Source organism: Mesorhizobium sp. M1307 (assembly GCF_040318155.1).
In the GTDB taxonomy this organism is placed as follows: Bacteria; Pseudomonadota; Alphaproteobacteria; order Rhizobiales; family Rhizobiaceae; genus Mesorhizobium.
The window spans coordinates 1-55,909 of sequence record NZ_JAMYLR010000012.1 but is presented as its reverse complement, the minus strand read 5'-3'; the positions used below and the strand labels follow the sequence as shown (position 1 = coordinate 55,909).

At 63.1% G+C, this 55,909-nt stretch carries 59 protein-coding genes (1 of these 59 cut by a window edge); 32 read left to right on the top strand and 27 right to left on the bottom strand.

Annotated features, from left to right (window positions below; translation table 11 throughout):
• The 6 genes from NKH16_RS16365 to rarD all read left to right on the top strand — a co-directional run.
• Positions 1-215 carry the 3' end of a GFA family protein gene (locus NKH16_RS16365; protein ID WP_352744990.1) on the top strand. The gene continues 262 nt to the left of window position 1, outside the view, so 215 of the gene's 477 nt are visible here — the last part of the coding sequence; its start codon lies beyond the left edge, outside the window; it ends in the stop codon at positions 213-215.
• Positions 212-1,168 (top strand): prolyl aminopeptidase, encoded by a 957-nt coding sequence (pip, locus tag NKH16_RS16360; RefSeq protein WP_352744987.1) that lies wholly within the window; start codon positions 212-214, stop codon positions 1,166-1,168. The genes NKH16_RS16365 and pip overlap by 4 nt, the downstream gene beginning before the upstream one ends.
• Entirely contained in the window at positions 1,165-2,787 is a 1,623-nt protein-coding gene (cimA, locus tag NKH16_RS16355) for a citramalate synthase (RefSeq protein ID WP_352744984.1), read from the top strand. The genes pip and cimA overlap by 4 nt, the downstream gene beginning before the upstream one ends.
• A gap of 111 nt (positions 2,788-2,898) precedes the next feature.
• Entirely contained in the window at positions 2,899-3,135 is a 237-nt protein-coding gene (locus NKH16_RS16350) for a hypothetical protein (protein ID WP_352877167.1), read from the top strand.
• Complete coding sequence (locus NKH16_RS16345) at positions 3,119-3,331, top strand: hypothetical protein (RefSeq protein ID WP_352900418.1); 213 nt, start codon at positions 3,119-3,121, stop codon at positions 3,329-3,331. Before NKH16_RS16350 ends, NKH16_RS16345 begins: the two co-directional genes overlap by 17 nt.
• A gap of 150 nt (positions 3,332-3,481) precedes the next feature.
• A complete protein-coding gene (rarD, locus tag NKH16_RS16340) occupies positions 3,482-4,414 on the top strand; it encodes an EamA family transporter RarD (RefSeq protein WP_352578948.1) in 933 nt (310 codons plus the stop codon).
• Between the two features lie 55 nt (positions 4,415-4,469).
• Here the strand turns inward: rarD and NKH16_RS16335 are convergent, their stop codons facing one another.
• Complete coding sequence (locus NKH16_RS16335) at positions 4,470-4,760, bottom strand: muconolactone Delta-isomerase family protein (protein WP_352448978.1); 291 nt, start codon at positions 4,758-4,760, stop codon at positions 4,470-4,472.
• A 100-nt stretch (positions 4,761-4,860) separates the two neighbouring features.
• Here NKH16_RS16335 and NKH16_RS16330 point away from each other — a divergent pair, with 100 nt between their 5' ends.
• Positions 4,861-5,766 (top strand): LysR family transcriptional regulator, encoded by a 906-nt coding sequence (locus tag NKH16_RS16330; protein ID WP_352744974.1) that lies wholly within the window; start codon positions 4,861-4,863, stop codon positions 5,764-5,766.
• Positions 5,767-5,867: 101 nt separating this feature from the next.
• On the opposite strand, the gene NKH16_RS16325 is transcribed toward NKH16_RS16330, so the two are convergent.
• The gene (locus tag NKH16_RS16325) at positions 5,868-6,479 is read right to left on the bottom strand and encodes an LOG family protein (protein WP_023677735.1); all 612 of its coding nucleotides are present in this window, start codon (positions 6,477-6,479) and stop codon (positions 5,868-5,870) included.
• 114 nt (positions 6,480-6,593) lie between these two features.
• Between NKH16_RS16325 and NKH16_RS16320 the strand changes: the two genes are divergently transcribed.
• The 4 genes from NKH16_RS16320 to NKH16_RS16305 all read left to right on the top strand — a co-directional run bounded on the left by NKH16_RS16320 (position 6,594) and on the right by NKH16_RS16305 (position 10,878).
• The gene (locus tag NKH16_RS16320) at positions 6,594-8,099 is read left to right on the top strand and encodes a LysM peptidoglycan-binding domain-containing protein (protein ID WP_352744971.1); all 1,506 of its coding nucleotides are present in this window, start codon (positions 6,594-6,596) and stop codon (positions 8,097-8,099) included.
• Positions 8,100-8,159: 60 nt separating this feature from the next.
• Positions 8,160-8,534 (top strand): ArsR/SmtB family transcription factor, encoded by a 375-nt coding sequence (locus NKH16_RS16315; protein WP_023677733.1) that lies wholly within the window; start codon positions 8,160-8,162, stop codon positions 8,532-8,534.
• Positions 8,535-8,554: 20 nt separating this feature from the next.
• Entirely contained in the window at positions 8,555-10,441 is a 1,887-nt protein-coding gene (locus NKH16_RS16310) for an ABCB family ABC transporter ATP-binding protein/permease (RefSeq protein WP_023677732.1), read from the top strand.
• Positions 10,442-10,530: 89 nt separating this feature from the next.
• On the top strand, positions 10,531-10,878 hold the full coding sequence (locus NKH16_RS16305) for an antibiotic biosynthesis monooxygenase (RefSeq protein ID WP_352449213.1): 348 nt from the start codon (positions 10,531-10,533) through the stop codon (positions 10,876-10,878).
• Positions 10,879-10,883: 5 nt separating this feature from the next.
• Here NKH16_RS16305 and NKH16_RS16300 read toward each other — a convergent pair whose 3' ends face one another.
• On the bottom strand, positions 10,884-11,750 hold the full coding sequence (locus NKH16_RS16300; RefSeq protein WP_352448974.1) for an SMP-30/gluconolactonase/LRE family protein: 867 nt from the start codon (positions 11,748-11,750) through the stop codon (positions 10,884-10,886).
• Between the two features lie 264 nt (positions 11,751-12,014).
• Here NKH16_RS16300 and NKH16_RS16295 point away from each other — a divergent pair, with 264 nt between their 5' ends.
• The 3 genes from NKH16_RS16295 (at position 12,015) to NKH16_RS16285 (ending at position 14,045) form a co-directional block, all read left to right on the top strand.
• Positions 12,015-12,713, top strand: coding sequence for a phosphatidylserine decarboxylase (locus NKH16_RS16295; protein WP_023677729.1), 699 nt, complete (start codon positions 12,015-12,017; stop codon positions 12,711-12,713).
• 3 nt (positions 12,714-12,716) lie between these two features.
• Complete coding sequence (locus NKH16_RS16290; RefSeq protein WP_023677728.1) at positions 12,717-13,532, top strand: CDP-alcohol phosphatidyltransferase family protein; 816 nt, start codon at positions 12,717-12,719, stop codon at positions 13,530-13,532.
• A gap of 249 nt (positions 13,533-13,781) precedes the next feature.
• Entirely contained in the window at positions 13,782-14,045 is a 264-nt protein-coding gene (locus NKH16_RS16285; protein ID WP_352448973.1) for a hypothetical protein, read from the top strand.
• Positions 14,046-14,166: 121 nt separating this feature from the next.
• Here NKH16_RS16285 and NKH16_RS16280 read toward each other — a convergent pair whose 3' ends face one another.
• Positions 14,167-16,389 (bottom strand): AMP-binding protein, encoded by a 2,223-nt coding sequence (locus tag NKH16_RS16280; RefSeq protein ID WP_352745094.1) that lies wholly within the window; start codon positions 16,387-16,389, stop codon positions 14,167-14,169.
• Positions 16,390-16,530: 141 nt separating this feature from the next.
• The gene (locus tag NKH16_RS16275; RefSeq protein ID WP_023677725.1) at positions 16,531-16,938 is read right to left on the bottom strand and encodes a tautomerase family protein; all 408 of its coding nucleotides are present in this window, start codon (positions 16,936-16,938) and stop codon (positions 16,531-16,533) included.
• 114 nt (positions 16,939-17,052) lie between these two features.
• On the opposite strand from NKH16_RS16275, the gene NKH16_RS16270 reads away from it, so the two are divergent.
• Complete coding sequence (locus NKH16_RS16270) at positions 17,053-17,907, top strand: LysR substrate-binding domain-containing protein (RefSeq protein ID WP_352744967.1); 855 nt, start codon at positions 17,053-17,055, stop codon at positions 17,905-17,907.
• Positions 17,908-18,103: 196 nt separating this feature from the next.
• Here NKH16_RS16270 and NKH16_RS16265 read toward each other — a convergent pair whose 3' ends face one another.
• Complete coding sequence (locus tag NKH16_RS16265) at positions 18,104-19,012, bottom strand: DMT family transporter (RefSeq protein WP_502894997.1); 909 nt, start codon at positions 19,010-19,012, stop codon at positions 18,104-18,106.
• A gap of 321 nt (positions 19,013-19,333) precedes the next feature.
• Between NKH16_RS16265 and NKH16_RS16260 the strand changes: the two genes are divergently transcribed.
• On the top strand, positions 19,334-19,840 hold the full coding sequence (locus NKH16_RS16260) for an OsmC family protein (protein WP_352448969.1): 507 nt from the start codon (positions 19,334-19,336) through the stop codon (positions 19,838-19,840).
• 151 nt (positions 19,841-19,991) lie between these two features.
• On the opposite strand, the gene NKH16_RS16255 is transcribed toward NKH16_RS16260, so the two are convergent.
• From NKH16_RS16255 to rpsF, 13 genes are all read right to left on the bottom strand, one after another.
• Entirely contained in the window at positions 19,992-20,213 is a 222-nt protein-coding gene (locus NKH16_RS16255) for a hypothetical protein (RefSeq protein ID WP_254820234.1), read from the bottom strand.
• A gap of 130 nt (positions 20,214-20,343) precedes the next feature.
• Positions 20,344-20,973: a hypothetical protein gene (locus NKH16_RS16250; RefSeq protein WP_352744964.1), complete on the bottom strand. Its 630-nt coding sequence runs from the start codon at positions 20,971-20,973 to the stop codon at positions 20,344-20,346.
• A gap of 80 nt (positions 20,974-21,053) precedes the next feature.
• Complete coding sequence (locus NKH16_RS16245) at positions 21,054-21,794, bottom strand: SDR family NAD(P)-dependent oxidoreductase (protein ID WP_352680776.1); 741 nt, start codon at positions 21,792-21,794, stop codon at positions 21,054-21,056.
• A 74-nt stretch (positions 21,795-21,868) separates the two neighbouring features.
• Positions 21,869-23,338, bottom strand: coding sequence for an amidophosphoribosyltransferase (gene purF, locus NKH16_RS16240; RefSeq protein WP_352680775.1), 1,470 nt, complete (start codon positions 23,336-23,338; stop codon positions 21,869-21,871).
• A 125-nt stretch (positions 23,339-23,463) separates the two neighbouring features.
• Positions 23,464-24,135, bottom strand: a complete 672-nt coding sequence (locus NKH16_RS16235; RefSeq protein ID WP_023677716.1) for a CvpA family protein — start codon at positions 24,133-24,135, stop codon at positions 23,464-23,466.
• 47 nt (positions 24,136-24,182) lie between these two features.
• Positions 24,183-25,601, bottom strand: a complete 1,419-nt coding sequence (gene radA, locus NKH16_RS16230) for a DNA repair protein RadA (protein ID WP_352744961.1) — start codon at positions 25,599-25,601, stop codon at positions 24,183-24,185.
• A gap of 228 nt (positions 25,602-25,829) precedes the next feature.
• Positions 25,830-27,320, bottom strand: coding sequence for a replicative DNA helicase (locus NKH16_RS16225; RefSeq protein ID WP_023677714.1), 1,491 nt, complete (start codon positions 27,318-27,320; stop codon positions 25,830-25,832).
• A gap of 206 nt (positions 27,321-27,526) precedes the next feature.
• Entirely contained in the window at positions 27,527-28,495 is a 969-nt protein-coding gene (locus tag NKH16_RS16220; protein WP_352744958.1) for a small ribosomal subunit Rsm22 family protein, read from the bottom strand.
• A gap of 3 nt (positions 28,496-28,498) precedes the next feature.
• Complete coding sequence (locus NKH16_RS16215) at positions 28,499-28,822, bottom strand: YnfA family protein (RefSeq protein ID WP_352744955.1); 324 nt, start codon at positions 28,820-28,822, stop codon at positions 28,499-28,501.
• A gap of 80 nt (positions 28,823-28,902) precedes the next feature.
• Positions 28,903-30,192, bottom strand: a complete 1,290-nt coding sequence (locus NKH16_RS16210) for a cyclopropane fatty acid synthase (RefSeq protein ID WP_352569676.1) — start codon at positions 30,190-30,192, stop codon at positions 28,903-28,905.
• A gap of 153 nt (positions 30,193-30,345) precedes the next feature.
• Positions 30,346-30,930 carry a 50S ribosomal protein L9 gene (rplI, locus tag NKH16_RS16205; protein ID WP_254820243.1) on the bottom strand — a complete coding sequence of 195 codons (585 nt, stop codon included), beginning with the start codon at positions 30,928-30,930 and terminating at the stop codon, positions 30,346-30,348.
• A 214-nt stretch (positions 30,931-31,144) separates the two neighbouring features.
• Positions 31,145-31,393: a 30S ribosomal protein S18 gene (rpsR, locus tag NKH16_RS16200; RefSeq protein ID WP_006203718.1), complete on the bottom strand. Its 249-nt coding sequence runs from the start codon at positions 31,391-31,393 to the stop codon at positions 31,145-31,147.
• On the bottom strand, positions 31,393-31,893 hold the full coding sequence (gene rpsF, locus NKH16_RS16195) for a 30S ribosomal protein S6 (RefSeq protein WP_292663863.1): 501 nt from the start codon (positions 31,891-31,893) through the stop codon (positions 31,393-31,395). The genes rpsR and rpsF overlap by 1 nt, the downstream gene beginning before the upstream one ends.
• A gap of 455 nt (positions 31,894-32,348) precedes the next feature.
• Here rpsF and NKH16_RS16190 point away from each other — a divergent pair, with 455 nt between their 5' ends.
• Positions 32,349-33,065, top strand: a complete 717-nt coding sequence (locus NKH16_RS16190; RefSeq protein ID WP_352744952.1) for a pilus assembly protein TadG-related protein — start codon at positions 32,349-32,351, stop codon at positions 33,063-33,065.
• Between the two features lie 183 nt (positions 33,066-33,248).
• Complete coding sequence (locus NKH16_RS16185; protein ID WP_352698631.1) at positions 33,249-33,893, top strand: vWA domain-containing protein; 645 nt, start codon at positions 33,249-33,251, stop codon at positions 33,891-33,893.
• A 31-nt stretch (positions 33,894-33,924) separates the two neighbouring features.
• On the opposite strand, the gene NKH16_RS16180 is transcribed toward NKH16_RS16185, so the two are convergent.
• On the bottom strand, positions 33,925-35,850 hold the full coding sequence (locus tag NKH16_RS16180) for an LTA synthase family protein (protein ID WP_023677707.1): 1,926 nt from the start codon (positions 35,848-35,850) through the stop codon (positions 33,925-33,927).
• Between the two features lie 247 nt (positions 35,851-36,097).
• On the opposite strand from NKH16_RS16180, the gene fabD reads away from it, so the two are divergent.
• The 9 genes from fabD (at position 36,098) to gmk (ending at position 43,145) form a co-directional block, all read left to right on the top strand.
• Entirely contained in the window at positions 36,098-37,075 is a 978-nt protein-coding gene (fabD, locus tag NKH16_RS16175; RefSeq protein WP_352744949.1) for an ACP S-malonyltransferase, read from the top strand.
• A gap of 52 nt (positions 37,076-37,127) precedes the next feature.
• Positions 37,128-37,349, top strand: a complete 222-nt coding sequence (relB, locus tag NKH16_RS16170; protein WP_352467166.1) for a type II toxin-antitoxin system RelB family antitoxin — start codon at positions 37,128-37,130, stop codon at positions 37,347-37,349.
• Entirely contained in the window at positions 37,333-37,599 is a 267-nt protein-coding gene (locus NKH16_RS16165) for a type II toxin-antitoxin system RelE family toxin (RefSeq protein WP_352467165.1), read from the top strand. The genes relB and NKH16_RS16165 overlap by 17 nt, the downstream gene beginning before the upstream one ends.
• A gap of 54 nt (positions 37,600-37,653) precedes the next feature.
• Positions 37,654-38,391 carry a 3-oxoacyl-[acyl-carrier-protein] reductase gene (gene fabG / locus NKH16_RS16160; protein ID WP_352453223.1) on the top strand — a complete coding sequence of 246 codons (738 nt, stop codon included), beginning with the start codon at positions 37,654-37,656 and terminating at the stop codon, positions 38,389-38,391.
• Between the two features lie 187 nt (positions 38,392-38,578).
• Positions 38,579-38,815 carry an acyl carrier protein gene (locus NKH16_RS16155; protein ID WP_127851501.1) on the top strand — a complete coding sequence of 79 codons (237 nt, stop codon included), beginning with the start codon at positions 38,579-38,581 and terminating at the stop codon, positions 38,813-38,815.
• 34 nt (positions 38,816-38,849) lie between these two features.
• A complete protein-coding gene (gene fabF, locus NKH16_RS16150; RefSeq protein WP_352467164.1) occupies positions 38,850-40,112 on the top strand; it encodes a beta-ketoacyl-ACP synthase II in 1,263 nt (420 codons plus the stop codon).
• A gap of 93 nt (positions 40,113-40,205) precedes the next feature.
• Positions 40,206-41,426 carry an endolytic transglycosylase MltG gene (mltG, locus tag NKH16_RS16145; protein ID WP_352453225.1) on the top strand — a complete coding sequence of 407 codons (1,221 nt, stop codon included), beginning with the start codon at positions 40,206-40,208 and terminating at the stop codon, positions 41,424-41,426.
• Between the two features lie 138 nt (positions 41,427-41,564).
• Positions 41,565-42,455, top strand: a complete 891-nt coding sequence (locus tag NKH16_RS16140) for a YicC/YloC family endoribonuclease (RefSeq protein ID WP_352453226.1) — start codon at positions 41,565-41,567, stop codon at positions 42,453-42,455.
• Between the two features lie 33 nt (positions 42,456-42,488).
• Positions 42,489-43,145 (top strand): guanylate kinase, encoded by a 657-nt coding sequence (gene gmk / locus NKH16_RS16135; RefSeq protein ID WP_352453227.1) that lies wholly within the window; start codon positions 42,489-42,491, stop codon positions 43,143-43,145.
• Here the strand turns inward: gmk and NKH16_RS16130 are convergent, their stop codons facing one another.
• The 7 genes from NKH16_RS16130 to lptF all read right to left on the bottom strand — a co-directional run bounded on the left by NKH16_RS16130 (position 43,146) and on the right by lptF (position 51,190).
• Positions 43,146-43,439, bottom strand: a complete 294-nt coding sequence (locus NKH16_RS16130) for a DUF1330 domain-containing protein (RefSeq protein ID WP_352453228.1) — start codon at positions 43,437-43,439, stop codon at positions 43,146-43,148.
• A gap of 74 nt (positions 43,440-43,513) precedes the next feature.
• Positions 43,514-44,347: a 16S rRNA (adenine(1518)-N(6)/adenine(1519)-N(6))-dimethyltransferase RsmA gene (rsmA, locus tag NKH16_RS16125; RefSeq protein ID WP_352453229.1), complete on the bottom strand. Its 834-nt coding sequence runs from the start codon at positions 44,345-44,347 to the stop codon at positions 43,514-43,516.
• A gap of 66 nt (positions 44,348-44,413) precedes the next feature.
• Positions 44,414-45,433: a 4-hydroxythreonine-4-phosphate dehydrogenase PdxA gene (gene pdxA, locus NKH16_RS16120; RefSeq protein ID WP_352744940.1), complete on the bottom strand. Its 1,020-nt coding sequence runs from the start codon at positions 45,431-45,433 to the stop codon at positions 44,414-44,416.
• Between the two features lie 12 nt (positions 45,434-45,445).
• Positions 45,446-46,372 (bottom strand): peptidylprolyl isomerase, encoded by a 927-nt coding sequence (locus NKH16_RS16115; RefSeq protein ID WP_352743345.1) that lies wholly within the window; start codon positions 46,370-46,372, stop codon positions 45,446-45,448.
• Positions 46,373-46,488: 116 nt separating this feature from the next.
• Complete coding sequence (locus NKH16_RS16110) at positions 46,489-48,906, bottom strand: LPS-assembly protein LptD (RefSeq protein WP_352744937.1); 2,418 nt, start codon at positions 48,904-48,906, stop codon at positions 46,489-46,491.
• A complete protein-coding gene (gene lptG, locus NKH16_RS16105) occupies positions 48,906-49,991 on the bottom strand; it encodes an LPS export ABC transporter permease LptG (protein ID WP_023677695.1) in 1,086 nt (361 codons plus the stop codon). The genes NKH16_RS16110 and lptG overlap by 1 nt, the downstream gene beginning before the upstream one ends.
• Positions 49,988-51,190: an LPS export ABC transporter permease LptF gene (lptF, locus tag NKH16_RS16100; protein WP_352471099.1), complete on the bottom strand. Its 1,203-nt coding sequence runs from the start codon at positions 51,188-51,190 to the stop codon at positions 49,988-49,990. Before lptF ends, lptG begins: the two co-directional genes overlap by 4 nt.
• A gap of 354 nt (positions 51,191-51,544) precedes the next feature.
• Here lptF and NKH16_RS16095 point away from each other — a divergent pair, with 354 nt between their 5' ends.
• The 5 genes from NKH16_RS16095 to NKH16_RS16075 all read left to right on the top strand — a co-directional run.
• Positions 51,545-52,711, top strand: coding sequence for a flavin-containing monooxygenase (locus NKH16_RS16095; protein ID WP_352744934.1), 1,167 nt, complete (start codon positions 51,545-51,547; stop codon positions 52,709-52,711).
• A 73-nt stretch (positions 52,712-52,784) separates the two neighbouring features.
• Complete coding sequence (locus NKH16_RS16090) at positions 52,785-53,168, top strand: VOC family protein (protein WP_352471101.1); 384 nt, start codon at positions 52,785-52,787, stop codon at positions 53,166-53,168.
• Positions 53,169-53,217: 49 nt separating this feature from the next.
• Positions 53,218-54,714, top strand: a complete 1,497-nt coding sequence (locus NKH16_RS16085; protein WP_352621266.1) for a leucyl aminopeptidase — start codon at positions 53,218-53,220, stop codon at positions 54,712-54,714.
• Between the two features lie 38 nt (positions 54,715-54,752).
• The gene (locus NKH16_RS16080) at positions 54,753-55,202 is read left to right on the top strand and encodes a DNA polymerase III subunit chi (protein ID WP_352744931.1); all 450 of its coding nucleotides are present in this window, start codon (positions 54,753-54,755) and stop codon (positions 55,200-55,202) included.
• A 92-nt stretch (positions 55,203-55,294) separates the two neighbouring features.
• Positions 55,295-55,909, top strand: a 615-nt coding sequence (locus NKH16_RS16075; protein WP_352900399.1) for a phosphotransferase, incomplete at its 3' end; no start/stop codon positions are given.

Genomic DNA, 55,909 nt, shown 5'->3' with positions numbered 1-55,909 from the left:
CGCTGGAGATCGCCATCGGCGCCTTCGACGACCGTTCCGATCTGGCGCCGCAGATCCAGGTTAACTACGCCGCCAGGCTGCCTTGGGTCGAGACGATCTTCGACGCGCCGATCCATGACGACCCGGATTTCTACGCGCGACAGGAATCCATCATCTCCTTCCAGCATCCCGATCACGAGACGGCCAACTGGCCGCAGCAGGGCCTGAAATTATGAGCAGCGAATTCCGTACCCTCTATCCCGAGATCGAGGCTTTCGAGTCCGGCATGCTCGACGTTGGCGATGGCCATCAGGTCTATTGGGAGCGCTCCGGCACCAGAGGGGCCAAGCCGGCTGTCTTCCTGCACGGCGGGCCGGGCGGCACCATTTCGCCAAAGCACCGGCGGCTGTTCGATCCGAAGCTGTACGATGTCATCCTGTTCGACCAGCGCGGCTGCGGAAAATCGACGCCCAATGCCTCGCTTGAAGCCAACACCACCTGGCACCTGGTCGCCGACATCGAGCGCCTGCGAAAAATGTGCGGCTTCGACAAATGGCTGGTGTTCGGCGGTTCGTGGGGTTCGACGCTGGCGCTGGCCTATGCCGAGACCCACCCCGAGCGGGTCAGCGAACTGGTCGTGCGCGGCATCTACACGCTGACCCGCGCCGAACTCGAATGGTACTACCAGTTTGGCGTGTCGGAGATGTTCCCCGACAATTGGGAGCGGTTTCTGGCGCCGATCCCGGAGGCCGAGCGCGGCGACATGATGGCCGCCTACCGCAAACGGCTGGTCGGCAGCGATCCTGTGGCGCAGGTCGAGGCCGCCCGCGCCTGGAGCCTGTGGGAGGGCGAGACGATCACGCTGCTGCCGGAACCGGAAACCAGCGGTCCCTTCGGCCAGGATGATTATGCCCTGGCTTTCGCCCGCATCGAGAACCACTATTTCGTCCATGCCGGCTGGCTGGAAGAGGGACAGCTGCTGCGCGATGCATGGAAGCTTAAGGATATCCCAGGTACCATCGTTCACGGCCGCTACGACATGCCGTGCCCGGCGCGTTACGCCTGGGCGCTGCACAAGGCGTGGCCGAAAGCGGATTTCCGTCTGATCGAAGGCGCCGGCCACGCCTATTCGGAGCCGGGCATCCTCGACAGGCTGATCCGCGCAACGGACATGTTTGCGGGGAAATGACCATGGCTCGCGAGCGCCTTTATCTGTTCGACACCACGCTGCGCGATGGTCAGCAGACGCCGGGTATCGACTTCTCCCTCGAGGACAAGATCGCCATCGCCAAGCTGCTCGACGAGTTCGGCATCGACTACGTCGAGGGCGGCTACCCCGGCGCCAATCCAACCGACACCGCCTTCTTTGCCGAGCGCCGCACGGCCGATGCCAAGTTCGTTGCCTTTGGCATGACCAAACGGGCAGGAGTGTCGATCTCCAACGATCCTGGGCTTGCCGCGCTGGTCCAGTCGAAGTCGGACGCCATCTGCTTCGTCGCCAAGAGTTGGGACTACCATGTCCGCGTCGCGCTCGGCTGCACCAATGAGGAGAACCTCGAGGCGATCAAGGCCTCGGTCGAGGCGGCGCTCACTGCCGGCAAGGAGGCGATGGTCGACTGCGAGCATTTCTTCGACGGCTTCAAGGCCAATCCAGATTATGCGCTGGCCTGCGCCAGGACGGCCTACGATGCCGGCGCGCGCTGGGTGGTGCTGTGCGACACCAATGGCGGCACGCAACCCTCCGAGGTGCGCGCCATCGTCGAAAAGGTGATCGCCGCCGGCATACCGGGCGACCATCTCGGCATCCACGCCCATGACGACACCGGCCAGGCGGTGGCGAATTCGCTTGCCGCCGTGGAGGCCGGCGTGCGCCAGATCCAGGGCACGCTGAACGGAATCGGCGAGCGCTGCGGCAACGCCAACCTGATCTCGATCGTGCCGACATTGGCGTTGAAGCCCGCCTTTTCGGGCCGTTTTGCTACAGGCATTTCGGCAGAGGCGTTGACCGGTATATCGCGCCTGTCCCGCGCCTTCGACGAGTTGCTGAACCGCGCGCCCGAAGCGCAGGCGCCCTATGTCGGCGCCTCCGCTTTCGCCACCAAGGCCGGCATCCATGCCTCGGCGCTGGCCAAGGAGCCGGCGACCTACGAGCATGTGCCGCCAGAGACTGTCGGTAACCGCCGCCGCGTCATGGTTTCGGACCAGGGCGGCAAGGCCAATTTCCTGGCCGAGCTGAAACGGCGTGGCATCGACATGCCCCGGGACGACCATCGCCTCGACGCGCTGATCGCCGTGGTCAAGGAGCGCGAGGCCGAGGGCTATGCCTACGAAGGTGCCGACGCCAGCTTTGAGCTTTTGGCGCGCAAGATGCTGCACGGCCTGCCGGAATTCTTCCGCGTCACTTCGTTCCGCTGCATGGTCGAGCGCCGGTTTGACGCCAACGGCCAGCTGAAGACGGTCTCGGAGGCGATCGTGAAAGTGCTGGTGGAGGGCGAGGAGAAGATGTCGGTGGCCGAAGGCCACGGCCCGGTCAACGCGCTCGACATTGCGCTGCGCAAGGATCTCGGCAAATTCCAGAGCGAGATCGCCGATCTCGAGCTGGCCGACTTCAAGGTGCGTATCCTCAACGGCGGCACCGAGGCGATCACCCGCGTGCTGATTGAATCGCATGACGGCACCGGTGCGCGCTGGTGGACGGTCGGCGTCTCCGAAAACATCATCGATGCTTCCTTCCAGGCGCTGATGGATTCGATCGTCTATAAGCTGATGAAGAACCGCGACATGGCGGGCCTGGCGGCGGCGGAGTAAGAAATGGGCTTTTCGATAAGCTGGCTGGGCTTTCGCGGTTACGGGATAAAGGAAGCTGCGGCGTTGTTCGGGCGCCAGATTGGCGATCCATCGGAGATTTTCGAAGCGCCTGTGAACGCCTATGCCAGCGAAAAGAACTGGGCGATCATCATCCTCGATCCCTGCAGCTTTCCGAACCCGCCTCAGCAATATCTGGCCGCGATTTCGCAAGAGCGGGAAATCGTGATCGCGCACATAGAAGAGCATGTAATGTTCGCGCGCGCCGAGCTCTGGCGCGACGGAAGGAACATCTGGAAAGTCTGGCACAGCGGCGACAAAGACCGTGCGGGACTTGCATGTCACGGGTGATCTCCCCGCGTCTTTCGAAGCGCTGAAGCAACAGTGTTTTTCAAAGCAGGATGAAGAAGATAGCAAAGGTACAGACGTCGATCTTGTTTTTGATCTTCCCCTCGATCTTGCGGCGGAACTGACGGGCTTTAGGCACGATGAAGGTTCGCCCGACAACGTCTTTTTCGAACTCAAGGAGAAGCCTGCTCCGCCTTGAGACTGTGTCGTGCCGGGCCTGCAATCACTCTCGCAGACAGCGGCAATTGTTCGACGTTTAGCGGTCGTGTTGAACCATCAGCAAGACTCCATTGATCCATCAGCAATTTGCGATGGTTTTGGGCAAGCCGCTGGCGCATAGCCTTGGGCCATGGCTACCCAAGCACTTCACATCGAGGCCGACACCAAAGCTCGTCGCGGCTTCCTGCTGGCGCTCGGCGCCTACCTGCTTTGGGGGCTGCTGCCCTTCTACATGAAGGCTGTCGCGCATCTGCCGCTGGCCGAAGTTATCGCCCACCGCATCGTCTGGTCGGTGCCGATCGCGGCCGCTGTCCTGGTCTGGGCCGGTCGCACTGCCGATTTCAAAGCGGCAGTTCGTTCGCCGCGCATCATTTCGATGGCGGTGCTGACGGCGGCGCTGATCTCGGTCAACTGGGGCATCTATGTCTGGGCGATCGCGGTCGACCGCACCATCGAGACCGCGCTCGGCTATTACATCAACCCGCTGGTCAGCGTCGTTGTCGGCGCGCTGCTCCTCGGCGAGCGGCTCGACCGCCTGCAGATCGCGGCGGTGGTGCTGGCGGCAATCGCGGTCGCGGTGCTGACCATCGACGCCGGCAAACTGCCCTGGGTGTCGCTGGTGCTGGCCTTTTCCTTTGCCGCCTATGGCTTCTTCCGCAAGACGCTGCCAATCGGCCCGAGCCAGGGCTTCCTGCTTGAAGTGCTGCTGCTGTCGGTGCCGGCACTCGGCTACATCATCTTCCTGATCGCCACAGGACAGGATCATTTCGTCTCCAGCTCGCTGAACGACACCGCCTTGCTGATCGGCTGCGGTCCGGTCACCGCCGTGCCGCTGCTGTTGTTTGCGTTCGGCGCCAGGCTGCTGCGCCTCTCCACCATCGGCATCATGCAATATATCGCGCCGACGATCGTCTTTTTGATCGCGGTGCTGATTTTCGGCGAACCCTTCGGCAGTGTTCAGGCCATAGCCTTCGGGCTGATCTGGGCGGCACTGGCGATGTACTCCTGGTCGATGTTTTCTTCGGCGCGCAAGACCGTTTCCGCATCAGCTCGAGCCGCGTAACGAAGAAAGGCGGCTGGCCGGTCTTAATGCCGGCAGCCGCGTCTTTCACGAGCGCTCAGCGCTTCGGCCCGAAGCCGGGATATGGCTGCAGCGGCACGACGGCGGCAATATCCATCATGCCGGCCTTGACCAGCGGTAAAGTTGCAAGATGGTGGCGCACATCGGCATCGCTGCCGGCTTCGAACATCATGCCGCTGCCGGGAATGTCGCCTCGATTCCACACCTGACGCACGGCGCCTTCGGCATAGAGCGTGCGGCGCTGCTCGGCCTCGCCAGGCAGCAGCGGCGCGAAATCGGCGTCGGTGAACTTTTCGGTGTTGCGCGCAAGAAGGGCAAAGAACTGCATCGGAATCTCCTGATGTTGGCCGTTGGAATGGCGGAAATATTCGCTTCTGCTGGCCAGACAGTCCAAGACTGATTAGGCTAAATTTGAGACCTCACGGGACTTGAGCATCGAAGCAACAATGTTCGACCTGCGCCAGCTCCGCTATTTCATCACGGTGGCCGAAACCGGCAACGTCGGGCGTGCCGCCGAATTGCTGCACATCTCGCAGTCGCCGCTCAGCCGTCAGATCATTCAGCTGGAGGAGCAGCTGGGCGTCGCACTGTTCGAGAGGGCGAGGCAGCGTGTTCATCTCAATGCCGAGGGCCGCGCTTTTCTTGCCGAGGCGCGTGCGCTGCTGGCCCATGCAAGACGGCTGGAGGAGCTCGGCCGCAATCTCGCCAGCGGTACGGTCGGCCGTCTCGCCATCGGTTATGTGGAAGGTGCGGTCCATGCCGGGCTTGTCGCTCGGATGCTGCGCCAGTTTCACCGCGACCGGCCCGAATTTCATCTTCAACTGAAGGGTCAGCGTTCCGCCGCCCAGATCGAAGCGCTGCGCGAACGATCGCTCGATCTGGGCCTTGTCTACACGCCTCCTTCTGCCGATGATCCCGACATCGTCGCCATGCTCATCATGCGCGAGCCGCTGGTTCTGGCGATGCCGGAAGGCGATCCATTGGCAGAAATCGCGGAGATACTGCCGCAGCAACTGGACGGCCGTACCTGGATCACGGTGGTGCGCCAGCCTGACGACACCAACCGCAGCCAATTTCTCGCCGCCTGTGCGAAGGCCGGTTTCCTGCCCGACATAGCCTATGAGACGACCGATCCGTTGACGTCGTTGGGCTTGGTCAGCGCCGGGCTTGGGCTGGCGACGGTGCAGGCCAGCCTGCGGAGTGCCGCGCCGCCTCAGATCGTGTTTCGCGATCTGCCGTGGTTCGAACGCACCGTCTCGATCCATCTCGCCTGGCGGCGTCAGGACAAGCGTGCGGTCATCGGAGACTTGAGGAAGGCAGTAGGGAAGGAGTGAATAGTGAATAGACAGGCGCCGGTTTGGAAAGTCTTCTACTTCACCATTCACCATTCACCATTCACCATTCACCATTCACCATTCACCATTCACCATTCACTCTACATCTTATCAATCACCGACTGCACGCCCTCCGTCGGTGCATCGACGGAGGATCCCGCCACCATGATAGCGGCGACGATTGCTTCCGGATCCTCGACCACCAGCGGCTTGACACGTTGCGCTGTGTGGATGAAGCCCTCCGTTGCCATGTGGTCGAGCAACGCCAGCATCGGATCCCAGAACCCGCCGACGTTGCCGAAGACGATCGGCTTGCGGTGATGGCCGAGCTGTGCCCAAGTCATGATCTCGACGATCTCCTCGACGGTGCCGATGCCGCCGGGCAACGCCACAAAGGCGTCGGATTTCTCAAACATCCTGTGCTTGCGCTGGTGCATGTTGTCGGTGATGACGAGCTCGTCGAGCCGGTTAAGCGCGGTTTCGGTCGCCTCCCGGTTGATCAGAAAACGTGGAATTATGCCGGTTACCTTGCCACCGGCCTTTAATGCCCCTTCAGCGACGGCACCCATGATCCCTTTAGTGCCGCCGCCATAAATCAGACGCAGGCCGGACTTGGCGATCGAGCGGCCAAGCAGGTGTCCGGCCTTGATATAGGTCTCATCTCGGCCGGGGGACGAGCCGCAATAGACGCAGACAGATCGAATCGTGTTCATGTTATGATTGGTGATAGGGACTATTGGCATGGTCAAGCCCTGGGGCGGGCTTTTTCTTGTCGGCTTTGGTAAAACAGGCTAGACCGAAATTAGGTGGCTAAGGGGCAGGGAAACATGGCAATTAATCCATTGAAGGCGTTTTTGTTCGCGGCTGGCGGCTCTGTCGCCGCGGCGGGAACCGCCTATGTATCGGGCGCGCTCGACCCGTATCTCAATTCTACCCGGCCTGCGGAGGTCGCGGCGCTGACGCCGCCGGCTTCGAAACCGGCTGCTCCGGCGACCGAGGGCCGGCTGCCGCCTGCGCCCGCCGCGTCCACCGATGCGGCAGCGCCCGCCGCGCCGGCCGCAGCAGGTGCAATCGTGCCGACCTTCGACATCGTGCGCGTCGAAAGCAACGGCTCGATCGTCATCGCCGGCAATGCGGCGCCCAACGCCAAGGTCGAGATTCTCAACGGTTCGGCTGTGCTCGGCTCGACGGTCGCCGGTCCCGACGGCGCCTTTGCCATTATTCTCGACGATCCGCTGAAGCCCGGCGACTATACGATCACGCTGCGCTCTACAGCTGGCAATGTCGTGACCGCCTCGGCGCAGACCGCCGTCGTTTCGATCCCCCAGAATTCCACCGGCCAGGTGCTGGCAATGGTCGAGGAGCCGGGCAAGCCGTCCGAACTGCTCACTGTTCCGGCCCCTCAGGCGAAATCTGACGCGTCGCCGCCTGTCGGCGAACAGGCGGCCGTTCAGCCACCCGCCACGGGCACCGAATTGCCGGCTGCCGCAGCGCCGGCGCCAGCCGCCCCGGCGGCTGATGTTCCAGCAGCGTCTGCTCCTGCCGCGCCGGCCGCTGTTGAAGCCGCGCCGGCTCCGGCAGCGCCCGCCACACCGGCAGCGCCCGCTACTTCCGCGGCGGAGCCGAAGATCGTCGTCGAAGCTGTCGAAATCGACGGCAACAAGATTTTCGTTGCCGGCGTCGCCGATCCCGGCCGCAAGGTGCGTGCGTATGCCAACGATATCCTGCTCGGTGACGCGAAGACCTCGCCCGACCGCCACTTCCTGGTCGAAGCGACACGCGACATCCCGGTCGGCACCTACACCATCCACGTTGATGCGCTCGATGCCGACGGCGTGACGGTGGTTGCCCGTGCGGCTGTGCCGTTCGAGCGCGAGCCTGGTGAGGCGGTTGCGGCCGTGGCGCCGGCCGAGCAGAAGCCTGCCGGGATAAAACCAGCCGAGCCGAATGCTCCGGCGACCGAAGGCGCACCGGCAACGGCCACCGAAACGCCCGCAACTGCCCCCACTCCTGCAACCGAGGCCCCAGCCGAAATGGCTGTCGCAACGCCTCCGGGCGAAACGCCCGAGACCGTGGCGCCAAAGCTCGAACATGCCGATGGCGCAGTCATCATCCGCCGCCATGACACGCTGTGGCGGATTTCGCGGCGGGTCTATGGCCAAGGCATGCGCTACTCGACCATCTATCTCGCCAACCAGGACCAGATCAGCAATCCGAACCGAATCTGGCCGGGGCAGGTGTTCAAGGTGCCGGAGAAATCGAAGGAAGGCGAGCCCGCCGATCTCAAGGCAATGGGCGACCAGATGACGACGGCGCCAGTCAAGTCCGAGTAGCCGTTCTGCCCATCAGGATAGCTTGCGGCAGGGCCAGTCATCGTTTATCGCCGATGGACGATGACCGAATCCCCCCTCGTAACGGACCGAAGCCGCGCGGCAGATGAACGCGCGCCGGCCAACTGCACGCCGGCCAACTGCACGCCGGATAGCCGCGCTGTCGCTGTCCGGCTCGCGGCCCTTTCGCATCCAGCGCGGATCGAAATTCTCAAACACCTTTCCGCAAGCCGTTCCTGCTGCTGTCGCGAGGTCGTCGAGCATCTCGACCTGGCGCAGTCCACCGTTTCCCAGCATTTGAAGATCCTGGTCGAGGCCGGGCTGATCCGCTTCGAGCCTGACCGCCAGCGCTCGCGCTATGAACTCGACCGCGCCGCGCTCGCCGATGTTTCGGCATCGCTGGCCGCGCTGGTCGATTCCTGCTGCTCCGGCCGCTAAAATCATAAAGGTAAACAAGAATGGCCGAGAAAACCGTTTCCGCAGATTCCGGCTCGACCTTCAGAACGTTGCGCAATCTCTGGCCCTATATGTGGCCGGCCGACCGCGCCGACCTGAGGGCGCGCGTGGTGTGGGCAACCGTACTGCTGGTTGTCGCCAAGCTGACCCTGGTGGCCGGACCCTATTTCTTCAAATGGGCGACCGACGCACTGGCCGGCGATAGCAAATCGCCGCCGCCGCTGCCGGCCCTGCTGCTGGCGCCGGTCATGCTGGTCGTCGCCTACAATGCCGTGCGGCTGGTGCAGCTCGGCTTCAACCAGTTACGCGACGCCCTGTTTGCACGGGTCGGCCAGCATGCGGTGCGCCGGCTCGCCTTCCGCACCTTCGTGCACATGCACGAACTGTCGCTGCGCTTCCACCTCGAACGGCGCACCGGCGGACTGTCGCGCGTCATCGAGCGCGGCACCAAGGGCATCGAGACGATCGTCCGCTTCACCATGCTGGCGACGGCGCCGACAATCGTCGAATTCGCGCTCACCGCCGGCATCTTCGCCGTCACCTATGGCTGGCTATACGTCTTGGTGATCGCGGTCACGGTCTGGCTCTATGTCTGGTTCACCGTCAGGGCGAGCGATTGGCGTATTTCGATCCGCCGTGAGATGAACGAAAGCGACAATGAAGCCAGCACGAAGGCGATCGACTCGCTGCTCAACTACGAAACAGTCAAATATTTCAATAACGAAGCCATGGAGGCCGAGCGGTTCGACCGGTCCACGGCGCGCTACGAGTTGGCGGCGACCAGGACCTGGACCTCGCTTGGCTGGCTGAACTTCGGCCAGGGTGTGATCTTCGGTATCGGCATGACCGTCGTCATGGTGATGTCGGCGCTCGAGGTGAAGGCGGGCACACAAAGCGTCGGCGATTTCGTCTTCGTCAACGCCATGCTCATGCAGCTTTCGGTGCCGCTGAATTTCATCGGCATGATCTACCGCGAAATTCGCCAGGGCCTGACCGACATCGAAAACATGTTCGATCTGCTCGACGTCAAGCGTGAGATCGTTGATCGGCCGGGCGCCAAGCCGCTGGTCGTCGATGCCGGCAGGGTCGAGTTCCGCGACGTACATTTTTCCTACGACCCGAACCGCAAGATCCTGAAGGGCATCAGCTTCGAGGTGCCAGCCGGCAAGACGGTGGCCATCGTCGGCCCCTCCGGAGCCGGCAAGTCGACCATTTCGCGGCTTTTGTTTCGCTTCTACGACATCCAGCGCGGCAAGATTCTGATCGACGGCCAGGACATTCGCGACGTGACGCAGGAGAGCTTGCGCGCCGCCATCGGCATGGTGCCGCAGGACACGGTGCTGTTCAACGACACCATCGCCTACAACATCCGCTACGGCCGCGTCGGCGCCAGCGAGGAGGATGTGCGCAAGGCGGCAGAACTGGCCCAGATCGGACCGTTCATCGAGCGGCTGCCCGACGGCTATCGCTCAATGGTCGGCGAGCGCGGATTAAAACTGTCCGGCGGCGAGAAGCAGCGGGTGGCGATTGCCCGCACCATTTTGAAGGCACCGCCGATCCTGATGCTCGACGAGGCGACCTCGGCACTGGACAGCCACACCGAGCAGGAGATCCAGGCGGCACTCGACCTGGTCAGCCAGGGCCGCACCACCCTCGTCATCGCCCATCGGCTGTCCACAGTGATTTCGGCCGACGAGATCATCGTCCTGCAGGATGGCCAGATCGCCGAGCGCGGCACCCATGTCGCCTTGATAGCCAAGCGCGGCCTTTATGCATCGATGTGGGACCGCCAGCGCGAGGCAAGCGAGGCCGAGGAGCGGCTGCGCATTGCCCGCGAAAGCGACGAGTTCGGCGTCGTCGTCCGCCGCCGCACCTCGGAGGTGAGCTGAAAATTCGTGCTTGACCTCAACTTAAGTTGAGATCGTAGGCCGTTTTGGATCGCAGCAAGATGCGTCGTTCAAAAACGGAGACAATCGATATGAATGGGATAAATCAGGCAGTTAGTGGCGGCAGTGTATTCCGGGTGGACAAGTTTGTCGTTCCGGCCAACGCCCGCGAGGAGATTCTTGCCAAGGTCCGGATGACGCATGATTTGCTGCGCCAGCAGCAAGGGTTCGTCCAGGATTTCCTGCTCGAGCAATTCTCGGGGCCGGGCGAGTTCAACCTCGTGACTATTGTCGAATGGGAAGGGCAGGCCGCCGTCGACAAGGTCGTGCCGATCATCAAGGCTGCGCATGAGCGCATCGGCTTCAATCCTCAGGAGACCATTTCGCGACTTGGCGTCAAGGCCGATATTGCCAACTATCAGCGGATTCCCGGGATGTAAGCTCTCTACGGCCAGCCGGCGCCCGGCGCAGTAGCGTCGACGCTGAGCACTTGGCCGGTACGGGCATCGCTGATCATATGTTCGAAGCCGCGCCATTCGGCTGCGACGATGAACAGCGTTTTTCCCTCGCTGCCGCCGAGCATGCAGGCAAAGCAGCCGCGGTCGACATCGACACTTTCGAGCATCGCGCCGCCCTCGCGCACCCGCACGCAATGCCGGTTCGGAACGTCGGCATACCAGGCCGCACCTTCGGCATCGAGGCAGATGCCATCGGGAAAACCGTTGCCGAGATCGGCCCAGACCCTGCGGTTGGAAAGGCCACCATCGGCAGCGATGTCGAAGGCGGTCAGCCGGTTGGCGTGGGACTCGGCAACGATCAGCGTCTTGTTGTCAGGCGTCACCGCCATGCCATTGGCGAAGGCGAGGTTCTCAGCCACCTGCTGAACCGAGCCGTCAGGCGCGACCAGCACGATGGCGCCGGGGCCGAAATGCTGGCCGGGACCCGGAGCAGGCCCACCACCATTGACATAGATGTTGCCGCGTCCATCGACGACGATCTCGTTCCACGGGCTCTTCGACAGGTGTCTCAGATCGGCATGGGTGACCAGCCTCCCGTCTGCCTCCTGCCTGAGGATCAGCCCTTCGCAGCCGGAGACGACAAGCAGGCGCCCGTCCGGCAGCCAGTCAATGGAATAGGGCAGGATGGCCGGCACGGTGAGCGCGATCTCGCTGTTGCCTAGGGCGTCAACGGCGATGATCTGGCCTGTGCCCCAGTTGCAGAACCACAGCCGGCCATCGTGCCAGCGCGGTGACTCGCCGAAGGCCAAGCCGTTCATCACCACTTGCACTTGCCTAGCTGCTGATTTCTGCATGGGCCGAGAACCTCCGGGTTTGCGCAAATCGTCATGGCCGAAAGGCCGATGAGAGGCGCTGTCTTGCCAAGGACGGGCGAGAGTGCTGCGTTCCGACAATCGCAATGAACATTTCCGGTTGATCGCTTCGGCAGTCCGGATGCTGCTAACGGCATCCTGAAACGGCGGCGACCGCCACCCCACGAGCGCTCTCATTGTCGCGTTGCGACCGCGGGGTGTTTCCGCTATTGAGGCCGGACTTGGAACCAAGGTTGCCCTCATCCCATGAGCCTCGTTGACACGATCAAGAATGCGTTCGTTCCGATCCATCGCGAGGGTTATCCCTTTATCGCTGCATTCGGCGCGGCGACGCTCTTTCTTGGCTACTTCTCCTCGACCCTGTTCTGGATCGGTCTCATCCTGACGGCCTGGTGCGCCTATTTCTTCCGCGATCCCGAGCGTGTCACGCCGATCGACGACCGGTTGGTTGTCAGCCCGGCCGACGGCATCGTTTCGGCGGTTGGCCCGGCCGTGCCGCCGCGCGAGCTTGGCCTCGGCGGCGGCGAAATGACCCGCATCTCGGTATTCATGAACGTCTTTTCCTGCCACGTTAACCGCTCTCCGGTGCGTGGCCGCATTTCCAGGATCGAGCATCGGCCAGGAAAATTCCTCAATGCCGAACTCGACAAGGCAAGCACCGAGAACGAGCGCAACGGGCTGGTCATCGAAAGCCCCAATGGAACGGTCGCCGCGGTGCAGATCGCCGGCCTGGTGGCGCGGCGCATCGTCTGCTGGGCCGAGCCCGGCGGCGCCATCGGCACCGGCGAGCGTTTCGGGCTGATCCGCTTCGGCTCGCGCGTCGATGTATTCCTGCCCTCGACCGCGACGCCGCGTGTCGCCGTCGGCCAGACCGCGGTTGGCGGTGAGACGGTGCTGGCGGAATTCGGCGGCGTTGCCGCAACGCCGCTCGTGCGGATCTCCTGACCGGTGGCGCCGCCGTTCAAGAAATTCGAGGCGCATGGCGGCGGTGGCCCGCGCATTCGCGAAATCCCGATGCGCATGGTGCTGCCCAATCTGGTCACGGTGCTCGCCATCTGCGCCGGACTGTCCGGTATTCGCTTCGGCTTCGAGGGCCGCTTCGAGCCAGCGGTGGTGATGGTGCTGCTCGCGGCCTTCCTCGATGGTATCGACGGCCGTCTGGCGCGAATGCTGAAGGCGACTTCCAAATTCGGCGCCCAGATGGATTCGCTGGCCGATATCGTCAATTTCGGCGTGGCACCGGCGCTCGTGCTCTATGCCTTTCTGCTCGACAGGGCAGGTTCGCCGGGCTGGATCGCCGCGCTGCTGTTCACAATCGCCTGTGGGATGAGGCTTGCCCGTTTCAACGTGCTCGACGAAGAGCTCGACCGTCCGCAGTGGCAGACCGAATATTTCGTCGGCGTGCCGGCGCCGGCGGGTGCGGTGCTTGTGATGCTGCCGCTCTATCTGTTCTTCCTCAGGCTTGGGCTTGAACCCAGCCGCCTGGCAGCCTTCATTGCCACCGGCTTTACAATATTGGTGGCGTTCCTGCTGGTCAGCAGACTGCCCGTCTATTCCGGCAAGAGCGTCAGGATACCGGGCGACAGGGTGCTGCCGATCATCCTCGCAGTCGTCCTCTACGTCCTGCTTTTGATGACCTATCCCTGGTATACACTGACGGCCTCGGTTGCCGGCTATCTGGTCTTCTTGCCGTTCAGCGTGCGGGCCTATTCGAGACGCGCCAAGCGCGAAGGCGAGAAGGTGCCGTCCTCGGATATTGGCTGACGGATTTGGTGCCAGTTCGCGTTGCGCCTGGCAGTGCACGATTCCGAAAAGCGTCGTCCGTTTAGAATCAGGACCGGCTCACACAGCGCGCGGCGCTGTGGAACGCACCTCAAAAACCCCGTTTTCGGAACTTGCTGGGCGGCTAGACCGTTTGTGTTGGTAGGTCCGCTTGAGCGGCTGCTTGTGATACGTCGTCAACGTAGCGCAAGCTGCCGCATCGGGCGCAGAACCATCGGAAAACGAGGAGAAATGGCTGTCATCCTCATCGGCGCGTTACTGACTGTCACCGGCCTCGTCTATATGGCGGTTGCGGCCATCATGCGCGGGCGGCTTAGTGAGCCGGCCGCTGTCTCCACCGCGCCGGATAGTCCGACGCCTAATCTCGCAACACCAGGTCCGACCCTGGAGCCGCGGCGGCGCGGGCTCCGTTTTCTCGGCCTGTCGCAGAACTGGCCGGGCCTGCTGATGATGGGCGTCGGCGCCATTCTGCTGTTGTCGGTGGTGGTCTTCTAATGCATTCGCGCAAAAGTGTGCAGCGGTTTTGCGATAACGGCATGCATAAAAGCAAGAATCTAAAGCGCGTCGCACAAGGCCGGTCGAACGCGACGCGCTTTAGAGTTCTCGACAGCAAACCTCAGGCGGCTGCGCTCAGTCCCAGCCTCTCGAGCGCCAGCTTTTTAGTCGAGACATAGTCGGTCTTGCCGGAGCCCAGTACAGGGATCTCCTCGACCTTGACGATGTCGTTCGGCACCATCAGTTCGGCCGCGCCGGCTTTTTTGCCGAATTCGCGCAATTCGTCGGGGTCGGCATTGTCGGCGGTGGTGACCAGAACGAGGCGCTCGCCGCGCCGCTTGTCCGGCACTGCCACCACGGCGTGATGCTCTTCCGGCCACAGCGACTGCACCAGCATCTCGACCGCACCAAGCGATACCATCTCGCCGGCTATCTTGGCGAAGCGCTTGGCGCGGCCGCGAATGGTGATGAAGCCTTCGCGATCGACCGAAACGATATCGCCGGTGTCGTGCCAGCCTTCGAGCGGCTGCAACTCGCCAGGCCGGTCGCCGGTCATGTAGCCCATCATCAGGTTCGGCCCGTCGAGCCACAGCCGGCCGGCGTCGCTGATGCCTTCGACCGGTTCGAGTTTCATGCGCATGGCCGGCAGCAGCCGCCCGACCGTTCCGTCGCGGCCGTGGATGGCGGTGTTGACGGCAACCACTGGTGCGGCCTCGGTCAAGCCAAAACCTTCGATGATCTCAGCCTGGAAGCGCTCGCGGTAAACCCGGCGCGTCTCCGGCTTCACCGCCTCGGCACCGGCCACGACGAAGCGCAGGCTGGAAAAATCGCCGTCCTTGGCGGTGCGGGCATAGTTGGCGAGGAACGTGTCGGTGCCGAACATCACCGTCGGCCGGACCTTGCGCGCCACCTCCGGAATAAGTTTGTAGTGGAGCGGTGACGGGTAGAGGAACAGCTTTACTCCGGTGACCAGCGGCAGGATGGTGCCGCCGGTCAGCCCGAACGAGTGGAACACCGGCAGCACGTTGAGCAGGATATCGGCCGGCGAGATGGTGATGCGAGCTTCCGCCTGCATCGCATTGGCAAGAAGGTTCCGGTGCGACAGCACCACGGCCTTGGGCGTGCCTTCCGAGCCGGAGGTGAACAGGATCACCGCCGGCTTGGCTGCGTCCTGGCGCTGCAACGGCCAGCGCCACAGCAAGCCGGCTGCGGCCTTGTCCAGCACGGTCACGCTTGCGCGGACATCCTCCAGCCACAGCAGTTTCGCCCCGCCCTTTTCCACCGCCTCGACGATGTCGGCGAGGTTGGCCTTTTCGACAAAGGCGCGTGAGGAGACCACGGTTCGGATCATCGCCGTGCGGATGGCGGCGGTGACGCTGGCCGGGCCGGCGGTATAGTTGATCATTGCTGCCACCCGCGCAGCCGACAAAAGTCCGACGAACGACAGCACGACGCCATTGGCGTTGGGCAGGAGCAGCCCAACCGCTTCGCCCGGCGCTGTTATTGCCTCGAACCGTCGGCCCAAAACCCTGGCGCCGATGAACACTTTCCGGTAGCTCAGGGCACCGCTAATGACGTCCTCGATTATTGGGTGCGAAGCGCCAACACGGTCGGCCGCATCGCGCATGGCGAGGAACAGCCCTCGGTCGAGATCACTGCCGAAAAGCCTGGCCTCGGCGAAGCGATCAAACAGCGCATTGGTGTTGGAGGCCTGATCTGGGTTCCGCGCCACCAGCTCGGCGATGGTCATCGGCTCCAGCGCGCTGATCGACAGCTGCGGAAACCAATGGCGCGGCGCCTTGTCCGCCGGCGTCAGCGAGGCCGGCAGGCTGCGTGCGCCGGCAACGAAGACCGGCACGATACGGGCGTCGGCCTGCATGGCGATACGGGTGATGGCGCGAAACAACCGAAACGACTTGACGTCTGGCTCGACCGCATCCGGCAGGTAAACGGCGAGCCGGCCCTTGCCCTTCAGCACCCGCACCAATCTGCGGCTGACGAAGACATGCTCGGCGTTGAAGGCGATGGTGCGGCCGAGCTCGCGCCACGGCTCCAGCCACGGCGATCTGGCCGAAGCCTGGTCGAGGATGTGCAGCGTGTCCTCCGGCAGCAGCGACAGCATCAGCGCCGGCTCGATGCGTGACTGATGCCAGATGACATAGATGACCGGGGCCACCGACCTGCGCGCAATCTTGATGCGCTCGTCGCTGATCCGGTAGGCGAGCTTGAACGGCACGTAGAGCAGCGCCTGGCTCAACCGCAGGCCGAGGCGGAACTTCTCCACCACGCCGATCAGCAGCCAGGCCGCGACAAGACCCGCAAGCAGCGCCAGTGTCAGGATCATCGCCGCATCTCCCAACGATCTCACGTCGCGGCTCTTCAGTGGCCGCTTCGGGTGAGAACCTAGCCGAAGTTGGATCAACGTCAATGCGGCTCCATTTTTCCTTCTCTCCTATGTTTGATTCGGCTCGGCTGCCTATCGCAGCTACGCCGCTTTCATCCTTCCGCTGATGAAGCGGAATTCCTGCGTCTTGCCGCCAAAGCCATAGGCGGCTGCAGGCACTTCATGCACGAGGGCGTAGCTTTCCTCATGCACCTTACCCAGCAGCCGGCCGAATGCCGCGAAAATTGCCTGCAGATACGCCTCCAGTTCGAGCTTGGTGTTGGTGCCGTCGACAACCTTGATGTCGAGCCAGGCCGTGTTCGTGCCATGCTCGGCCAGCGACTTGCCGCCGGCGAACCAGTGCTCGGGGTCGTGATAGGAAATGGCAACAGCTGTGATTGTCGCGTCCTTGCGCAGATGCGTGGCCGTCAGTTCGGTCACTTCCTTGGCAATGGCGGCGGACAAAGCGGCATCGGGCTTGCCGGTAACGCTGACATTGATGATCGGCATATTTCTTCTCCTCGGTTTCAAGCGGCGCCTCTTCGCCGTCGAGAAAATCATGCCATCGTCCTTTGATCAAAAAAATCGAATTGTTTTTGATAAACACTTTGATAGTATCGAATTATGCAGGTGTTCGATCCCGACCTCCTCAAGACTTTCCTCGCTTTCGTCGATGGCGGTTCCCTGGCGCGGGCCGCGTCAACCGTCGGTCGCTCGCCGTCCGCAGTGACCGCGCAGATGCAGCGGCTGGAGGATGTTGTCGGCGAACCGCTGCTGGTGCCGCAGGGGCGAGGGCGCGGCCTGACGCCGGCAGGCGAGGATCTGATCGTTCACGCGCGTCGCATCCTTGCCGCGCACCGCGAGGCGTGGCTGGCCCTCAAAGGCGCGCACGCCGACGGGCGCGTCGCCATCGGCACCACGCAGGATTTCGCCGACAGCGGCTTGCCGCAGCTTCTCAGGGCTTTTGCTGTCAGCCATCCGCGCGTCAGGATCGAACTGCGCGTCGGCCGTTCCGCCGAACTGGCGCAGGCTTTGCAGGCCGGCACCCTTGATCTGGCCATTGCCATGCGGCAGGTGCCGACACGGGACGAAGTCGGTGTGCTCAAGGAACCAATGATCTGGCTTTGCTCACAGAACGGGCTGGCCACCCGCCACGACGAACTGCCCTTGGCGCTGCTCGATCCCCATTGCGGGTTTCGCGAAGCGGCGACCAGTGCACTCGATGCGGCCGGCCGTCGCTACCGCATTGCTGCCGGCAGTGCCAGCCTTGCCGGCCTGCGCACGGCGGTGCACGCCGGCATCGCCTTGACGTTGAGGACGGCGCGCTTCGCTCATTCCGGCATCGTCGAGGCGCCGCGCGATCTTGATCTGCCGCCGGTGCCGGTCGCCGAATTCGCCGTCCGCTTGCGTGAGGATGCCGACCGGCCGGCGCAGGATCTGGCCGCGTTGTTCAGCGGCAACCTGGCCTTGGCCAATTGAGCCAGCAAAGAAAAAGCCGACCTTGCGGTCGGCTTCTGAGTAGGACGGGCCGAGGGGTTTGGGGGGACTTGGGGTGGCCCGTCGCAGCCATAATGCCTGAGCCCTATGATGGTTCCATGACTTTTCAAATTAATTTTCAGGACCGGATTTCTCGTGATCGGACCACCAACTCGCGCTCGGACGCGGCGAGGATTGGTCATGCATCCGCTGCGCGCTGCCTGGCCATCAGCCAGTCGCGGCCGGCGTGAGCGAACACCGCGCAAAGCACGATGGCGCCACCGACCATGCTGGCTGCCGGCGGGATCTCCGCCAGGAACAGGAAGGCAAACAGGATCGCGAATGGCACTTCAGCTGAACCCAGCAATCCGGACTCGGCCGCCGGAATAAGCCGGGTGCCCTCCGTCCACAGGATCGAAGCCAGCGCGAACGAGGCGCCGAAGGTGGCTAGAAGCACAGCGTCCCTGGTCGAGACAGCCAGCGGATCGGCGACGAACCAGCCGAGCACGAACAGAAGGAATGCCGACACCGCACCCGCCCACACCACCGGCGTGTCGCGGAAGGCGCGCACCATGATCATGTAGAGCGCGCTGCCGATCGTCATCAGCAGCGCCAGCCCGTCGCCGAACAAATGGCCGGTGCCGAAGCCGGACCAGACCATGATTGCCACACCGCATAGTGACACAGCAGCGGCGGCAAGCGTCTGCAGCCGGAACGGCTCGCGGACCAACAGGAGGGCCAGCAGCGCGGTGACGAACGGGGCCGTGGCATAGATGATCGCGACATTGGCGACAAAGGTGAACTTGAACGCCGAGATAAAGGCGATGCTCGCGAGCGCGCCCTCGATCGCCAGCAGCCAGCCTCGCCAGCCGAGCCGCAAGCTGTCGCGACCGCCGGAGCGCTGGCGGCGCCATAAGACATAGAGGCTGATCAGGATCGAGCCGACGAAGCCGCGCCAGCAGGTAATGGTCAGCGGGTCGGCATGGATCGATTTGGTCAGCACGCCGGTGAGGCCGAAGACGGCCGCCGATGCCGAGACCAGGATGATGCCGAGGGTACGCTCGCGGGCGCTTTCCACTGTGCATGGCATGTCCAGCGATCCCGTCATCTCACCAGCCTACGCTGCCCCTTCCTGACACCATAGTGTCAGCTTGAGGCGTCCTGCATCGAAAACAGCAGGTAGGCAGCCCCGGTGAACAGGATTCCGGCAAGAACCCGTTCGCGGGTTTCCACGATGGCGATATCGGCCATATGTCCGGCGGCCTTACGAATGTGTTGCGAGAGACGGTGTGAAGGCGTTGGATGCTCCCCGTATCGTCAGGCTATACGGGCGAAACCCTGCCAAGCGCTACGCCAGTGGAGACTTGCGTTTGGGCAGACGGCATCGCCGTTAGGCAGCGAAGCCAGGCAACTATGGGAGAGAAACGAAATGGACGCGATCGCATTGAAGGCCATGCAGGCGCCGCTGAAGGTGGCCTATCGCGACGACGCCTCGCGCGCGCTGATTACTCTCCGCGCCAAAGGCTCGATCGACGACCAATCGATCGCCTGCAAGGTCGAGACAGGCAGGGCGATCGCCATTGCCGGGCTGCATCCGGCGACCGGCGGCACCGGGCTCGAACTCTGCTCCGGCGACATGCTGCTGGAGGCACTGGTGGCTTGCGCCGGCGTCACGCTGAAGGCGGTAGCGACGGCGCTGGAATTCAAGCTTGGGGCCGCCACGGTGGAAGCCGAAGGCGACCTGGACTTTCGCGGCACGCTTGGCGTGGCAAAGGATGCGCCGGTTGGCTTCCGCGCCATCCGGCTGACATTTGGCCTCGACACCGACGAGCCGCAGGAGCGCATCGATGCGCTGCTCAAGCTGACCGAGCGCTACTGCGTCGTGTTCCAGACCATCAGCCAGAAGCCGGAGCTGACGGTAAGCGCGCGACGCTGACGATCTCCCCCTTGAGGGGGAGATGTCGCCGAAGGCGACAGAGAGGGTTGTCTCGCGTGAAGCGGCAACCGCTGCAGCAGGCCGAGCCCGGTCGGACCACCCCCCCTCTGGCCAGTCGGCCATCTCCCCTCAAGGGGGAGGTCACGCTGTCCTACTGCGCCGACGGCTCCTCGGCGTCGCCCTCGTCGGCGAAGGGCGAGGCGCTCGGCACGCACTGCACCGACCAGCCGGCCGGCGTCGGTTGCTTCTGGTATTCGGTTATGGCGAAGGCGCACTGTTCGCGGGTGTCGAATGTGCTGGGCAGCACGACCATGCCGCCTTGCGGGCCGGCGATCACCAGATACCAGACTAACGCTACGCTCGGTGCCGCCATGAGTATTTCCTCGCTCTGCTTGTTTTGGGAGTCGCACGATCCTAGCAACTCCGGCCCAGCGGCGAAAGCTGGGCCAAAGCGCGGCGTTAAGCCACGGCATCACAGCCACGTGATGTCGGGTCGTTTTGGTTCAGTTCACCGCAAAACAATAGAACAGGCCGTCGCCGCCGGTGCCCTTCAGCGCTTCCTGGCTGCAGCCACCGCGTGACGCATGCGAGGAATTCCACGATTTGGCGGCTGCCGAATCATCGAGGCCGGTACGATCGTGATGACCCATCATCGCCACACCTTCTGCTCCGCTCAGCGTCCAGTCGCCGCAGGTCTGGTCGGCTATTTTCGTGCCATCCGGCTTGGAGCCGGTCAACACGTCGTGCCGGTTGGGCGTGTCGCCGCGGCCGTTGACCATTTGGCCCTTTTCGTCGAGTGCCGTCTGTTTGGTGATGGCGTTGGCATCGCTATGCAGGGAAGCGACATCATCGGCGATCTTGACGCCCTTGGCGTTGAACCACGGGCCTTTGCCGATACGGTCGCGTGCATCGGTATCGCTGGTCGAGAGATAGGCGCGCCATGTCTTGCCGGTAACGCCCGCGGCTTCGGCCAGTGAACTACAATGGGCGTCGGCGCCGCCGAGACCGCCGAGATCGGCGCCTTTGCCGGAGCCGACGCTGGTGACGAAAAAGCTCATCGTTGCCTCCTGCGACGACGCGGCGCCGATCACTGCAAGCAGCGCGGTGGCAGTCAAGAGAAGCAGTCTCCGCATATGGTCCTCCGTTTCTCGAATTGTGGCACCCGAACAACGTTGGTGCCGGCGCAATTCTTCCGGCAAAATGCGATGTGTGGCTACTCCGGCTGCCGGTAGGCGACAAAGCGATTGTGCTTGGCCTGGAAGATCAGCCCGGTCTCCTTGAGCTTAGGGCTGGCCAGCGGCACGATACGCTTGGCGATCTCCGAAGGGTGCGGCAGTGTTTCAGGATCCTCGCCGGGTACGGCCTGCGCCCGCATCGCGGTGCGCGTTGCCCCGGGATCGGCGGCATTGACCCTGAGCGGCAGGTTTTCGGTCTCATGCGCCCATGAACGCGTCATGGCCTCGACCGCCGCCTTCGACGCCGCATAAGGCGCCCAGAAGGCGCGTGCGGAGTGGGCAAGGCTGGAGCTCAGCACGATAGCACGGCCGGCATCGGAAAGCCTGAGCAGCGGGTCGACCGAGCGGATCAGCCGCCATGTTGCGGTGACGTTGATGGTCATCACCTTCTCGAAGGTCTTGGCCTCGACATGGCCGATCGGGGCGATGACGCCGAGCACAGCGGCGTTGGCGACCAGTATGTCGAGCTTGCCCCAGCGCTCGTGGATGGCGCCGCCCAGCCGGTCGATCCCCGCCATGTCGGCAAGATCGAGCGGTACCAGCGTCGCCTGTCCGCCACCTGCCTTGATCTGGTCGTCGAGTTCTTCCAACCCGCCGACGGTGCGAGCAACCGCAATCACATGCGCACCGGCCGCGGCAAGCTCCCTGGCGATGAAATAGCCGATGCCGCGCGAGGCGCCGGTGACGACCGCAACGCGGCCGGAGAGATCAAGGCTCATACGATGGATTCCGACAGGCAAGGTGAAACCGCCGTGAGGGGCTAAGGGGAGGGAGACAAACGGACCGGCAAGGCCTACGACCCGCCGGCCGCTAACAGCGACAGCGTGCGCACATTGTCGGAGCCTTCGAAGTCGGCAAGCCGGGTCGGATACTGGCCGGTGAAGCAGGCGTCGCAGAATTGCGGCTGCTCGTTGTCGCGGCCGACCTCGCCGACGGCGCGGTAGAGCCCGTCGATCGACAGGAAGCCGAGCGAATCGACGCGGATGAACTCGGCCATCTCCTCCACCGACATGCGCGACGCCAGCAGCTTCGATTTTTCCGGTGTGTCGACGCCGTAAAAGCAGGAAGCGCGCGTCGGCGGCGAAGCGATGCGCATATGCACTTCCTTGGCGCCGGCATCGCGCACCATCTGGACGATCTTCTGGCTGGTGGTGCCGCGCACGATCGAATCGTCGACCAGCACCACACGCTTGCCTTCGATCATGCGGCGGTTGGCGTTGTGCTTGAGCTTGACACCCATGTGGCGGATCGAATCGCCGGGCTGGATGAAGGTGCGGCCAACATAGTGATTGCGGATGATGCCGAGCTCGAACGGAATGCCCGCGGCCTGCGAAAAGCCGATCGCCGCCGGCGTGCCCGAATCCGGCACCGGCACGACGATGTCGGCCTCGACCGGACTTTCCTGCGCCAGCTCGGCGCCGATGCGCTTGCGCACTTCATAGACGTTGCGGCCTTCGACCGACGAATCCGGCCGCGCGAAATAGACATATTCGAAGATGCAGAAGCGGGTCTTCTGCGGCTCGAACGGGAACAGGCTTTCGATACCCTTGCTGGTGACGACGACCATTTCGCCGGGCTTCAGGTCGCGCACGAAACGCGCACCGATAATATCGAGCGCGCAGGTCTCGGAGGCGAGAATCCAGGCGCCGTCGAGATCGCCGAGCACCAGCGGGCGGATGCCGAGCGGGTCGCGGCACCCGATCATCTTCTTGGACGTCATCGCCACCAGCGAGAAGGCGCCTTCGACTTGGCGCACCGCATCGATGAAGCGCGAATTCAGGTCGCGCTCCTTGCTGGTGGCAACCAGGTGCAGGAGCGTTTCGGTGTCGGAGGTGGAAGAGAAGATGGCGCCTTGCTTCTGCAGGGCGCGCTGAACGGTCATGGCGTTGGTGAGATTGCCGTTATGGGCGACGGCAAAGCCGCCATCGGCAAGTTCGGCGAAGAAAGGCTGGATATTGCGCAGACCGGCGCCGCCGGTGGTGGCATAGCGTGTGTGGCCGATGGCACGGTTGCCTTGCAGGCTATCGATGACACGCTGCTTGGTAAAGGTGTCGCCGATCAGGCCGACATGGCGTTCGACATGGAATTGGGTGCCGTCATAGGAAACGATGCCGGCCGCTTCCTGGCCTCGATGCTGCAACGCATGCAGACCGAGCGTTACGATGGCTGCGGCGTCCTGCCGGCCGAAAATGCCGAACACGCCGCATTCGTCGTGGAAATGGTCGTCGGCTTCGGCGGAAAGCACGTCGTCTGCGTCTGCCACTGAGGCTGCCATTGGGGCTCAAGCTCCGCTAAAGTCGCCATATAAGGTCATAGCGCATCGAAAGCAACGCACGTCGTGCGGCGTTCACATGATCGACAGTCTTGAGCCTCGCAAGTCTGTCAAAATCAGTTTGCCGGCGCCGGGTTTGCAGGTGCCGGCGTCGCGGGCGCATTGTCGGCCGGCGGCGCATCGCTGTCGTCGGGTGCCGGAGCAGTGGCGTCGTCGCCGGCGGCAGGGGCTTCCGCTGCAGGCGCGTCGGGGGCCAGAGGCGTCTCGGTGGCCGGCTGATTCGGATTGAGCTTGTTGAGGATGGCGTTTTCCGGATCCTCGGGCAGCAGGCTTTCGAGCTTGGCGCCGATCGATTCGAGCAACGGCTTTGACTTGGCGTTGGCAATCCAGCCTGGAGCCTTGGCGCCGGCCAGCCAATTGAAGAAAAGCAGCGCGACAGCGACGACCAGAATGCCGCGCGCCGCGCCATAGAGGAAGCCAAGTGTACGATCGAGCGCGCCGATCCTGGAATCGATGATCCAGTCGGCGAGCTTCATGGTGATGACCGAAACGACGATCAGCGCGACAATGAAGACGATACCGGCGGCCGCCGCCATGGCGGCCTTTTCGTTGTCGACATAGGGCTGGATGTAAGGCAGCACCGGCTTGTAGAAGAAGAAGGCGGCGGCCGCGGCGGCTGCCCAGGAGATGATCGACAGGATCTCGCGCGAAAAGCCGCGAACCATAGCGAGCATCGCCGAGACCAGGGTGAAGCCGACGAGAATTCCGTCAAGCAGCGTAATCGGCATGTTTTTCGCCCCACTCCGATCTCTTTTTCACGGCCCGACGAGCCGCATCACTCTTGCTCGTCGGCGCGGCTGCGCCGAGAGCCGGCTATGCGCGCCACGAGATCGGCAAGCTCGGTGGGCTGGAAAGCGCCGGCTCCGATCCCCCCGACCCCATTGCCACCAACAAGTTCCTCGCTGCCCAAGGGCAGAACCGCGCGTCCGAAACCCAGCTTTTCGGCTTCCTTGAGGCGCTGCTGCGCATGCGCAACCGGCCTCACCGCACCCGACAGGCTGATTTCGCCGAAATAGACGCAATCGGCGGGAAGGGCAAGACCGATGAGCGAGGAAACCAGTGCCGCCGCCACTGCCAAGTCGGCCGCCGGCTCCGAAATGCGGTAGCCGCCGGCAACGTTGAGATAGACGTCGTGCGTGCCGAAGCGGACGCCGCAATGGGCTTCCAGAACCGCCAGGATCATCGACAGCCGGGCACCATCCCAGCCGACGACGGCGCGGCGCGGTGTGCCCAGCGTCGATGGCGCCACCAGCGCCTGGATCTCGACCAGCACCGGCCGTGTGCCTTCCATGCCGGCGAAAACCGCGGCACCCGGCGACTTCGCATGGCGCTCACCGAGGAAAAGCTCGGACGGATTGGCGACTTCCCGCAAGCCCTTGTCCGACATTTCGAAGACGCCGATCTCATCGGTTGGCCCGAAGCGATTCTTGACCGTGCGCAGGATGCGGTAGTGGTGGCCGCCTTCGCCCTCGAAATAGAGCACCGCGTCGACCATGTGCTCGACGACGCGCGGTCCGGCAATCTGGCCCTCCTTGGTGACGTGGCCGACCAGAACGATCGCCGCCCCTGTGGATTTTGCGTAGCGGATCATCGCCTGGGCGGCGGCACGCACCTGGGTCACCGTGCCGGGCGCCGAATCGGCCATATCGGTCCACAGCGTCTGGATCGAATCGAGAATGACCAGATCCGGCCGCTTGCCATCGGCGATGGTGGCGAGGATGTCCTCGACATTGGTTTCGGCGGCGAGCTCGACCGGGGTGTCGGCGACGCCGAGCCGCTGGGCGCGCAGCCTGATCTGCGCGACCGCCTCTTCGCCCGAGACATAGACGATGCGGTGGCCCTTTGCCGCCAGCGCGGCCGCGGCCTGGGTGAGCAGCGTCGACTTGCCGATGCCGGGATCGCCGCCGACCAGCAGCGCCGAGCCGCGCACGAAGCCGCCGCCGGTGGCCCGGTCGAGTTCGCCGATGCCGGAGACGATGCGCGGCGCGTCCTCGATGTCGCCGGAGAGGCTGGTCAGCACCACCGCGCGGCCCTTGCGTGCATTGCGCGTATTGGCCGGGCCGGAACCTATGCCGCCTGACGTGCCTTCCTCGACCAGCGTGTTCCACTCGCCGCAGGCATCGCATTTGCCGGCCCAGCGCTGATGCACCGAACCGCAATTCTGGCAGATGAACTGAATGCGGGATTTGGCCATCAGGCGCGGCCTGCGGCAATTGAAAGACAAGTCGGCGGGACAGCGCCCCCCTCTGTCCTGCCGGACATCTCCCCCTCAAGGGGGGAGATTGGCAGCTCCGATATTGCCGTACATCTAGCAGCATTGACGATTGCCGAAAGCCGAAACGACATCCGATCTCCCCCCTTGAGGGGGAGATGTCCGGCAGGACAGAGGGGGGTGCGAAGGAATGAGACCTGTATCAAGAGGTCACTCGAACCGATCCGGCAAATGATGCTCTTCCGCAAGGTCCGAGAAGCGGGTGAATTCGCCCTGGAAGGCGAGGCTGACCGATCCCGTTGGGCCGTGGCGCTGTTTGGCGACGATGACCTCGGCCTTGCCGCGCATCTCGTTCATCTCGTGTTCCCATTTGATGTATTCGTCGGTGCCCGGCTTCGGCTCGCGGTTCTTCAGATAATATTCCTCGCGGTAGACGAACAGCACCACGTCGGCGTCCTGCTCGATGGAGCCCGATTCGCGCAGATCCGAAAGCTGCGGGCGCTTGTCGTCGCGGCTCTCGACCTGGCGCGACAGCTGCGACAGCGCGATGATCGGCACCGCCAGCTCCTTGGCTAGTGCCTTGAGGCCGGTGGTGATCTCGGTGATTTCCTGGACGCGGTTTTGCGAGGATTTCGCGCTCGATCCCTGCATCAGCTGGATATAATCGATAACGATGACGTCGAGGCCGCGCTGGCGCTTCAGGCGACGCGCGCGGGCCGACAGCTGAGCGATGGAAATGCCGCCGGTCTGGTCGATGAACAGCGGGATTTTCTGCATTGTCTGCGAGCAGGCGACCAGCTTTTCGAAATCCATCTCGCTGATCTCGCCGCGCCGGATTTTCGACGACGGGATTTCCGTCTGTTCGGAAATAATGCGGGTGGCCAGCTGTTCGGATGACATTTCGAGCGAAAAGAAGCCGACGACGCCGCCATTGGCCGCCTTGAACGAGCCGTCCGCCTGCTGCGCCGGGACATAGGCCTCGGCGATGTTGAAGGCGATATTGGTGGCGAGCGAGGTCTTGCCCATGCCGGGGCGGCCGGCAATGATGATCAGGTCGGACGACTGCAGGCCGCCCATGCGGCGGTCGAGATCGCGCAAGCCGGTAGCAACGCCCGACAAATGCCCGTCGCGCATATAAGCCGCATTGGCCATGTCGACGGCGGTCTTGACGGCATCGGTGAAGCTCTCGAAGCCGCCATCGTAGCGGCCGGTTTCGGCCAATTCGAACAGGCGCCGCTCGGCATCCTCGATCTGGTCGGAAGGCGACATGTCGACCGGCGCGTCATAGGCGATGTTCACCATGTCCTCGCCGACAGTGATTAGCGCGCGCCGCGTCGCCAGATCGTAGATGGCGCGGCCATAGTCGGTGGCGTTGACGACGGTGACGGCCTCGACCGCCAACCGCACGACATATTGCGCCACCGTCATGTCGCCGACCTTCTCGTCGGCCGGCAGGAAGGTCTTCAGCGTGATCGGCGTCGCGATCTTGCCCATGCGGATGAGCTCGGCCGCGACCTCGAAGATCTTTCTATGCAGCGGCTCGTAGAAATGGCCGGGCTTCAGGAAGTCGGAGACGCGGTAGAAGGCATCGTTGTTGACCAGTATGGCGCCGAGCAGCGCCTGCTCGGCCTCGATATTGTTCGGCGCCTCGCGATAGAGCGGTGTTTCCGCCACGCCGAATTTTCGTGCTGCCTCTGCCATGATGTCCCCGGTCCTGATCCCCGTCTCTCGATATCAGAACGAGACAAGTCGGTGATGACTTATCTGCATCAGTCCCCAACCAACCAACTTTGATGCCCGCGATTCACAGCCAGGATCTTTCGGTGGAAAGAATCTCGATTGACTCGAATCAAGATGGCGAGCCTAGCCGTTCTCAGGCGAGAACAAAACAGGAAAATAGCTGCCGGTCATTCCGGCAAGGCATCACCCCAATCCAGTCGCCGCGCGGCCTTGAACGTCTCGCCGTCGCGCTTGGTGAACAGTCGCTCGGCAGCACTCCCATCCTGTTGGCAAAGCTTCAGCAAGACCTTGCCGGAGCCCGATTTCGGCGGTGCGATCACCCGCGCCCGGGACGGAGCGGCCGGATGGCGGGATGCGGCGACAAAGATGAATTTCTCGTCCTCCCACGGCACCTCGGCATCCTTGGCCAGCCGGTGCAGGCGCGAGCGGGCGACGCGACGGGCGAAATGGCACCAGTCGGGAGCGACGAGCGGGCAGGGCGCCTCATGCGGACATGGCGCGAGCACATGCGCGCGCGCCTCGATCAGCTGTCGGCGCACGGCAAGGATGCGCTGCCAGCCGGCCGGCGTGCCTGGCTCTACGACCAGCAGCGTGTCGGCGGTCAGCTGCCAGAGCCGGTCGACGAGTTTTGCCAGCGATGCCGGCGCGATCTCGTCCAGCACATAGGCTGAGGTCACCAGATCGGCCGGCTCCAGCTCGGCCAGGTCGATAGTGACATCGCCGGTCCGCCAGGCGGTCCTGGCAGTGACCGCCTCGGCGGCAAGCGCCTCGCCGACGCGCCGCACCGCGGCACCGGCCTCGAGCAGCACCGCCTGTTCGAGATCGGGCCAGAGATCGATTGTGGCCCAAAGCACCGTACCAGGGCCGGCGCCGACATCGAGCAAGGTCTTCGGAGCATAGTCGGGCCGAGACTCGCCCACCGCATCGAGGCTGGCGCGAACGGCCGCATAGGTCGCCGGTAGCCGCGTTGCCAGATAGGCCTTCACCGCCATGTCTTCGGCCATGTGCAGGCGACCGTCGCGCAACTCTGCGCGGTAGCGGTCCGACAGCGTCTTTGCCGCTTGCTTAAGCATCGGCAACGGCACCTGTTCGAGAAGGCGGTCGACGCCTTGTCTAAGCGGGACGGGCAGTTCCATCGCTTAGGCAGTCCGAGGTGCGAGCAGAATGACCGAGGCGCCAACGATGCAGATCGCGGCACCGGCAAGATCCCAGCGGTCGGGGTGCACGCCTTCCGCCAGGCACAGCCAGGCCAGCGAGGCGGCAATGTAGATGCCGCCATAGGCGGCATAGGCCCGGCCCGCCGCGCTGGTGTCGACCAGCGCCAGCAGCCACGCGAATAGCACGAGCGAGACGAGACCGGGCGCCAACCACAGCGGCGACTTGTCCAGCCGCCGCCACGCCCAGAGCGAAAAGCAGCCGGCGATCTCGGCAAGTGCGGCGGCGACGTAGAGGAGGTAGGTCATGAAAAAGGTCCCGCGTTGACGCGACCTTTTTCAGCGTGCCGGCCGGCAATGGCAAGCGGCAATGGCGTGACGCCGGCAGTCTACTCCGGATCCGCCACCTTGCGGCGGCGAGTGGGCTTGGCCACCGGAGCCTTTTCGCGACGTCCAAGATCGCGCATCTCCAGCGCCTTCTCGCAACTGGCCATGTAGTCGCGCGTCATCGGCAGCGTGTCGTTCTTCTTGGCAATCTGGATCTGGAAGATCACCAGATCCTGCCAGCGGAAGGCAGCTTCCGAGGCGGCAAGATAGAACTCCCACATGCGGCAGAAGCGCTCGTCATAAATCGCCTTGGCCTTGTCGCGGTTGGCCGCGAAGCGCTCGCCCCAATGCTTCAGTGTCTCGGCATAATGCAGCCGCAGAACCTCGATATCGGTGACGACGAGCCCCGATTTTTCGATGGCCGGCATCACTTCGGATAGCGACGGGATGTAGCCGCCCGGGAAGATGTACTTGCGGATGAAGGCGCTGGTTGCCCACGGCACGCCGGAGCGGCCGATCGTGTGCAGCAGCATGACGCCGTCCGGCTTCAGCAGCGTCGCCGACTTGTCGAAGAAGGTGCGGAAATGATTGACCCCGACATGCTCGAACATGCCGACGGAGACGATGCGGTCGAAACGCTCATTGAGCTCGCGATAGTCCTTGATGTCGAAATGCACCCGGTTTTGCAGGCCTTGCGCATGGGCGCGGTCGGTGGCGACGCCGTGCTGCTCGGTCGACAGCGTCACGCCTTGCACGTCGACGTCGAACGCCTTGGCTAGATAGAGCCCAAGCCCACCCCAGCCGGAGCCGATATCAAGAACCGTCTGGCCGGCCTTCAGCCTGAGCTTGGCGGCGATATGGCGCTTCTTGGCCGCTTGTGCCTCGTCGAGCGTCATGTCCGGCTGCTCGAAATAGGCGCAGGAATATTGCATGTCCTCATCGAGGAAGAGGCGGTAGAGGTCGCCCGACAGATCGTAATGGCGCTGCACGTTGCGGCGCGCCCGCGACGCCGTGTTGATCTGCTGCAGGCGCCGGAAGGCGTGGCGCAGACCTTCGATCGCCTTCGACCAGGTGGCATCGATACCGCCGCTGCCCATGTTCTGGAAGGCAATCCGCATCACCCCCAGCACGCCGCCCTCGAGAATGTCGAGTTCACCGTCCATGTAGGCTTCCGGCACCGCCAGCATCGGATCGAAGGTTATTGCGCGCTCGGCATGCCTTGTCTTGATGTGCATGTGCACCGGCTCGCCGCTGCCGTCACCGAAAGTCACCATCGAGCCTTGCGGCCCTGTCACCTTGAGATTGCCTATGCGGACCAGGCGGTCGAGAACGCGCTTCAGCAGAATATTCATGACCAATTGTCCCCTCTCGGCCAGACATGCTGTCCTATTCTGCATCAAGATATAGGGGTTCGAAAAGTTCCATTTGGCATAAAAATGCCCGGGTACGAGGCCCGGGCATTGGTCCAGAATAGCGATTAGCCGGCGAATGCCGACGAATGACGATCAGCCGTTGTCTTCGCCGCCTTCGAACTCCGCATTCGGATCGAAGAAGTTTTCCGGCCGCGCATTATCGTTGATGTCCTCGCCGTAGATGGCTTCGGCGGTGGTCAGTGTTTCGCCCTTGGCCTGGCGCTCGGCTTCGTCGGCCGTGCGGGCAATGTTGAGCGTGATGGTAACCTCGACTTCCGGGTGCAGCGCGATCGCCACATTGGTGACGCCGATGGTCTTGATTGGCTGGTTGAGCAGGATCTGGTTGCGGTTGACCGAAAAACCTTCCGCCGTCACCAGCTCGGCGATGTCGCGCGTCGAGACCGAACCATAAAGCTGGCCGGTCTCGCCGGCCGAGCGCACCGCGATGAAGCTCTTGCCGTCGAGCTTTTCTGCAATCTGCGCGGCTTCGGACTTGCGCTCCAGGTTGCGGGCTTCGAGCTGGGCCCGCTGTCCCTCGAACTTCTTCTTGTTAGCTTCGTTGGCGCGCAGCGCCTTGCCTTGCGGCAGCAGGAAATTGCGGGCGAACCCGTCCTTGACCTTGACGGTATCGCCCATCTGGCCGAGGCGGGAAACGCGTTCGAGAAGAATGACTTCCATGGTTTTGTTCCTTCGCTTGGGCGCTATCCTCAGGATCGGCGCCGAGTTGTCTGGAACAGGTCAGGAAGCTGGGGCGTCATCGCCTGTGTCGCTGTCCTGCCTGTCGCGGCAGTTAGGATCTCTTGTTGAAATCCAACCCGGGATTTGGTGTTCGATCCGGCTACGCCCGTCGTGGCCGGTGAAAAAGCGGGCGGCGAACCGCCCGCCTGAAGTGTTAGCGGACCACGTAGGGCAGCAGGCCGAGGAAGCGGGCGCGCTTGATCGCCTTGGCGAGTTCGCGCTGCTTCTTCTGGCTGACGGCGGTGATACGCGATGGCACGATCTTGCCGCGCTCGGAGATGTAGCGCTGCAGAAGCCGCACGTCCTTGTAGTCGATCTTCGGCGCGTTGGCGCCGGAGAACGGGCAAGTCTTGCGGCGACGGTGGAAGGGGCGCCGGGTTGGGATCTGGTTGATGTCGACCATTATTCTGCGGCTCCTTCAAAGCCTTCGCGCGGACGGCGCGGGCCACGATCGGCACCGCCATCGCCGAAGCTGCGCGGCGGACGATCACCACGGTCACCGCGATCGCGGTCGCCGAATGAGCGCGGGCCACGATCGCCACGGTCGCGGTCGCCGAAGCCGCCGCGTTCCGAGCGCTCTTCGCGCTTCTGCATCATTGCCGACGGACCTTCCTCATGCGCATCGACCTTGATGGTCAGGAAACGCAGCACGTCCTCGGACAGGCCCATCTGGCGCTCCATTTCATTGAGCGCGGCCGGCGGGCAGGTGATGTCCATGAGTGTATAGTATGCCTTCCGGTTCTTGTTGACCCGGTAGGTGAGGGACTTCAGTCCCCAGTTCTCGACCCGGCCGACGGACCCGCCATTCGCGGTGATGACGCCCTTGTACTGTTCGACAAGCGCATCGACCTGCTGCTGCGAGAGGTCCTGCCGGGCAAGAAACACATGTTCGTATAGAGCCATAGTGTTCGTGCCTTTCTTCGTTTCTCTCCCGGTTCCCGGCGGCAAAAGCCTCTGCAACTTCTCTGACCCGCAATCCTTGCGAAGGCGGGGAAGAAAGGAGCATGACGAGACGGTCGAGAGCGGAGACACGGGAGGCGGAAGCGCTTCTGGCTTCACGCGAAGGTTTCGAAAAACCTCCGGCCCTCCGTTCAGCCCCCAGCAAGGACCGGCAGATTGCGGGCGTCTATACAGGAATTTGACCGCAAAGCAAGGCCAAACGACAGGGCAAACGGCCCTACCGTCCCAGAGCGCCACGGGCCTCCACGGCAAGGCTTACGGATTTCCTGAAACCGGACCTTAACCACCATGCGAAGTTCCAGCACCGGCGGGTGTTGCGGCAACCCGTCGTTCATCATGCGGATGCAAAAGCAAACAGTCTGCGCGAGGTCGGCAGCAAGGCGGTTTTGGGGACAAAAATGCTTTTCGACAAATTCTGCCGTTCGAAGAGCGGCAACTTTGCCCTGATGCTGGCGTTCGGGCTGCCTGCGGTTCTGACCGCCGTCGCCTTTGCCGTGGACGTGTCCACCTTGATGAGGGCCAAGGTCAGCTTGCAGAACGCGCTCGATGCCGCGAACCTTGCATCTTCGCATCTCGGCGACATCGAGGCTTCGCGCAAGGACGTCTTCGACCGCTACTTCCAGACCAATGTCGCCGGCCACAGCGAGTTGAGGAACGCCGAAGCGACGCTTACCGTGGAAAGGGGCCTCAATTACATCCAGACAAAGGCTGTCGCCATGGCGGACGTCAATTTGAACTTCGCCTTCCTGTTCGGCAACGACAAGCGCATCACCGTCGATGCCGGCGCCGTCGAATCGACCAATCAGCTCGAAGTCGTGCTGGTGCTCGACAATACCGGGTCAATGGCCAGCAACGATCGCATCGGCGCATTGCGGACGGCGGCGACGGCCCTGATCGATATGCTCGAAGCGGCGAAGTCGCCGACGCGCAGCGTACGTGTCGCGGTGGTGCCGTTCGTCACCGCCGTCAACGTCAAGGGCGAGGACTACGATCCGGCCTGGATCGACATGGCCGGCAAATCGCCGAACAATGGCGCCAATTTCCCCTTGGTCGGCGGCAAGCGCGTCAACCATATGGACCTGTTCAAGCAATTGGGCGTCGAATGGAGAGGCTGAGTCGAAGCGCGGCCCGGAACCAACAATGTTTCCGACATTTCGCCCGACCAAAACAAACCGGACACCCTGTTCGTACCCTATTTCGCGCCGGACGATCCAGGTAACGCTAAAAATCCAACCAGCTCCTACGGCAATTCAGCGACCGGCTACAACAATTCCTATCTCGACGATACCGTTGTCACCGTGCTTCCCGGCCTCACCAGCGACATGGCGAAGTACAGTGTTTCGACGATGAAGCTGATCAACGACAAGAGAGGCCCACTGACTATCGGCCCAAACCGGGCCTGTCCGACGCCGATAGTGCCGCTGACCGATGATTTCGACAAATTGCGGAAGGCCGTCGGTGAGATGATCGAATGGAACGGCTCGGGGACCAATGTTTCGGAAGGCTTGTCATGGGGGATGCGGGTGCTCTCGCCGGAACCGCCTTACAGCGACGGCGCGCCGTTCAGGGCGTCAGGCACGACCAAAACGGTGCTGCTGCTCACCGACGGCGAGAATGTTGTCTATGGCGCGAAGGATACGCCACAGAAGTCGGACTATGGCTCCTACGGATTCCTGGCCTCGGGTCGGTTTGGATCCAGCGACCAGACCGCGGCCGCGCGCAATGTCGACGATTGGACAACCAATGTATGCAACACATTGAAGAAGCAGGACGTGCAGATATTCACAGTGCTGCTGCAGGCCGACACCGCAGCCAACCGCAAGCTCTACGAGGCCTGCGCATCGTCGCCGTCGGATTATTACCCGACCAACGACGTCAGTCAGCTCGAAAGCGTCTTCCTGAAAATCGGAAGCTCGATTTCGCAGTTGCACTTGACGAACTGAACGACGTCGGCCGCTCTCCCGCCGCCGCTGCTCAACTCGTGTGTGCAGCCACTTTGCCTGTGGTTTCGGGGAAGAAATCGGGCGCCGCATGGCGCTTGCCGAACATCATGTCGTATTGCAGCAGACGGAAGTCGCGGATTGCCGGATCGATCTCTTTCTGACGCGACCAATCGGGGGTGGCGTCGCCCCCCGGTGCCAAAAGCAAATTGCGGTCGATAACGCGGTAGCGCTCTCGCAACTGTCCGAGGAAGCCGGTGTAATAGGGATGGCTGATGCCGGCTGTCTTCAGGATATGGTAGGGCAGGAAGGACGGGCTGACGGCGCCCAGATCCTCGGCCGGGCCGCTGCGATTCGACCAGACGATCAGCGGCGTCTGGTGGTGCAGCAGCATCTGGTCGGCCGCCTCCTTGCGCGGCGCAACATTGTCCTTCAGGAAGCCGGTCTCGACGTAGACCGGCCCAAGCGGCGGCAGATGGTCGCCGAAGAACGCGATGACGGTCGGCCGCTCGCGTTTCTTCGCCCATTCGATCAGCCGCTCGAGGCCGCGGTCCGCGTCGGAAGAGCCTTCGGCATAGCTCAACAGCGATTCACGCGCCCATTGGCTGATCGGCGCCTGCACCTTGTGGGTCGGATTGTTATAGCGATACGGCTCATATGGCCCGTGGTTCTGCAGGCTGACGGCGAAAAAGAAGACCGGCTCGGCGCTGGTATCGGCTTCGTGGATGATCTCGTCGGTCATCGCAGCGTCCGACGCGAGCGGTCCGCGCTTCTGCATGGGCGGCAACGTCTCCTCGGACTTGAAGTCGTTGAAGCCGAAATCGGCATAGACGGCCCCCCGGTTCCAGAACCAGTTAGTGCCGGGATGGATAGCGCGCGCCCGGTAGCCTTGACTTTTCAGGAAGGTCGCCAGCGAGGGAGTCGGTGTCCGCACATATTGCTGGTAGGGAATGCTGCCCGCCGGCAGGAAGGCGTTGGAAAAGCCGGTCAGGGCCTCGAACTCGATGTTGGCCGTCATGCCGCCGAACTCGGGCGAGAACATGTAACCCGTGCGCAGTGCCCGCACATTGGGGATAGGGTCGGGCGTGATGGTGACGCCGGGTAGCTTGGTCGGATCCCAGAAGGATTCGCTCATGACGACGATGATGTCGGGCTTCTCGGCGGGTACCGAAGCCGTCACCTGCGGTTTGCCGATCGCTTCGATCGCCTTGCCGGAATAGCCGGGCGGCGCCGAGACATGCGCCATCGGGACGTTCAGCGCGAAGGCGAGCGCAAAACCGTTCGAGGCATAGTTTTCCTTCTGGTCCCACATGATCGGGATGATCTGCAGCCGGTCGCGTGTCCACGAGAAAGTGGCATAGTCCATGATGGAGACGAAGAAGGCGATCAGCGGCACCGTCAGCGTCAGCCGGGCAAGGCGGCCCTTGTGGCTGAGCGCCGGAACGCGGCGGCGCCATAGCCGCCAGCCATAGACGAGCAGCGACAGGCCGCCGACGATGCCGATCGCCAAGGCAATGGCGGTTCCCGGGCGATCGCGTACCAGAAGCGGCATCAGTGCCACGATCTGCCGGGAATAGAGGAAATCGGTCGGATAGAGCGGATCGCCGAGATACAGCGACTTCTGGTGGCCGACGAACGCCAGCGACAATGTCAGCGGCGCGACGATCATCAGGCTCTGATGACTGCGGCCGAGCACGGCGTCGAGGCCGATGAGGATCAGCGCAAAAATGATGATCGTGGTCCAGCCGGGTTTGAAAGGCTGCAGAAAGAAATCAATGGTGCCGGCAAAGTTGCCGCGCACGATCAGTTCGATGGCAAACACAAGGATGGCCGCAGCCAGCAAGCTGATAAGGCCATAGCGGATGACAGGCCATTTGCGCGCCGGCAGATAGCCGGTCGACGGATCGCCTTCAAGAAACTGGGGCGCCGCCTCGGCTGCGCTCTGCTTGGTCTTTGCCACTTCAATAGTTCCCCGGCCCGCAACAAAAGCGTCACTCGATTGTCATCGAACTGTCACGCAAAGCCTAGCGCCTGTGGCGGAAATAAGAAGAGCCAGCAAACAAATCGTGAGCGGTTTTCATCATGAGTGATCGCCAAAAAGCCTGCCGAAACAGGCACTCGGCCGATATTACGCGATCAAGGTTGGACTTGACTTGGCCGCACGCCTTGCGTCACAGGCAACGTGAACCAGCAGCTGGGAGCCGCCGATGGCCATCGCATTCACCTTTCCGGGGCAGGGCAGCCAGGCTGTCGGCATGGGCAAGGACCTCGCCGATACCTTTGTGGAATCGCGGCGGATCTTCGAGGAAGTTGACGACGCGCTCGGCGAAAACCTATCGAAGCTGATCTGGGAAGGCCCGGAAGAGACGCTGACGCTGACCGCCAACGCCCAGCCGGCGCTGATGGCGGTGTCGCTTGCCGCAATCCGGGCGCTGGAGGCGCGCGGCTTCTCCCTGAGCGGCAAGGTCACCTATGTCGCCGGCCACTCGCTTGGCGAATATTCGGCACTTGCGGCCGCAGGTTTCGTTTCGGTCGCCGACGCCGCCCGGCTGTTGCGCATCCGCGGTAATGCCATGCAGGCGGCTGTGCCGGCCGGCGAGGGCGCCATGGCGGCGATCATCGGGCTGGAACAGGCCGACGTCGAAGCCGCTTGCGCAGAGGCCGCCCAGGGCGCCGCCAAAGATCCCGCACAAGCCTTGGTTTGCCAGATCGCCAATGACAATGGCGGCGGCCAGCTGGTGATCTCCGGCGCCAGGCCAGCGGTCGAACTGGCGGCGAGGCTATGCACGGAGAAGGGCGCCAAGCGGGCGCTGATGCTGCAGGTCTCGGCGCCCTTCCATTCGGCATTGATGAAGCCTGCGGCCGAGATCATGCGGGAGGCGCTGGCCGCCGTGACGAAGAGTGCGCCGGTCGTGCCGCTGGTCTCCAATGTTACGGTGACCCCGACGAGCGATCCCGACGAGATCGCCCGCCGACTCGTCGAACAGGTGATCGGGCGCGTGCGCTGGCGCGAAACGGTGGAGTGGTTCGGCAGCAACGGCGTTGCGACGCTTTACGAAGTGGGCGCCGGCAAGGTGCTGTCGGGGCTGGCCCGCCGCATCAACCGCGACATTGCCACCAGCAGCATCGGATCAGCGGCGGAGGTCGAGACGGCAGTTGCCGCCTTGGGTGACCACGTAGCTTGAATTCATCTGTGCTTGCCGCTACATGAATACATGTATCGCAACAAGGTGCGGCATGCCCACATCGATCCGCCTTTCTCCTGAAGTCGAGCAGCGCCTGGATTTTCTCGCGGCCAAGACTGGTCGCAGCAAGGCCTACTATCTGCGCGAGCTCATTGAACGTGGTCTGGAGGACTTGGAGGATTACTACTTGGCTGCCGAAGTCGTTGAGCGGATCAGGCGTGGTGAAGAAGACGTCATGAGAGCCGAGGACTTCTGGCGTGGCCTGGACGCTTGAATACGCCCGCTCGGCGCGAAAATTTGTCGAAAAACTGGATCCGCAGACACGTCACCGTATCCGTGATTTTATTGAAAACCGCATTGCCGTTCTCGACAACCCGCGTGAACTCGGCAAACCGCTGAAGGGCCCGCTCGCAACCTTTTGGAGATATCGCGTCGGGGATTATCGCATCATTTGCGATGTGCAGGATAACCGGCTCGTCATTCTGGTGGTAACCATAGGCCACCGCGGCGACGTTTACAGATAGCCGAACTCACCGGTCCGTATGATTGGCCAGTACGATTTGGGAAGAGGATAAAACATGTTCGAATTGACCGGCCGCAAGGCGCTCGTCACCGGCGCATCGGGAGGTATCGGCGAGGCGATCGCCCGGGTGCTGCACGGCCAGGGCGCCATCGTCGGCCTGCATGGCACACGTATCGAGAAACTGGAGGCGCTGGCCGCCGAACTGGGCGACCGGGTCAAGCTTTTCCCGGCCAATCTTTCCAACCGCGACGACGTCAAGGCGCTCGGCCAGAAGGCGGAGGCCGACCTCGAAGGCGTCGACATCCTCGTCAACAATGCCGGCATCACCAAGGACGGGTTGTTCGTACGCATGGCTGACGCCGACTGGGATAGCGTGCTCGAGGTCAACCTGACCGCCGTGTTCCGGCTGACCCGCGAGCTTACCCATCCGATGATGCGGCGCCGCCATGGCCGCATCATCAACATCACTTCAGTGGTTGGCGTCACCGGCAATCCCGGCCAGACCAACTACTGCGCCTCCAAAGCCGGTATGATCGGCTTTTCCAAATCGCTGGCGCAGGAGATCGCCACCCGCAATATCACCGTCAACTGCGTCGCCCCGGGCTTCATCGAATCGGCGATGACCGCCAAGCTCAACGACAAGCAGAAAGAGGCGATCATGGCGGCGATCCCGACCCGGCGCATGGGCACGGGCGCCGAAGTCGCCTCTGCCGTCGCCTACCTAGCTTCCAACGAGGCAGCCTACGTCACCGGCCAGACCATTCATGTGAATGGCGGCATGGCAATGATCTAACACTTGGGAAAACGCTTCATTCCGTCTTGGATGCACGGGATTTTTCGTGTAATGCCGCCCGCAACCCGGCGGTTCGGGCAAAAACCGGTCCTGTTCCGCTGCGTTTCCGGCAGGACCATCTTTCAGCTTGATTAGCGGCATTCTGCCCGCTAACGAAGACAGACAACCAAAAGACGAGGATGCCCAAATGAGTGACACCGCAGAGCGCGTCAAAAAGATCGTCATCGAGCACCTTGGCGTCGATGCCGAGAAGGTGACGGAGCAGGCGAGCTTCATCGATGATCTGGGCGCGGACAGCCTCGACACGGTCGAACTTGTCATGGCGTTCGAAGAAGAGTTCGGTGTCGAAATCCCGGACGACGCCGCCGAGACCATCCTAACTGTTGGCGATGCGGTGAAATACATCGACAAGGCCTCCGCCTGACGCTATTTGCAGTCATCACCGGGGAGGACCTGCGATGAGGCGTGTCGTCGTCACGGGCCTTGGGCTGCTTTCGCCGTTCGGCATGGGCTTCGAGCACAGCTGGAAGGAGCTTCTGACCGGCCGCAGCGCAGCCAAGCGCATCACCGAATTCGAGGTGGAAGACCTTGCCTGCAAGGTCGCCCACGTCATTCCGCGCGGTGACGGCTCCAATGCCACTTTCAATCCTGAAGCCGTTCTCGAGCCGAAGGAACTGCGCAAGATCGGCGACTTCATCCTGTACGGGATCGCGGCCGCCGACGAGGCACTCAAGGATTCCGGCTGGCAGCCGAAGACGCATGAGGAACAGTGCGCCACCGGCGTGCTGATCGGTTCGGGCATCGGCGGCATCGAAGGCATCGCCGAGAATGCGATGATCCTCAAGGAACGCGGTCCGCGCCGCATCAGCCCATTCTTCATCCCTGGCCAGATCATCAACCTCGTCTCCGGTCAGGTCTCGATCCGGCATGGGCTGAAAGGCCCCAACCATGCCGTCGTCACCGCTTGCTCGACCGGTGCGCACGCCATCGGCGATGCCGCCCGGCTGATCATCTGGGGCGATGCCGACGTTATGGTCGCAGGCGGCGCCGAAGCGCCGGTGACGAGACTGTCGATCGCCGGGTTCGCCGCTTGCCGCGCGCTCTCCACCGAGCGCAACGACGCGCCACAAACGGCCTCACGCCCCTATGATCGCGATCGCGACGGCTTCGTCATGGGCGAGGGCGCCGGTGTTGTCGTGCTCGAGGAGCTCGAACACGCCAAGGCCCGCGGCGCCAAGATCTATGCCGAGGTCACCGGCTACGGTCTGACCGGTGACGCCTATCACATCACCGCGCCTGCCGAAGACGGCGACGGCGCTTTCCGTTGCATGACCGCGGCGCTGAACCGGGCGAAGCTGACGCCGGCCGATGTCGACTACATCAACGCGCACGGCACCTCGACCATGGCCGATACGATCGAACTCGGCGCCGTCGAGCGGCTGGTCGGCAACGCCGCCTCGAAGATATCGATGTCGTCGACCAAATCGTCGATTGGCCACCTGCTGGGCGCGGCTGGTGCTGCCGAGGCGATCTTTTCGATCCTCGCCATTCGCGACAACATCGCGCCGCCGACGATCAATCTTGACAATCCGGAGCGCGAAACGGCGATCGACCTGGTGCCGCACAAGCCGCGGGCCCGCCAGATCGACGTGGCGCTGTCCAACTCCTTCGGCTTCGGTGGCACCAACGCCTCGCTCGTCTTCCAGCGCTACAATGGCTGACCGCTCTGCCGGTTTCCGTCTGCCGTCAATTTTGCCATATTCGCCCCTACTCTGCCCGAGGGGATTCGTCGCAAGATCAAATGGTAGGGCGCTATGAACACAAATCCGGCCGATAACGGGGAATTCGGGCAACGGGCAACAACGCCCGGCCCGATCGTGCCGAAGACGGCCAGCGAGGCGTTGCGGCCCGAGGCCGGCACGCCGCCGCCGAAGCGCTCGCGTGCCTCGCGCAGCCAGTTCGTTGTGTTCATGAACTTCGTCATCTCTTCGGTGATGCTGATGGTGCTGGCGGCAGGCGTTGCGCTGTATTTCGGCAAGCAGGAGTTCAACGAGCCCGGCCCGTCGGCCAATGGCGACACTTTCCTGGTCAAGCCGAATAGCGGTGTCCAGGAGATCGCCGACCAGCTTGAGCGGCGAGGGCTGATCAGCGACGCCCGCATTTTCCGCCTTGGCGTGCGCGCCTTCGGCAATGATTCGGCCCTGAAGGCCGGCGAATACGAGATCAAGCCGCAGGCGTCGATGCACGATATCATGGAACTGCTGAAGAGCGGCAAGTCGGTGATGTATTCGCTGACTATCCCCGAGGGGCTGACGGTCGAGCAGGCGCTGCAACGGATCGCCGAGCAGGACGCGCTGACCGGCGATATGCCGTCGACCACTCCACCTGAGGGCAGCCTCGCCACCGACACGCTGCGTTTCACCCGCGGCGCAACACGCCAGCAGATGGTCGACAAGCTTCTGGCCGACCAGAAGAAGCTGGTCGACGAGGTCTGGCGGCGCCGAGCGCCGGATTTGCCGATCGCCAACGTTGAGGATTTTGTCACCCTGGCCTCGATCGTCGAGAAGGAGACCGGCAAGGGCGATGAACGCTCGCGTGTAGCCGCCGTCTTCCTCAACCGGCTGGCCAAGGGTATGCGGCTGCAGTCGGACCCGACCATCATCTACGGCCTGTTCGGCGGCAAGGGCAAACCCATCGACCGCCCGATCTATCAGTCGGACATCCAGAAGCCGACGCCCTACAACACCTATCTGATCAACGGCTTGCCGCCGACGCCGATCGCCAATCCCGGCCGTGCGACGCTGGAGGCCGTCGCCAATCCGTCGAAGACCAGCGATCTCTACTTCGTCGCCGACGGCAGCGGCGGGCACGTCTTTGCCTCGACGCTCGATGAGCATAACGAGAATGTCGCTCGCTACCGGGCACTGCTGAAAAAGCAGGCGCAGGACGCCGCCAAGGCCGGGGCAACCAATACCGGAGCCGACACGCCGGCGGGAGCCATCGTTGACGATGCGGGCGCCACCGCCGCCCAGTAGGGCCGGACGCCATCAGGTTGGCCCTGTGCATGTCCGGGTGGATGTGCAAGGGCTGCTATGGCATTGAAATTCACATGATCCTATCCGGAGAAAATCGCTCCGGCTTGAGGGGCATTCGGCAAAGGGACGCACGGCTACATGAACTTGCAGAGCATGACCGGTTTTGCGCGCAGTGTCGCCGAACACGACGGCACTTCGATTGCCTGGGAAGCCAAGTCCGTCAACGGCAAAAGCGTCGAGGTCAGGCTGCGGCTGCCGCAAGGTTTCGACCGGCTGGAGCCGGCCGTCCGGCAGACGGTGCAAAAGCGTTTTGCGCGCGGCAATTTCCAGATGACGTTGACCATTGGCCGCGCCGCCGGCGCTCAAGCGCAACCTGTGGTCAACGAGGCTTTCCTGAAGGATCTGGCGGGGTTGGCCAAGCGGCTGCAGGAGCGGTTCGGAGTAGCCCCTGCGGCGGCCGACGGGCTGCTTGCGCTGCGCGGCGTCCTCGACATTCCCGAAACCATCGAAACCGAAGAGGCGCGCAGTGCGCTCGATACCGCAATACTGTCGGCGCTGGAAGCAGCACTGAACGGACTGCAGCAGGCGCGCCAGGGCGAAGGTGCGGCACTTCGTTCCCTGCTGTCCGGCCATATCGATGCCATCGAGGCGCTGACGCTGCGGGCCGAGGCCGATCCATCACGCGAACCGGCCACGATCCGCGAAAGGCTCGCCGAGCAGATCCGCCTGTTGATGGACGCGTCCGCCAACTTGGACGCCAGCCGGCTGCATATGGAAGCGGCGTTCCTGGCCACCAAGGCCGACATACGCGAGGAAATCGACCGGCTGAAGACGCACGTGGTGTCGGGGCGGGCACTGCTCGCCGGCGGTGGGGCCATCGGCCGCAAGCTCGATTTCCTGGCACAGGAATTCAACCGCGAATCGAATACGCTGTGTTCCAAGTCGAATGCTGCCGCGGTCACCGCCATCGGGCTGGAACTGAAGGCGGTCGTCGACCAGTTTCGCGAACAGGTCCAGAATCTGGAATGATCCCGATGCCAAGCCACATGACTGCCAAGCCCCATGACCGCTAGGGATGTGGGTTCCCGCATTCGGCGCCGCGGGCTGATGCTGGTCTTGTCGTCGCCGTCAGGCGCCGGCAAGTCGACGATTGCGCGCAATCTGCTGGAGAGCGATTCCAGCCTGGAATTGTCGGTCTCTGTCACCACGCGGCCACGCCGCGGCAGCGAGATCGAGGGCGTCCATTACCACTTCCGTACCATGCGCGAGTTCGAGCGGCTGCGCGATTCCGATGCGCTGCTCGAATGGGCGGAGGTGCACGGCAATTGCTACGCGACGCCGCGCGAGCCGGCTGAACAGGCGCTGGCCGAAGGCCGCGACATGCTGTTCGACATCGACTGGCAAGGCGCTCAGCAGCTCAAGGAGAAGATGCGCGCCGACATCGTCTCGATATTCATCCTGCCGCCATCGATGAAGGAATTGAAGGCGCGGCTGAAGCGTCGCGCCGAGGACCAGGAAGCGGTGATCGAGACGCGGCTCAAGAACGCCCGCAACGAGATCGAGCACTGGAAGGAATATGATTTCGTCATCGTCAACGACGATCTCGACCGCGCTTTCGCCGAGGTGCGCGGCATCGTCACCGCCGAACGGCTCAGACGCGATCGCCGGCCCGGCCTGTTCGATTTCGTCTCGGGGCTGCTCGACGAAAGGACGGATTGATCAAATCGCTGTCCCCGCGACCAGGATCAGATTGCGGCTGAGCGCGGCGTCGCGCAGTTCCAATGCCGCGGCATATTCGGCCGAGCGGTACCAGCGCCGCGCCGTGTCCATGTCGGGGAATTCCACGATGATCAGCGGCCGGGGAGACCAGTCGCCTTCCAACCTTTCCACCTTGCCACCGCGTACCAGATAGCGCCCGCCATGCCGGGCGATGGAGGCAGCCGCGTGGGTGCTATAGGCTTCGATCGCCTCTGCGTCGCGGATCGTGACGTCGGAAATGACATAGGCGGCCATTGTTTGTCTCCGGGCAGGTTTGTCCGGCTATCTATGCCGTGAGAGCGGAAACTCCACGCAGACGCGTCCCGGCATCACACCGCGTTGGTCAGGCGAACGAACTCCTCGACGCTCAGCGTCTCGGCGCGCCTGGTCGGATCGATGCCGGCACGGGTGAGCAGCGCCTCGCCGCCGAGGCTTTTCACGCTCTGCCGCAGCATTTTCCGGCGCTGGCCAAACGCCGCTTCGGTGACGCGGCTGAGCCGTTTCACCTCTGCCGGCAAGGGGCTGGCGCGCGGCACCAGATGCACCACCGAGGACGTCACCTTGGGTGGCGGCGTGAACGCCTGCGGCGGCACGTCGAAGGCAATCCTCGCCTCCGTCCGCCAGCCTGCCAGCACGCCGAGCCGACCATAGGCATCGCTGCCGGGGCTGGCTGCAATGCGTTCGGCGACCTCGCGCTGGAACATCAGTGTCATCGATGTGTAGAAGGGCGGCCACTCGGTGACGGTCAGCCAGCGGATCAGCAATTCGGTGCCGATATTGTAAGGCAGGTTGGCGACGATTTTCGCCGGCCCGCCGCTTTCCCCTTTAGCAAGCGCTGCAAAATCGGTTTTCAGCGCATCGCCGGCTACGATCTCTAGCCGGCCCGGATAGTGGTTCGAGATCTCGGCCAGGGCCGCCAGGCAGCGCTCGTCGCGCTCGATGGCGACGACCCGCCGGGCGCCGTTGAGGAGCAGGGCACGAGTCAGCCCGCCCGGACCGGGACCGACCTCGATAACCGTAACGTCGCTCAGGTCGCCGGCGGTTCGCGCAATCTTGCTTGTCAGGTTAAGGTCGAGCAGAAAATTCTGGCCCAGCGCCTTTTTCGCCTGCAGCCCATGGCGCTCGATCACCTCGCGCAGTGGCGGCAGGCCGTCTATGCTCATCGGGCTGGGCTCATCAGGCGGGCTCATCGGTTAAGGCCGTCGAATTTGGCTGATTGGGCTCAGGGCCTACGGCCTTTTCCCGGTATCGGCAAGAACGCGAGCGAGTTTCAGCGCTGCAATCAGGCTGCCGGCACGGGCGATGCCCTTGCCGGCGATGTCGAAGGCGGTGCCGTGGTCGGGCGAGGTGCGGACGAAGGGCAGGCCGAGCGTGACGTTGACCGCCTCGTCAAACGCCAGCGCCTTGGCCGGGATCAGCGCCTGGTCGTGATACATACAGAGCGCCACGTCGTAGCCGGCGCGGGCGCGAGCATGAAACAGCGTGTCGGCCGGCAATGGCCCGAAGGCGTCGATCCCTTCCTGCCTCAGCAGGTCGACCGCCGGGCGCACGATCCGCTCGTCTTCGGTGCCCATGGTGCCGCCTTCGCCGGCATGCGGGTTGAGGCCGGCAATGGCGAGCCGCGGCTTGGCAATTCCGAAGCGGTTCGCAAGGTCGGCGGCGGTGATGCGGCCGGTGGCGACGATAAGGTCAGTCGTCAGCGCTTTCGGCACCTCGGCCAGCGCGATGTGGATGGTGACCGGCACGGTGCGCAGGTCCGGACCGGCAAGCAGCATCACCGGTGTCACTTCGGCGCCGGTGTGAAGCGATGCCAGATGCGCCAGATATTCGGTGTGGCCGGGAAAGCGAAAGCCGGCGTCGTAGAGCGGCTTCTTGGCAATGGGGCAGGTGACGACCGCAGCAGCGCGGCCGGCCAGGCAGTCGGCAACGGCGCGGTCGATCGCCTCGATGATGCCGGCGGCGTTGGCTGGATCCGGGCGGCCGGGACTGTCGACGAAACGGGCAGCAAGCGCCACCACCGGCAGCGCGCGCGAAAACACCCCCGGCGCTAACGCCGGCGTCGTCTCGGCAATCGCGATATCGGTGCCGAGCCTGTGCGCCCGCGCGGCAATCAGTGCCGGATCGGCAAGGAGATAAAAAGACGGAACGCCAGCGCTATCGCGGCTCTGCCAAGCAGCGATGGCGATGTCCGGCCCCACGCCGGACGGATCGCCGACGCTCAACGCCAGCGGAAGCTCTGCGTCAGGCACGGCGCTTCGACTTCAGCGCTCGATTATGCGGGCTTTCTTCCGCAACTCCTCGACATATTTCTTCGAGAGTTCGTCGGCGTTCTTGTCGCTCGAACCTTCACTCTGGAACACCATCTGCGCGGCTTTGTCGTCTGACACTTCGCGCGACGAGCAGATGCCGATGAATTCGACACCGCGGTCGGTTTCGCGCGTCGTGGTGGCGCCGCCGACCTTTGTAGCCTTTATCTGCTCGGCCCAGTCCGCCGGCAATTGCGGCGCCAACACCCGGCCGAGATCGCGAACGGTGACATCGATCAGGCCCTTGGCGAATTCGCGCGTGGTGTTGCAGCCGTTGAAGCGGGCGCGCATGGCATCGGCTTCGCGTTTGCGCTTGGCCAGCGTCGCGCTGCGCTCGGCGGCCGGCACCACGAAGATGACCTGCTGCAGCATGTACTCTGTGGCGCTCGGTTTGCTGCCGCCTTTTTCGAGCATGCGCTTGACGAGGTCCTGCTCGCTCATTGCGCCGCCACCGTCTCCGGAACGGGAACGCGCGGTCAGCGCCTGGTTCCAGGCCATCTGCGCCCGGATAAACTCCTTGAAATGCTCCTTGGTGACGCCGGATTGCGCCATCGCGCCGTCAAGCTGCTTGAGCGGCATCTTGTTGCTGGTGGCGAAACGCTGATAAGCGGCATCGACCTGCGCGTCGCTGATGCGGATGCCGAGCCGCCGGGCTTCGGCCAGGCGCAGCGTCTGGTCGATCATTTCCTGGCCGGCATCGCCCTTTCTGTGCTGCAGGCGCAGGAAAGCGGCCCGATGCTGGATGTCGCCGGTGGTTATCGGTATATTGTTGACGACGTATTTGATCTCGGTGGCGAAAACTGGCCGCGTCACCGCGGTGGTCGAGAACGCCACCAGCAGCGCGAACCCTGCCGAAAAGAGGTATTTCCTCATCGAAAGCATCCCAATTCCATCCCGATTCGGCCCAACCTATCCAGTTCAGGCCGTCAAAATTCGTGCCTGCTCTATGCGGCGAAACAATGTCGTCCGCCAGGCGCCCCGTTGCCGACCGCTGCCCGTTATTGAATGGTGTCGATGGAGCGTTGCGACGAACCGAAATCGCCGAGCGTGCGGAACGACAGGTTGAAGCCGACGTTCTGCGATACTTCCTTGGTGTTCAGGTCACGTCTTTCCGAAAACGTCATCAAATAGGTAAAGCACGAATCACTATAGGCAAAGCCGACCCCGTCCTTGACCAGAACGCTCTGCTCCAGATCATACGTGCCGGTGCCAAAGACGCGCCAATTCTCGGCAAGATGTGTCGAGGCGCCGAGCGTAACCTCATGGCGATCGGTCGAGAAGCCATAGAGCGGCTGCGCCTGGATGAAGGCGTATTTGGCGCTCAGCGATACCGGCAGGCCTGAAAAGGCGGCCTTTACCTCAGCGCGGCGGATCTCGAAGCTTTGCTCGTCGAAACGGCCGCTGACCGAGCCGGAAAACCCGCTGGGGCTGTTGAAGCCGACAAGGCCGACATAGTCGGAGGTTGCAGTTTCAAGACCCGAATAGGCGCCGACATTGACCAGGTCCGGCGTGCCGAACGAGTTCTGGCCGCCGAGCTGGTAGGATTGGCCGAACACCGCATTGGTGCCCCAGCCATTGTCATATGCGCCGGAATAGCGCAGCCCGACATTGGCGCGTGTGCCGCCTTCCATGCGGTCATAGCCCGAGAATTTGTCGCGCTCGAACAGCGTCGTGGCGTCGAAGACGAAGCTCTGGGCGTCCTCGTTGGGGACCGCCAGCCCGCCGACATATTGCTCGTTCGGACGCATGAATACCTGCGCCATCGGTTCGAAGACATGGCTGGAACTGGTCATCGAAAACAGCACCGGCCAGCGCATCTCAAGGCCGGCGGTCGCCATGTAGCGGGCAAGCGATGAACGCATATCGTCCTCGACGCCGAGATTGGTCGCCATCTGGTTGACGGCGTCGAGCGAGGCCGAGGAGGCGTTGACGTAGCCGGCGTCGCCGCGCAGCGCCAGGAGCGGTGTCAGCAGCAGCCCGCCATCGGTGGTGAAGGTGCGCTTCCATTCGGCTTCCGCGGTAAGGCGCCCGGATTGACCGTCGATGCCGCGGACGTTGTTGACGGACGAAGGGATGCCCGAATTTGCAAGAGCCGTATCGAGCCTGTCGCGGTCAATGACCCGCGCGTTGACGTCGAACGACAGCTGCCCGCCGACCACCGGCATGTCGGGGATATAAGCGTAGTCGAGCGAGGGCAGCACCCAGGGCTGCTTGGCGGCGCGTGCAGTCGGATCGCTGGCGAGCGTGTCTTCCTGAACCTCGAAGTGCATGGCGCGCACGTCGAAGTAATTGCGATCGTTGAGCCCCGTCAGGTACACCTCGGAGCGGTGCACGCTATCGTTGAAGCCATCGATGTCGTAGGTGCGCGCGAAATTCTTGTCGCTCTGCAGCAGGATGTCCCAGCCGAAGTCCCAGCGCGGGTTGATGGCGAACTGGCCCTGGGTGCCCATCATGCCGCGGAACCTGTTCGGGTCGCCTTCGGTACCCGAATTCACGTTGTGGCCATTGTCGTCGATGAAGGCGTCGGGATTCTCCTGCCGGATGCCCGCAATCTTCAGGCTGTACTGACCGTTGTTGAAGCGCTGCCTCCACTCGGCCTCACCGAGGAAACCTTGCTTGGTATAGCCGCTGCCAGTGACAGTGAGATCGTAGGTCGGCGAGAGCGCGAAATAATAGGGGACTTTAACACCGACGCCGAGATCGCTCTTGTAGGCGACGCCGGGGATCAGGAAGCCGCTCTTGCGCTTGACCGTTGGGTCGGCGATCTCGAAAGCCGGCAGATAGGCCAGCGGAAAGCCGAAGAACTCGAAATTCGAGTTCTCGAAGCGAACCGTCTTCTTCTCGCCGTTCCAGATGATCTTCCTGGCCTTGATACGCCAGGTCGGCGCTTTGTCGGGCTTGTCCTCGCACGGCTCGCAGGCGGTGTAGACGCCGTTGTGGAACGTCGTCAGCACGCCGCCCATGCGCTCCGCGCTTTCGGCGGCGAAATACGCCTTGTCTATGGTCTCGACCCGCAGCGCGTTGACGAAGCCGTCGGCGAAATCGTCAGTGATGTCGGCATGCTGCGAATAGATTTTGGTGCCGTCGCTATTGACGAGTTCGACATTGCCGCTGGCGACGAGGCGTTTGGTGTTGCGGTTGTATTCGACCCGCTGGGCGACCAGACGGTTGCCGCCATAGTCGATCTGGACGCCGCCGACGGCCGTCACTGTCTGCTTGTCGTTGTCGTAGACCAGCGTATCGGCTGCCAGCAGCATCTGCGTGCCGCTCGGAACCTTCGTTGCCAGCTCACTGACGTCCTGGGCAAAAGCCGGAGCAACCGGGGCGACGCTGGCAAGCAGGCACGCCAAGGCGCTCGCCGCAGAGAGGCGTGCCAAACCGGCGTGCCTATGGCTGCGCAAAACCGCCTCCCTCACTAGCCGTCTTCCTTGTATAGCAGGAATGTCACCCCGAAGAACATAGCCACGACAACCGGGACCCAAGCCGCTACGGCAGTGGGTACGAATCCCGCTACGCCGAATGCCTTGACCAGCACCGAAACGACATAAAGCAGAAAGCCGGCCACGATGCCACCCAGAATCATCGTTGCCGACTGCCCCATCCTCGCAAATCGCATTGATACCGTTGCCGCAATCAGCGTCATCGCGACAAGCAGGAAGGGCAGCGCAATCAGGGAATTGAACTGCATGGCGAAGGCATTTGCCTTGAGGCCGAAGGAGCGGGCCACTTCGATCTTGCCGGGCAGATCGTAGAAGGGAATGGTCTCAGGGCGCGCCAACCGCTCTTGCACGAATTCCGGCTTGAGATTGGTCGGCAGCCGATCGCTGGGTAACGACTGGATGGTACCGTCCCGGAACACCTTGACGTCCTGCAATTCCCAGTAGCCGTCCCGCAAAAAGGCGCGCGCAGCATCCTTGCGCTCGATGATGTCGCCTTGCGGGCTGAAGCTGAAGAAGACCGCGTCGGCCATCTCCAGGCCTTGATTGAGAATGGCGCGCGCGCCGATGATGGTGTCGCCGGCGTTGGTTTTCTGCCTGATCCAGGGCGCAGCATCGGCCGAGACGCTGTTCGACTTGCCCGAACGGAGCTGGGTCTCGATCTCCTCGGACCAGGAATAGGCGTGCGCGGCTACCGGATTGATGACGCCGACCGACAAGGCTCCAAACAGCAGCGCCCCAATGCAGCACGGCAGCAGGAATTGCCATGCGGAAACCCCGGCGGAACGGGCAATGACCAATTCATATTTGCGGTTGAGCGACACCAACGTCGCCATCGCCGAGAACAGGCCGACGAACGGCACCGTCTGCAGCATGATCATCGGCATCCTGAGCCCCGAAATGGCGAACGCAGTTGCGTAGGTGAAGCCCGGCACGCCGGTCGTACGGCCGGAAAGCTCGGTGAAATCGATCAGGAACACCAGCGCCAAGAGGCCGATGAAGAACCAGATGGTGATCGTCACATAGCGAAAGAAGAAGTACCGACCCAGAGTCCAGCCCATCAGCCGGCTCCCTGTCCGGATGCGCCACGCCCGGCAAAACGGAGCTTGATGGCGCTCCAGCCGTCACTGAAGCGGCCGGCAAGATTGGTTATCCAATCGGCCCAGGCAACCGGCAGTTCCATGGTCCGGTTGGACACGATGAACCAGATGGCAATCGCCGATGCCACGATCGGGACGCCGTAGACCATATAGGCATATTGCGGCACCTTGTCGGCCTTGCCGGCGGCAAAGAACCCGAGCCAGCGCACGAACAGCGCGATCGCGATTGCCGTGATCAGCGGGTGCACACGCGCCTCGCGATGCGAGCGCGCATCTCCGGCAACGGCGAGCGCGATCAGCGCGAAGACGAGCGAATAGGACCACTCGGAAAAACGCTGGTTGAGCTCGGCCAGGTACCTGTTCGGCTTTTGCTGGTACATCTTGTCGTTCGGACTGGGATTGAGCAGATACTGGGTCGTCCGGTCCTTCGGCAAAAGCAGGATGTCAGATGATGCCGACATGAAAGCGGACAAGTCGAAGGCGTAGGAGGTGAACCGGATCACCGAGAGGTCGCCGGTCATGGTTTTGCGATGGATGACGCCGTCATTCATCATCAGCACCTTCTCGTCGCCGCGTTCGATGATGCTGCCGGTCTTGGCGTAGTAGATGAGATTGACGCCTTCTTCGCGCGAATCGGCGACGAAGATGCCGCCGAGACGGTTGTCGGGAAGCCGTTCGCCAACCTGCAGGAACAGGCCGTCATCGATCTTACGGAAGGTGCCTTCCTGGATGATCAACGACAACAGATCGGCACGCGACGACGCAATCAACTCGCGGTTCTTCTGGCGTGCGTAAGGGTCGACGCCATTGTCGACGGCGAAGGAAAAAACGCTGGCTGCAAGTGCCAGAAGCATGATCGGCCTGACGATGGTCCAGCGTGAAGCGCCGGCGGCATTGATGACGGCCAGCTCCGAATCCGAATTCATCACGCTGAGGATCTGGGCGACCGCGACCACCAGGGCGAACGGCACGACGATCGGAACGATCGTCGGGATGATCAGCGCTGCGACTTCGAAGAAGGTGAGGGCCGACTGACCGCTATCGGTGACGAGGTCGATGCGGGCGAGCACCTGAGTCGTCCAGACGATCGCCAGCGTCCAGACGAGCGCCAGCGCGAATACCGCGAAAGCACGGCGCATGATGTAGCGTTCAACGACCTTCATGAAGGCTTTTCTCGGCGATTTCGAACGGCATCATGCCTTGGAACAAGGTAGTCGTCCGGCGCCGGCTGCACAACTGGCTCAGTTTGGCGGTTCGATCCGGGTTCAGTCCCGGATCGCAAAATCCGCTGGGCCGGAGTGTCGGCGGCAATGGATAAGAAAGAGCGAACATTGTTGGTTAACAACAGGTTGCGGCGGGAAGCGGGGCCGTGCCGCGACGAATCGTGGATGGTTCGATATCGCATATGGGAGCGATTTCGGCCAAAGTCTTGTCAAATGCGGCAAAACGACCAAATGTCGCGCCGGTCGCGACCGCCGCGGCGTGATAAGACGGGTCAGGATCTGTTGAGCCCCAGCATGGAAGCGGAAAAATTGCGCAGTCAAACCGGTCGGGAAACCGTCTTTGACGGCGCGATCGTGGTCGGCGCCGGCGCGGCCGGCCTTGCCGCCGCCCACGCCTTGATGAAGGCCGGCGTACCGACGCTCGTCCTGGAAAAGGAGAGCCGCCTTGCCGAACCCTGGCATCGGCGGCACCAGCGGCTGCACCTCAATACGCATCGCGATCTCTCGACGCTGCCCGGCGTCGGCTATCCCGCAGGCACCCCGGCTTTTCCGCATAAATCGGCCGTCATTCGCCATCTGAACGATTTCAGCCAGGCGCATGGTCTGCCGGTCGCATTCGGCGTGGCCGTTGAAGAGATCACGTTCGATGGCGATCACTGGACCGTGCGGACGAACGCCGGACGTCGTCTGGCGCGTCATGTCGTCGTCGCCACCGGGCGCGACCGGCAGCCGTTTATTCCCGCGTGGAAAGGCATGAAGGATTTTGCAGGCCGGATTATCCATTCGGCCGATTTTGGCGACGCAAAGGACTACGCCGGCAAAAGGGTGCTAGTCGTCGGAGCCGGCAATTCGGGGTTCGACGCACTCAACCATCTTGCGAATGCAGATGCCCAAAGCATCTGGCTGTCGGCCCGCAACGGCCCGTCGCTGCTGCCGAAACGCATCGGCAAGGTCGCCGTCCACAGGCTTTCACCGTTGATGGCGAGCTTGCCGGTGCGGCTGGCCGATGCGGTGATGGCGACAACCCAGCGCCTGGTTTTCGGCGACCTGACGAAATTTGGGCTTCCGCCGGCTCCCATAGGCGGTGCGAGCCGTCTGAGCGCCGACTACACCGCGATCGCAGCCGATGACGGCGCGGTTCGCGCCATAAAGGCAGGCACGATCGTGGTGGTGCCACCATTGCGGGAATTTACCCAAGACGGCATCGTATTGAATGACGGCAGGTTGATCACGCCCGATATCGTCATTGCGGCGACCGGCTATCGCACCGGTCTGGAACAGATGTTCGGCAAGCTTGGCGTTCTCGACGGCAAGGGCGTTCCGCTTTTCAACGGCGGCGATGCCGATCCGAAATTGCCCGGTCTGTGGTTTACCGGCATGCGGCCGAGCATTCGCGGTTGTTTCGCCAACGCCCGCATTCAGGCCAGGGCGATAGCGGCGCGGATTGTCAACCAGCGATGATGAGCCGGACTATGCCGACTGTTCCGCCCGCAATAGACACGCCTTGTTGAAAGGTGCTCGAACCGAAAGGTCAATGGTCATGACGCCAGTCAGCATTCGCTACATGGTCGATGATGTCGCCGCCTCGATCGACTTCTACTGTGGACATCTGGGCTTCGCTGTTGAACAGGACGCGCGACCGGCTTTTGCTTCCGTCACACGCGGCGCTTTACGGCTCCTTCTAAGCGGACCCGGCAGTTCGGGTGCACGGGCGATGCCGGATGGCCGGCAGCCGGTGCCGGGAGGTTGGAATCGCATCCTGTTGGTGGTGCCGGACCTGAAAGAAGAGGTTGCGCGCCTCAAGAGTGCTGGACTTGTCTTTCGCAACGATATCATAACGGGCGTCGGCGGTTCCCAGACGCTGCTCGAAGACCCATCGGGCAATGTCATCGAGCTGTTTCAACCCGCCGCTCACTGACGAACGTTTCTCGCGATAATCCAACTCACTTCCCCGAAAGCAGGACATGATGAATTCGAGACCCTCGATCGCCTTTGCCAAATTCGCCGCGCCCAAAAAAGGCAGCGTTTTCGTTCTGGTGGCCGACGAGGGCGGCCTCAGCGATGCCGCCAGGGCTTGCGATCCGGCAAAGACCCTCGAGCGGGCTTTTCCGGTCGCCGACTTCACCGGCAAATTCGCCAGCCTGGTCGAAGTGCTGGCACCGGAAGGGACATCGCTCGAGCGGCTGGTGGCGGTCGGTGCCGGCAAGGGCTCCAATCTCGATGATTACGCTTGGCTGAAGCTCGGCGGCACGATTGCCGCGTCCTTTCGCAAGGCAACCGAAGTGGCCGTCGTGCTCGATCTTCCCGGTGCGGCCGTCAGCGGCAGGCAAGCCGTTCAGCTTGCAGCGGGCATCCTGCTGCGCAGCTATTCCTTCGACAAGTACAAGACCAAAAAGAACAATGGTGACGACAAGCGCGAGCCAAAAAAGCCGGTCAAGGTGACTATTCACACCGCCGATCCGGCAGCTGCAAAGAAGGCCTTCGCCGATGAAGCGGCGGTGATCGACGGCGTCTTGCTGGCGCGCGATTTGGTCAATGAACCGGCCAATGTTTTGGGACCGGTGGAATTCGCCGCCCGCATCGCCGAACTGGAGGCGCTCGGCGTCACGGTCGAGATCCTGGCCGAGAAGGAGATGAAGAAGCTCGGCATGGGTTCGCTGCTGGGCGTAGCGCAGGGTTCGCCGCGTGGCGCCCGCATCGCGGTCATGCGGTGGGACGGCGGCAAGGCCAAGGAAAGCCCGGTCGCCTTCGTCGGCAAGGGCGTCACCTTCGACACCGGCGGCAATTCGATCAAGCCGGCGTCGGGCATGGAGGACATGAAGGGCGACATGGGCGGCGCTGCTGCCGTCACCGGGCTGATGCACGCGCTGGCCGCGCGCAAGGCGAAGGTCAATGTCGTCGGCATTGTCGGGCTGGTTGAAAACGCCGTCGACGGCCACGCTCAGCGACCGGGCGACATTGTCACCTCGATGTCGGGCCAGACTATCGAAGTGCTCAATACCGACGCCGAGGGCCGCCTGGTGCTGGCCGATGCGCTCTGGTACTGCAACGACCGCTTCCAGCCGAAATTCATGATCAATCTGGCGACGCTGACCGGCGCCATCATGGTCGCGCTCGGCCAGCATTATGCCGGCCTGTTCTCCAACAATGACGAGTTGGCGGACCGGTTGACGGCGGCCGGACAGGCGACGCAGGAGCGGGTGTGGCGCATGCCGCTCGGTGCCGAATACGACAAGCTGATCGATTCCAAGAATGCTGACATGAAGAACATCGGCGGCCGCCATGGCGGCGCCATCATTGCCGCGCAGTTCCTGCAGCGCTTCGTCAAGGACACGCCCTGGGCGCATCTCGACATCGCCGGCACCGCGATGGGCGCGCCTTCCAACGAGATCAACCAGTCATGGGCTTCCGGCTTCGGCGTCAGGCTGCTCGACCGGCTGGTGCGCGATCATTACGAGCAATGAGCGGCTGGGGCGGGACTCCGACAATGTAGACTGAACGCATGGCCGAGATTCTGTTTTATCACCTGACCGAATCGACGCTGGAGGATGCGTTGCCCGGCCTCCTGGAGCGCAGTATCGATCGCGGCTGGCGTGCCGTGGTGCAGACCGGCACCGAGGAACGGCGCGACGCGCTGGACCAGCATCTGTGGACTTTCCGGGACGATTCATTCCTGGCCCACGCAACGGATCGCGAAGCCCATCCCGCCGAGCAGCCGGTGGTTCTGACCGTCGGCCCCGACAATCCGAACCAGTCGCAGATACGCTTCCTGGTCGATGGGGCGGTGCCGCCGGAGCTTGGCGGCTACCAGCGCGCCGTGTTCCTGTTCGACGGCCACGATGCAGCCCAGCTAGAGGCGGCACGCACGCACTGGAAGACAATGAAGGAGGCCGGCCACACCGTGACCTACTGGCAGCAGACGCCCGACCGGCGCTGGGAACGCAAGGCTTAGAGAATTTGCCGGCAAGGGAATCAGGTGGCGCCGCAAGAGTGCGACGACAAAAAGATGGACCGCCGGCTATTCAGAAGACCGGAGCAAGCCCGATGCCGCCCGATGAACGAACGCCAGGCATGCCGATAGATGCCGCACTTGTTCGCCGGCTGATTGCCGCGCAGTTCCCCAAATGGGCGGACCTGCCGGTAGAGCCGGTCGAGCCTGGCGGCTGGGACAACCGCACCTTCCGGCTGGGCGACAGCATGTCGGTACGGCTGCCGAGCGCTGCCGCCTATGTCGCCCAGGTCGAGAAGGAGCACCGCTGGCTGCCTCGCCTCGCGCCTCACCTGCCTCTGCCGATACCCGTGCCGCTGGCCAAAGGCGCGCCCGGTGAAGGCTATCCATGGCCCTGGTCCGTCTATCGCTGGCTTGGCGGCAGACCGGCGGCTGGTGGACTGATTGCCGATCTTACTGAGTTCGCCCGTTCGCTGGCCGGCTTTCTGGTTGCGCTCTACCGGATCGACGCTGCCGATGGGCCACCGGCAGGGCAGCATAATTTCCACCGCGGTGGCCGGCTTTCGGTCTACGACGCCGAGACCCGAGCCGCGCTCTCGGCGCTCGGCGGCCGCATCGACAAGGCCGCCGCCGAGGCCGTGTGGGCGCCCGCCCCTGGCCCGCGGAGGCCACGGGCCCCGGGGGGGGGGCCAGGGGCCGTGGCCCCGGGG

Excerpts from the sequence above, each read along its gene's own strand:
- pip (WP_352744987.1), top strand. The coding sequence starts at position 212 with ATGAGCAGCGAATTCCGTACCCTCTATCCCGAGATCGAGGCTTTCGAG.
- cimA (WP_352744984.1), top strand. The coding sequence starts at position 1,165 with ATGACCATGGCTCGCGAGCGCCTTTATCTGTTCGACACCACGCTGCGC.
- rarD (WP_352578948.1), top strand. The coding sequence starts at position 3,482 with ATGGCTACCCAAGCACTTCACATCGAGGCCGACACCAAAGCTCGTCGC.
- NKH16_RS16335 (WP_352448978.1), bottom strand. The coding sequence starts at position 4,760 with ATGCAGTTCTTTGCCCTTCTTGCGCGCAACACCGAAAAGTTCACCGAC.
- NKH16_RS16325 (WP_023677735.1), bottom strand. The coding sequence starts at position 6,479 with ATGAACACGATTCGATCTGTCTGCGTCTATTGCGGCTCGTCCCCCGGC.
- NKH16_RS16320 (WP_352744971.1), top strand. The coding sequence starts at position 6,594 with ATGGCAATTAATCCATTGAAGGCGTTTTTGTTCGCGGCTGGCGGCTCT.
- NKH16_RS16315 (WP_023677733.1), top strand. The coding sequence starts at position 8,160 with ATGACCGAATCCCCCCTCGTAACGGACCGAAGCCGCGCGGCAGATGAA.
- NKH16_RS16310 (WP_023677732.1), top strand. The coding sequence starts at position 8,555 with ATGGCCGAGAAAACCGTTTCCGCAGATTCCGGCTCGACCTTCAGAACG.
- NKH16_RS16305 (WP_352449213.1), top strand. The coding sequence starts at position 10,531 with ATGAATGGGATAAATCAGGCAGTTAGTGGCGGCAGTGTATTCCGGGTG.
- NKH16_RS16300 (WP_352448974.1), bottom strand. The coding sequence starts at position 11,750 with ATGCAGAAATCAGCAGCTAGGCAAGTGCAAGTGGTGATGAACGGCTTG.
- NKH16_RS16295 (WP_023677729.1), top strand. The coding sequence starts at position 12,015 with ATGAGCCTCGTTGACACGATCAAGAATGCGTTCGTTCCGATCCATCGC.
- NKH16_RS16285 (WP_352448973.1), top strand. The coding sequence starts at position 13,782 with ATGGCTGTCATCCTCATCGGCGCGTTACTGACTGTCACCGGCCTCGTC.
- NKH16_RS16280 (WP_352745094.1), bottom strand. The coding sequence starts at position 16,389 with ATGATCCTGACACTGGCGCTGCTTGCGGGTCTTGTCGCGGCCTGGCTG.
- NKH16_RS16275 (WP_023677725.1), bottom strand. The coding sequence starts at position 16,938 with ATGCCGATCATCAATGTCAGCGTTACCGGCAAGCCCGATGCCGCTTTG.
- NKH16_RS16270 (WP_352744967.1), top strand. The coding sequence starts at position 17,053 with ATGCAGGTGTTCGATCCCGACCTCCTCAAGACTTTCCTCGCTTTCGTC.
- NKH16_RS16265 (WP_502894997.1), bottom strand. The coding sequence starts at position 19,012 with ATGACGGGATCGCTGGACATGCCATGCACAGTGGAAAGCGCCCGCGAG.
- NKH16_RS16260 (WP_352448969.1), top strand. The coding sequence starts at position 19,334 with ATGGACGCGATCGCATTGAAGGCCATGCAGGCGCCGCTGAAGGTGGCC.
- NKH16_RS16255 (WP_254820234.1), bottom strand. The coding sequence starts at position 20,213 with ATGGCGGCACCGAGCGTAGCGTTAGTCTGGTATCTGGTGATCGCCGGC.
- NKH16_RS16250 (WP_352744964.1), bottom strand. The coding sequence starts at position 20,973 with ATGCGGAGACTGCTTCTCTTGACTGCCACCGCGCTGCTTGCAGTGATC.
- NKH16_RS16245 (WP_352680776.1), bottom strand. The coding sequence starts at position 21,794 with ATGAGCCTTGATCTCTCCGGCCGCGTTGCGGTCGTCACCGGCGCCTCG.
- NKH16_RS16235 (WP_023677716.1), bottom strand. The coding sequence starts at position 24,135 with ATGCCGATTACGCTGCTTGACGGAATTCTCGTCGGCTTCACCCTGGTC.
- radA (WP_352744961.1), bottom strand. The coding sequence starts at position 25,601 with ATGGCCAAATCCCGCATTCAGTTCATCTGCCAGAATTGCGGTTCGGTG.
- NKH16_RS16225 (WP_023677714.1), bottom strand. The coding sequence starts at position 27,320 with ATGGCAGAGGCAGCACGAAAATTCGGCGTGGCGGAAACACCGCTCTAT.
- NKH16_RS16220 (WP_352744958.1), bottom strand. The coding sequence starts at position 28,495 with ATGGAACTGCCCGTCCCGCTTAGACAAGGCGTCGACCGCCTTCTCGAA.
- NKH16_RS16215 (WP_352744955.1), bottom strand. The coding sequence starts at position 28,822 with ATGACCTACCTCCTCTACGTCGCCGCCGCACTTGCCGAGATCGCCGGC.
- NKH16_RS16210 (WP_352569676.1), bottom strand. The coding sequence starts at position 30,192 with ATGAATATTCTGCTGAAGCGCGTTCTCGACCGCCTGGTCCGCATAGGC.
- rplI (WP_254820243.1), bottom strand. The coding sequence starts at position 30,930 with ATGGAAGTCATTCTTCTCGAACGCGTTTCCCGCCTCGGCCAGATGGGC.
- rpsR (WP_006203718.1), bottom strand. The coding sequence starts at position 31,393 with ATGGTCGACATCAACCAGATCCCAACCCGGCGCCCCTTCCACCGTCGC.
- rpsF (WP_292663863.1), bottom strand. The coding sequence starts at position 31,893 with ATGGCTCTATACGAACATGTGTTTCTTGCCCGGCAGGACCTCTCGCAG.
- NKH16_RS16190 (WP_352744952.1), top strand. The coding sequence starts at position 32,349 with ATGCTTTTCGACAAATTCTGCCGTTCGAAGAGCGGCAACTTTGCCCTG.
- fabD (WP_352744949.1), top strand. The coding sequence starts at position 36,098 with ATGGCCATCGCATTCACCTTTCCGGGGCAGGGCAGCCAGGCTGTCGGC.
- relB (WP_352467166.1), top strand. The coding sequence starts at position 37,128 with ATGCCCACATCGATCCGCCTTTCTCCTGAAGTCGAGCAGCGCCTGGAT.
- fabG (WP_352453223.1), top strand. The coding sequence starts at position 37,654 with ATGTTCGAATTGACCGGCCGCAAGGCGCTCGTCACCGGCGCATCGGGA.
- NKH16_RS16155 (WP_127851501.1), top strand. The coding sequence starts at position 38,579 with ATGAGTGACACCGCAGAGCGCGTCAAAAAGATCGTCATCGAGCACCTT.
- fabF (WP_352467164.1), top strand. The coding sequence starts at position 38,850 with ATGAGGCGTGTCGTCGTCACGGGCCTTGGGCTGCTTTCGCCGTTCGGC.
- mltG (WP_352453225.1), top strand. The coding sequence starts at position 40,206 with ATGAACACAAATCCGGCCGATAACGGGGAATTCGGGCAACGGGCAACA.
- NKH16_RS16140 (WP_352453226.1), top strand. The coding sequence starts at position 41,565 with ATGAACTTGCAGAGCATGACCGGTTTTGCGCGCAGTGTCGCCGAACAC.
- gmk (WP_352453227.1), top strand. The coding sequence starts at position 42,489 with ATGACCGCTAGGGATGTGGGTTCCCGCATTCGGCGCCGCGGGCTGATG.
- NKH16_RS16130 (WP_352453228.1), bottom strand. The coding sequence starts at position 43,439 with ATGGCCGCCTATGTCATTTCCGACGTCACGATCCGCGACGCAGAGGCG.
- rsmA (WP_352453229.1), bottom strand. The coding sequence starts at position 44,347 with ATGAGCATAGACGGCCTGCCGCCACTGCGCGAGGTGATCGAGCGCCAT.
- NKH16_RS16115 (WP_352743345.1), bottom strand. The coding sequence starts at position 46,372 with ATGCTTTCGATGAGGAAATACCTCTTTTCGGCAGGGTTCGCGCTGCTG.
- lptF (WP_352471099.1), bottom strand. The coding sequence starts at position 51,190 with ATGAAGGTCGTTGAACGCTACATCATGCGCCGTGCTTTCGCGGTATTC.
- NKH16_RS16095 (WP_352744934.1), top strand. The coding sequence starts at position 51,545 with ATGGAAGCGGAAAAATTGCGCAGTCAAACCGGTCGGGAAACCGTCTTT.
- NKH16_RS16090 (WP_352471101.1), top strand. The coding sequence starts at position 52,785 with ATGGTCATGACGCCAGTCAGCATTCGCTACATGGTCGATGATGTCGCC.
- NKH16_RS16085 (WP_352621266.1), top strand. The coding sequence starts at position 53,218 with ATGAATTCGAGACCCTCGATCGCCTTTGCCAAATTCGCCGCGCCCAAA.
- NKH16_RS16080 (WP_352744931.1), top strand. The coding sequence starts at position 54,753 with ATGGCCGAGATTCTGTTTTATCACCTGACCGAATCGACGCTGGAGGAT.